Genomic DNA, 57,671 nt, shown 5'->3' with positions numbered 1-57,671 from the left:
GATGGAGTCGATGGGCATCATCTTCAGTTAGACAATGAATGCCGCCTTCCCCCTGAACCGGCTCAGCAAGAATAGCGCAGATCATGGGAATATCTTTCTGTATCAGCGAGACCGTATTGCCACGCTTTTTCACAGAAAACACAAATGCTGCGGTTTCCTTTTGCAATGGCTCCATCCGCTGTTCTATTTCTGCGATTGGCATGAAATGAACTTTTAGACCGAGATGATGGTAGTGCTCTCGGTACATCGAACCATGTGTCAGTTGGATCGAACTTGCCAGTTTGCCATGAAAGGCATTTTTCAAAGCGACAAAATGAGGCTGACGCGCGACTTGTTCCGCATTAAAATGCCGAATCAATGTCATCAACTTTTCAGAATCCTCATGTCCTTCAACACCAAGCAACTGACATTGCTCATCCGTCAATTCAAATGTGAACGCATCATCTTTCGCCAAAGATGAAAGAGAAAAGTCCGCTTCTTCTGCAACTAGATCGACGTGTTCAGAACGTTTTCTTTCCGCATGAGTCAGGGCAATCTCCACAGATTCGGCACCGGTAGAGGTGAATGAAAACAGAAAGTCTTCCGCCCAACCCGTCTCTTCTTTCAACAGCCGGTTCAACTTTTCGGCCAATAAAGCAGCCCCCTGCCGTAAAGAGAACTGATTATTGAACGGCAGTAATCGGTCATAACTGTGCTTGGCAACCTCAATCAGGTCGGGGTGATTGTGCCCCAATAACGTGGCACCGTATCCGCCAAGCAGATCAAGAACTTCCTGTTCTTGATCTTGTTCATTACGATAGTAAAGATTTGCGCCCTGAGCTCGATGAAATACCTTATCCAACCCCAAAGCGTGTAAGGCTTCCGCCAACTGAGGTTTACAATACTTTTGATAGCGATTCATTGGTTAAAAATCTCCTGATACTTTCCGTATACCAGCGACAGATAGGTAATCTCGGTTGTCCCCCGAGACGGTGATATAGCGATGAACTTCCGATTGGTTCTGATAAAACTGGAGTGCTGCAACAATCGAGGCTAAAATCCCCGGGCAGCCACGTGTTCCACCGACTTGACAGAAATCAAACTGTTTTAATGATGCTGTGGCGGGGATATCCTGTAGCCAAGAATCAGAACCAGCATAATGGTGAAGGTCATGTGAGAGTCCCTGAACATCTTCTCTGCTGAGATAAGATTGAATTTGTTCAGATAAGTGAAGATGTGAAAAACCGTAATCAAAAAACTCCAAATATCCTTGGACATGCTCGGGTTTAACCTCATCAGCACGCGCTAGTATCAATGTGACTGCACCAAATTCATCACTGTGAGGATGAGTGAACGACTGCCGCCCAAGATCAGATTCTTGAGAGCCGGCACAAGCGACCACGGCAATGTCACATTCACCGTATCGCAAATTATCAACGGCATCCTGCAAAGCACATGTACTTCCTAGGCTATCTCGAATAAAAGCACCGGAGTCACCAGTAATCCCCCAATGCAGGCTCAACATTCCCAGAATATTGTTATTCAGAATATTGGTCAGCAAGAAAGGACTCACACGATTCGAATACCATAGTTCACGAAAAACCTGCACATGATCGGCAGAGTCTGATAAATCACTTTCATCCAGTGCAGCCTGAAAGTCACTCAGTGTCGGATTTAAATAACCATATTGTCCGGCGTATAAACCGACGCGTCCCTTTTTATCCTCTGGATCAAACTTTGCCATTGAGAGCGCATGTTCCGTTGCAGTGATTGCGCTGGCTGCACTGGGAGACATCGCTCTTTTGATTTGGCGTGAAATTGGCTTTTGCCGTTCATTTGTTGTCTCTTGGGTGGAAAATTTAACGTTAAACTCTCCGCGGGGGAAAACAGCCCCATACCCGAGAATTGCAATATTAGGTTTATTCATGAATATACCGTCCCATCGCCAGCGTTGCATTCAACCCACCAAATCCGAAAGAGTTTGATAAGCAGTAGTTCACATTCACATCCCGAGCCTGATCTTTGACATAATCTAAATCACATTCAGGATCATGAGATTCAAGATTCATGGTCGGAGGAACACATTGATGCTTCAACGCTAATAAACATGCCGCTGCTTCTGGGGCTCCTGCTGCTGCAATCCAGTGACCGATCATCGATTTAGTCGAAGAAACCATTAAGCCATCCTGACTATGCTGACCAAACACAGATTTGATAGCTCGGGTTTCAATCGCATCATTTAGCGGTGTCGAGGTGCCATGAGCATTAATGTATTCGATCTGCCCTGGGGCTAATCCCGCATCGTTAAGTGCACATTGCATCGATGCAATCGCCCCTTCTCCGTCAGGGTGAGGTGCTGTCACTTTATACGCATCTAAAGAACTGCCGTAACCAACAATCTCCCCATATATTTTGGCACCACGTTTCAGAGCGCTGTCTTCACTTTCTAGTAACAAGAAACACGCACCTTCACCAGCCACCAGACCAGAACGATCCACATCGAATGGACGGCATAACTGATCCCCCCAACGTGCGGTTGTCGATGTTGCTCCCAGTAGATAGAGAGCACTCAGCGTTCTAACATTCAGTACAGAGTCGCCACCGCCACTTAACATACAGTCAGACTCTCCACGAGCGATGGCCCGATAAGCTAAACCGATGGCCTGTGTCGCTCCGGCACAAGCTCCACTGATATTCATCACGGGGCCATTCATATCAAACTGTTCAGCAATCTGTCGGGAAAGCATGTCATTTCCCGCGCGAAGCCCATTGATATGATGGATCATTTGGTCTCTTTCACGCATTAGGGTGGTCAGAGAGTCTTGGGGCGACATCGTCCCAATTTGGGTAAATGTATAATCATCAGCATCCGGAACACCGCTACAAGCACAAACCCCCATCACGTCATGTCGATCAAGCGCCTTTTGTCCATCTCTTAATGCTTCCTGCGCAGCGATCATGCCGAAAATAGCCCGCCGCTCAAGTTGTGTGTCTCGATTAAAGAGCGATGGATAGTCCCGTGTGAGGTGCTCAATATCCGTTTCTATCGGTGCTGCGTACTTCACAGGGAAATCGTCAAGACCTTTCAGTTTCCATGACTTCACTAAAGACTGACCATGACGAATGCCCTGCCAATAACATTCATGACCGATACCGTATGCGCTGACAATCCCAATGCCTGTCACTAATACTCGGTTACTCATGCAATCCTCCTACAAGGAAATAGTTCACTAAACCGGAGGGACCAAAAGCGAGAATCAGCACACGATTCATTTCACCATGCTGGCATGAAGCGTCATGGTGCAAATTCATTTTCGCTTGCATCAGTTCCAAACTTAAATTCAAGGCAATCGTAGGAGCACTGGCACCGCAATATCCAAGTTGATCTTCAATGAAGATGAGCGGAACCTCGATACCCAGCGTCTTGACGCTTTGTAATAATGCATCTTGGTACGCACCGATTCCGGTACAGATGATTTGGGAAATGGTGTGGTTTGCTTCTGCGCCTTTATCGTTCAACGCTCGCTCAAGCAACAAATGTAATGCATCCCCACCATTCGATAGTCGACCACGATATGCCGCAAGCAACTCAGCCTCCGCCATTGTTCGCTCTTTCGTGACCACGGCAAAAGATGATGCTTCGGTCAGATAAAGCGTCTGTTGGTCAGCAAAATCACGGTCATAAGTCAGCAAATACCATGGCGATATTTTCTGACTGCCACCACCAAACAAGGCTTGACTAACCAACCCCTCTCGCACATGTGAATACGCTTCAAATATCGCTTCTGCACCCGCATCAATATGAGGAGAAAAACAACTGTTACATCCGGTAATTCCCGTGAGTTGAGCAATATGACTTGCAGCAGAGCTGTTAAGCATGATTAAGCCAGTTAACGGATTACTTTCTCGGCACATCACATCGCTGAAACATGCCAATGTTTTCTCTTCGAGTTGATGGGGTTCCGGCGTTTCACAGTAATCAATGGTCCCGAGTCCGAGAAAAAGGCCGGTCTGAGGCCCGCCTTGTGACTCGCCATGAATCAATTGCCATGTCCGTACAGCAGTAGCGATGAGCCACCGAGCCTGTTTCTCACTCGTTTTTCGAATCATTCTCCCAGCATTAATATCCTTGAGTGACTCATCAGCAAGATAAGCACCAAATGCATGTCGTTCGATAGATTCGGCATAATCAATCGGTTCAAAATGAAGGGATTGATCGCCCAAAAACAGTGACGTTAACGTTGTATGATGAGGAAGGAGAGTTTCTCCACGACGTAAATAAACTGGCTGATTCATATATTCCCCCTTGAAAAAATCAAGCTGGTGTTCAATCCGCCAAAGCCAAATGAATTACTTAAAATATGGTTCATTTCGGTCGTGCGAGGCTGGCTGACAATATCAAGTTCAGCCTCACCTTCTGCTGGCCCGGTATAATTTAATGTCGGTAATATTTTTTGCTCATTTAAGGACAGCACACTCAATACCGCTTCAAGAGCACCACTTCCGGCCAGCGAATGTCCAAGTGCAGATTTCGTTGAAGTCACCGGTACTTGATCTTTGAATAGTTGATGAATCGCCCTTCCTTCTGCAGCATCATTACTTTTTGTTGCCGTACCATGAGCGTTAATATGATCAATTTCATCACGCGTCAGGTGAGCATCATTTAAAGCCTGTTGCATGGCTAACGCATAATAGCTTCCGTCCGGTTTAGACGCGGTAATTTTATATGCTTCAGAACCTCGGCTGCCGCCACTAAGCCTTGCCAGAATTTGGGCACCTCTGGCCAGAGCCGTTTCTTCAGCTTCCAGCACAAGAAATGCAGCGCCGTCGGCAAGTACACAGCCATTTCGGTCTTTGTCAAAAGGTCGACAGACCTCTTGAGGCTCAGAAAAAACAGGTGTACCAACAGCCCCGATTTTATGGAAAACCAACTGCATCATCGGCTGTGAACCTTCGTCCGCCGCACCACAAAAAGCAACGTCTAAGTCACCATTTCTGATACGGCGCATGCCTGCAAGGATGTTGCTGGAACCAGCAGCGCAAGCATCAGAGCACACCAATATAGGTTGATTGACCTGCAACTTTTCCGACATCACCTTTACAATTGCATCAGGCCGATACGGTAAGTAATCAGACTGTCCATCATATGGCGCTGAATCTTTTGCCAGCATATGCATACGATGAATCTGTTCAGGGGATATTAAATTTTTATTTACCCCAAAAAATAGCCCAAAGCGCTCAGAATGGGCTCCTACATCGAGCCCTGCCTGATTTTTAGCTTCTATTAAAGCATGGTAAGCCATTTTTCCACTGGTACTGACGTTGTGCTTCGCTAATTCTGGATAGTGTTCATCCAAATAGGAGAGATCACTCGCTTGCATTGCTGCACAAACAAAATCATGAATACCAAAACTTTCAAGTCTATTATCTTTATGAATCAATGATTCTTGGTTAAATAGTGCTTGAAAAAGATTGTCCGGGGACCTTTTCGTCGGTACACACACCCCTAGCCCGGTGATGACCACATGTCTCATAACAAATCCTTTTGAGTTTTCCTACGATGTTTTATTAGGCGGCTTTGGTATCCAGCCCATGTTTTTCAAAAAAACTCACCACATATTCCTGAATAGCCGTATCGCCATCCTGACTTGGATGATGATTAATATGGGCACATAACTCATACCAGTGACGTACCAATGTTTGGCTCAGAAGTACATCGACATTCATATTGGGCTGAATATCCTGTTCAGAATATTGGTTTGGACTTTCTTGAAGGAGTCGCGCTCCCAATTCGGTTAACTTGCCTTGGTCGATAAAAACACCGTCGGTCGGCATCATTTCCTGAGCAACAACCAAGGTTGTTTTAGTGGGTAGCTTCAGTCCAAAGCGTTTCCCTAAAGAAAAAGATATATCAACTAAATCTAGAGAATCGGCACCTAAGTCATCAATAAGAGATGATTCCATTTCAACCTCTTCTCTTTCCAGCTCAAGAACCTCAGCAATTTCTTCCATAACTTCGTTTTCAGTAATTTCCTTTCCTATCAACATATTAGAACCCTTCCTAGTCATACTATTTATCCATAAGCATTAAATAATAAGCATTAGGTTTTTATTAACCTAATTGCTTAGAAAGCAAAGCAATAATATAGGTCACAAGACCCATAAGTCAACCGTATAATTGCATGTGTGCATATAAAAAAAACAAACGCTTATGTGAGAATTTTCTAATAAAATAGAAAGGTATTGAATCTCAATACATTATGATAAGAGCGCAATATTGCTATAGATTAAGGGAGACTATAGAAAGATGTTTTTATAGATAATCGACCTATAAAAACATTTCTCAGAGTCATATGAATGGAGACAAGAAGCACGGGAAAGAAAGTGAGACGAGAATCAGCTTTTTTACTCTTGGATGAGTTGAAATATAATTCTCCCCAAGAGCTCTGCGACTTGCTCATCACGAAAAGGAATCGCTTTATAAGTGAGCGTATACCCTTCAAAGTATGGTAATAAAAGACTGATAATGCTTTGAATTAAAATAGGTTTATCCGGTGCTAATGGCGTAAACATAGTTGCAATCATATTGCTACACTGCAAAGTATAGTGATGTAAATAGTCTTCAATTGTTTTGTCCCTTGATGCAAGAGCCCAAAACTCTCTGAATGTTTGACATGATTCTTCCATCATCGAATTACTCAATATGCCGAGAATCATCGCCTCGATATCTTGTTGCTGAATCTTATCTTTTTTAGGAAACTGTGGAATGACTGATTGTGTCAGCTGAATAAATTGCTGCAAATAAAAATCAATCATTCCTTTAAGTAATGAATCTCTATCTTTAAAATGATACTGCAAATTCCCCAGTGACATCCCACAAGCGCTTGCGACCTTACGCATTGTAAGCCCTTGACTTCCCTGTTCATTTAGTAATTGCAGCCCGCTTTGGACGATTTGGGTTACTTTGGGATGGTGTTGCATGGTACTCTCACTCGATTCAATTCATGTTATCTGTTTTATGAGAAATAATATTAGGTCGTAATACCTATAATCTCAACTCAAATACCATCAAAATAAAACGCAGATCCTATATTAAAAATAGGAATCAGCCAACACATCCACTTTTAACCCCACACAGGGAAGCTCGTCTTACTTCGTTCAGCTTATCCCCAGACCTGTTCAGCAACCTCTTTTACAAAAGCAATCTTCTGCCATTGCTGTACATCGGTCAGTTCATTCCCTTCTTCGGTTGAAGCAAAACCACACTGAGTGCTCAGGCACAGATTTTCTAACGGCACATACTGCGCGGCCTCATGAATTCGGGCGATGACTTCTTCTTTATTTTCTAATGTACCGACTTTTGAAGAGACGAGACCGAGAACCACCTGTTTATCTTGTGGCACCTTGGCTAATGGTGAAAAGTCACCAGAGCGGTCGGTATCAAACTCCAGATAAAATGCAGAGACATTTTCTTTGGCAAACAAGACATCAGCAATCGGTGCATATCCACCTGATGCCGCCCAAGTTGAACGATAATTACCACGACAAACATGTGTCGTCAAAATGAGGTCTGTGGGTGCATTGGCGATAGAACGGTTATTGACCTGCAACAACTTCTCCGTCAGTGAAGCAATACTTTGGGTATGGTCAAATTCATGAGAATCACCACAGCCACAGGTTGCTTCTATCGGGGCGGACGCTTTTGCTGCAATTTTAGGGTCGGTTAACATCCCCCATGTACAGTCATCAATCTGTAAATTACGACAGCCGAGTGCATACAATTCCTCAATGAACGTTTGATAAACCTGCACAATCGCATCGAGTAACTCAGTTTCATTCGGATATATGGCTTGTGTCTGTTCTAGGTTACACGGACGCTGTAGCTCTTTTAGAAACTGAGCAGGCGCCGGAATCGTCAGGCGAGGAACAATCCCCGCTTCGGCAAATTGCATCAAAAACCGGAAATGCGCAAGAAAGGGGTGGTTCTCACCGCTGATTTTTCCGCTCAAACGGACACTCTCCGGACGTGTTTCCATCTGAGAAAAAAGATAACCTTGCTCAATCTCAGATTTTTCGACGCCATGGATGCCCCACATAAAATCCAGATGCCACCAGCTTCGACGAAACTCGCCATCGGTGATGACTTGTAAGCCAGCCGCTTTCTGACGGGCAACAAGTTCCGTAATGGCTTGATCTTCAATGTCAGTCAGTTGTTGCTGTGTCAGCTGACCTTCGGCAAATTGCCGACGAGCTTGATGAAGATAGGTGGGGCGCAGATAGCTGCCGACTACATCGGCACGAAATGGGGGAACAGATAAAGACATGATATTTTCTCAGGTTGTTATTGAATCATATTCATAGCCTACTCTGTTCTCCACATGAGAAAAGAGAGATTTACTCAAACTAAACATGATGAAAATTCATGTTAATTTAACGAATGAACTAGCTGGATAAGAGATGGATAAAACTTCCATGGCAACCGCTATCACCATCGACCAGATAGAAATTGATTTTTTTGCCACTCACAAGTGCTGTCATCAATGTCGAATAAACCACTTTATTATTTTCTTCATTTTTACGCCATTGCAACCATTTTCCTGCCGGGCAAAGTGACGTCCCAACATTCATTTGGAACGAGATGCTTCCCGGCATGTAAGTCGCCTCAACAACTGTCACTTTCCCTGTAATTAATGTCTCAGTTGCATTCACAGAAAATGCACTGGCAGCACATAAGATCAACAATGCAGATAATTTCTTTCTCATATTCATTCCCAGTTAATAAGCCATATATTTACGGATCCACCTTAAGGTAATTATACCTCAAGAGAATAATATCCGCAGTTCATTCATTGAAACATGAACACATTGGGAGAAGTCATATCTTCTCCCTTTTAAAATTGAATTTAAATTTAAAAACATTAATTATGCACAGCAATATAAAACGGTGATTCTCTGTCACTCCAGTCATTACATTGATGCATTCCTTTCACTTCGACTGGCTTAGCTTGCGCTTGTGCTGAAAGCACCAAGGAATACATCGCTTTTCCCAGTTCATTATTTAGAGAGAATGCCCATTCATCTGTAATTTTACTACAAGGTGCCTTATCGACATTACCCTGTGTTCTAAACATGACCACCCCATGTCCCGAGTCATCTCGATGAACAATAACCTGAGTAATCGTTCCTGTCCCCGTCCCGGCAAAAGCAGTAAAAGATAACAGAGAGCCTAACAGGATACTGCTTAACGTTAATTTTTTCATTGTTGTTCCTATTCATACTTATATTACTTTAGGATAGAGTCAGCACATCGATTTATATGCTGCATCGCATCCAACCAATTCACAGACAAGCCTCTATTTTAGAGCCACACCCTAATTTTATATTGATTCAAAATCAAAACAATTAAATATTTATAGATAACTTTATCATTATTTTTATCAGTCATAAAAAAATCCCCTGTATATTTCACAGGGGATTTGCGTTTCCGTTCTCATGTAATTGTTTAAAAGGTATCAATTAACGATTCGCACAGAACCCAATAGAACTGGTACTGGCACCCGGTTGCAGCACTTTGTTCCATTCAACACCGCTAATGGTTACTGTCGTACCTGATTGTTCCCAATTTGCATTCCATAACGCATAAACACTACCTTCGACGTCAAAATTAGTCTGCCATTCAACGGCTTCTGAACCATTATTGGTAACAACGATATCAGAACAGTATGATGCGCTACCATCTTGTGGAATGTTCACAGACACAGTGACACCATCAGTGCCGGGATCCGTTGGGTCGGTTGGATCCGTTGGGTCTGTCGGATCCGTCGGGTCTGTTGGATCTGTTGGATCTGTTGGATCTGTCGGGTCAGTGGCGTCTGCTGTACTAAAGACAATATGATAAGCAGACAAGGCTGGAATATCATAATTGAGCTGATTATTCGTCACCTCAACCTCACCTTTATCCTGGATCTCAACTGAATCGGAATTCAAGACATAAGTCTTTCCTGACTTATAGATGGTTGTTGAATCGATATTGAACACACCATTGATTGACTCGTTCATATTCTTATTCAACACAATGACATGAAGTAATCCAGTTTCTGAATCAACCGACGCATAAATAGAGCTGTTTTCTTTATCGCTCATTGTTGCGGTGACACTGGTATCACCAAATGTCCCATTCTCACCATCATAGTTACGATAGAGACGATAGGCACTGGCTAAATATTTCTCTTCATCATTTAAAATCCAACTGTTTGCAGCATAGACGTCATATTTACCGAAAATACCCAATACATCCGCTTCAGCAATCGCACCGGTAATATCATCACCACCGCCAAAGCCGTACTCAGTGAAGGCCATCTTGGTTCCCGGATAATGCATATCGATTGAGTCTTGAATATGCGGTATCAATGGTAGCTCAGCCATATTCCATTGGGCTATCCAGCTATCTTCCTGATATTCAGGATCCCAAAATGTCCGAGGAGCCTGCATCCGCGCATTTTTATCTTTCACGGAGTCAGCATTGCCATCGGTGACACGTTGATCTCCTCTCGCTTCGGAATACCAGTGCAGGTCGAGAACATCCAATAAGCGCATACCGGATGATTCACCAGCCGCTTTCATCTGTGCCAGATAGTAGTCGATAAACCAGTGATACTGATCTGAATAGTTCGTCCAATCCGGTGCATCAGTCAACGATACAAATGCGGTAAAACCATACAAAGCAGGGCCAAAGATAGTCGCTGTCGGGTCTACGCCTTTGACGGCCTGAGCCGCTTCAATAGAGCGGTCCACCAGCTCTTTGGCGCCCGGTTTGTCCGGATGGATTCGTGAATGGGTGTGGTACCACAGGCTGGGCTCATTATCCAGTGAGTAAGCAAATACGCCACCATCGGCTGCTCGTCCGTATCGCTCAACTAAAAAGTTGACCATTTCATCGGTATACACCGCATTATCGGTGAGATCTGGCGTTAATGAGAACGGGGCATTTTTTTTCGCTATGGCCGGAATCCAGCGAGATGACGGGGCAACTTCCCCTTCCTGTACCGTACCATTCTTATCCGCGGCAACGTAGCCAGCCAATGGCACGGTCAGCATCGTTTTCGCCCCGGCTGCGTCATTATCGACAAAATCGGTCAGCGTAATCCCCGGAATGGTTTCATCGGCACCATCCGGTACCATATAGGTGTCACTGGAATGCACCCAGTCAGAGCCTGCATTGGAGTAGTTATTCTCCCAGTTATAAGCGGTTGTCCGGTTGCCGCCGAGGCGATAGAAACCAAAGTTTTCATGGCCCGTCATATTCATTCGATGATTGGTACCATAAATTAACTCGCTGATTTTATGATTTTGTTCGTCAGGTGAAATCGAATAATCGATACTTACCTGAGCAGAGGCTGCGCTACTGGCTAACGCTGCAAAAATCAATACAGATAGAATTTTAGGTCTGGCTAGTCCGTGTCGATGACTTGATTCATTCATCACAAGATGTTCTCCTTTGCTACTGTTGCTATAAGTGATTCAACCGGAACAAAACTCGATCAGAGCAAAGCTCTACAAACGAAAAGTTCATCAAACATCAGGTATACCGACAGTGGCAAAAACGTACCAAACCAGCTCGTTATACGTCTTGGTATTCGGGCATGGTATTGATGAAGATTCAGGATTAATCACGAAAGAGTTTTATCCGTCAACATTCATTCTCTCCCTTACTGCCTCTCTTTCAGTCTGGCGATTTCTATGCGTGAAAATTCATGCAAGCTCATACGCACTATTTTCTTGTTGGTGATAAAAACAGTGCCTTGCCATATCAATCACGCCATCCAGAATCTGACGATAAAGACAAAATGGAACACTTAGCATATTAGTACAACAAATTGCTTATCATCGAGCTGAGATATATTGAATTTTGTAATTATTCCCAATCTGTATGGTTGCTCCCAATTCACCTTCATCTAACTGATAAATAACGAGGTATATTGGTAAAAGTCTGGACAGCAATGTGATCATCGCTGTCCGGTGAAAGATAGGTTAGATAAACACTCATTGCATTACTGACACGATGCGCCACAGGTAAAGATTGTGGCGAGTGTCGACGTGGACTTGATACCGTTCACACCATTGATCAGGATATTCCCCCATTCGCTATATGCATGATTATCCCAGTGATTGACGATATCCAAATCCGCAACATCTTGATTATTACCCGACCATGACCAGCCGATATAACCGATATTCAAGGTCTCAGCCCGTTCCATAATCGCGTCCTCAGCCACATCCTCACCTTGATGACTCGCGCCGAATTCGCCCACAACCAGTGCTAAACCTTGATTGAGGAATGTCGAAATGTAATGGTTCACTGTCGGGTAATCCCCGTAAACCTGATACATGTGGACACTAAATATCGTATTGTGCAGCGGATCAGCATCAAATACAGACTGGGCACGACTCAACATGATCTGTTGCCAGTCCTGCCCCCAGTTTGGCGCATCAACCATTAGTGTATGCGTTAGCCCGGCTTTTCTTAAGCGCTGAATCGCATTGATATGATCATTGACCCACACACTGGCACTCACCCCATTCCCCATCGGTTCATTGCCCAGATTGATGATGACATAATCTTCCTGACCGACGAGTTGATCTTTTAGTTCGATCCAATAATCGGCTGCTGAATCTAAACTTGCCGCTTGCGACTCTTCACCAAAGCCTGTTGTATCATGGACTTCAAGCACCGTGATCAAATGTCTTGCTTTGGCTTGCCGAATCACATTCGCCACATCGGCAGGACCATTTTTATTCCAACGCTGACCATTACTCAGAACTATCCGCACCGTATTGGCCCCCGTTGCAGCAATTCCGTCTAACGCATGATCTAATCGATTGAGATACCAAGTGTGGGCATGGTTGATCCCACGGATTTTAAAAGGATGCCCATTGCCTTCATATAACACACCATTGGCAATGTAGAACCCAGCCTGAGCAGACAAAGCGTAAATACAACCGAATGTTGCCAGCAATATTTTGATTAATTTCATTTCCATATCCTTATCGTTGATGGCGGCACCGCAATAGATCATTCAGTACCATTCAAACCGTAAAATATGGTTATGATTTCATATTAATTCAAGCAATGTTGAGGCTGATATTGAGCAGAGAGGCTGTTGCTCAGCGGTTACACCTAAAACAGCACACTATAATTTCTCATTGATCACAGTATTGATAAAAAAGAAAAACCCTCATTGACGGATAATAAATTGGTTTCATAATAGCGAAAGCTGATATAAATCTTGTTTCATTTGTACAAGGGTCGCGTCACACCTCACTGACGGAATCATAATAAACATATAGGAATAGGAACTAAGTATGAAACTAGACAAAATAGTCGTTGGTTTTCTCACAACAACAGCACTTTGTAGTCAAGCAGCCCTCGCCTCAATTTATCCGGGCAACGTCGATATCGTTAACACGGAACTCCCATACCCGAATCAAAAAACACTTGAAGTGGAATACCACATGTTCGGCTCTGAGATCTTTAATAACGGCAACACCGTTAATTTTGCACTGACACAGGATGGTGGAAAAACTGGTATTAATATCGGCCGTGATTTTGCTGATATCTCATGTGGAAGCAGCGGTTTAGGCGGTACAATGCGATGCGTCCCAAGTCGCTCGACACAAACATACCGAGTCAATTTGGATTCTGTGTTAAGTACACAAAACAAAAACGCATTGGCCAATTCATGTACCCCCTATGAATTTCAGGTGAAGGCGAGTTACAGTATTTCGAGCGCATTGAGTTTCAATACCGTCAAGATCGGGGGTTTAGGCGCACCGGACTGGCTGGTCTCTTCCGGAAAATTTTCTCCTAACCAAGTCACCGCGGGTGGTCAGGTTGTGATTGATGCAGAGGTTTCATCAGCCAATTGCGCACAAAAAAGCGGTACAGCACCAACGCTGGCAGTATATTTGGCCAATGCAAATAAGCAACTTATGTACTTCTACGGAGAAACATCGGTTCTCTTGCCATACGGTTCAAGACACACCATCACCGTCCCGATTCCTTCAGGCTTAACGGCAGGCACTTATTACTTAGTGTTAGTGGTTGACAGAAATGATGTGGTTGCTGAAACCAATGAAAACAATAACGTCGCGACGGGCAAAATTACTGTGCTTAACAGCGTTGCCAGCGGACAAAGTGTTGCGCCAGACGCACATCAACAATCAGCCAACACCAGTGGTTCAATGACCTATTTGAGCAGAACCGACGAAGATAACCAAAACTTCGTTGACCCACAATTACCGGTCACTCCCGGCATGAAAGTGCTCAACTCAAAAGAAACAGATCAAGATGAACTGTTCAACTTCAACAAACTTGATGCCATCGCATTACCGGAACACCAAGAATAACCGACTGATTTCGCCGTCGTCTAAAACCCACGCCAGTCTCAGACTGGCGTGGGTTCTTTAATCATTTGTACCATCCGATCTCAGACTCACAAATACAACGCTCAGTAGCAACGATACAAAGTGACTCTGTTCCTCAATCATCTGATCTTCTTTCTGTGACGCAGATCTGTCGCACAATTATCAATATAAGCTATTATTAATTTAGAAATTACTAATATAAAAAGAGAGTAAGTAAAGATGAAAAGGACGATCGTAATTGGTGCAGGGTTGGGGGGGATCTCCATCGCATATGAGTTAAAACAGAAACTGCCAAAAGATCATGAAATACTGCTGATCAATGAAGGCTCTGAATTTCATTTCATTCCGTCAAACCCTTGGGTCGCTCTCGGCGAACGAACCAAAGATCAGGTGGTACTGGATCTGACCCCCTACACAAAAAAATTCCAAATTCCGTTCAATACTTCCGGCGTTGCTCAAATCCATGCTCAGGATAAATGCCTGCAAACAGAAGACGGAACCGAATATCAGTATGACTATCTGGCCATCTGTACTGGTCCGAAACTGGCATTTGAAGCCGTCCCCGGCGCCGGACCGGAGAATGGTTATACTCAGTCAGTCTGTACGGTTGACCACGCAGTGCGTTCTCACGAAGCGTATCAACAGCTCATCAAAAACCCGGGACCGGTCATTGTCGGAGCACTTCCGGGAGCCAGTTGTTTTGGTCCGGCTTATGAATATATCCTTTCGCTTGAAAGTCAGTTGCGTAAACTGAAGATCCGCGCTCAGGTGCCGATGACTTTTGTCACCAGCGAACCTTACATCGGCCACATGGGACTCGGTGGTGTCGGGGACTCAAAAGCATTAATGGAGCACGAATTCCGGGAGCGAGGCATCCAGTGGATTTGTAATGCGCGCACCACACATTTTGAACCCAATATCGCGCATATTGAAGAGCTCAACCGCAAAGGCGAAGTCGATTTCGAACATCACTTACCTTTCAGTATGGCGATGTTTTTACCGCCATTTAAAGGCTCTCCTGCGATTGCCAATGTCCCTGATTTATGCAACCCCAAAGGCTTTGTTTTGACTGATGAATATCAACGTAGTCCGACTTACCCGGAAATCTTTGCTGCCGGTGTTTGCGTTGCGATTCCGCCACTTGAAGAAACTCCCGTGCCTGTCGGCGCCCCGAAAACCGGTTTTATGATTGAATCGATGACCAGTGCGATTGTGAAAAATATCCTCAGTATTGAGCGTGGCGAAGCCGTGACAACCAAGCCTTCGATGAATGCTGTCTGTCTGGCCGACATGGGAGATAAAGGGGCTGCGTTTATTGCTCTGCCACAAAACCCGCCACGGAATACCAACTGGACGTCGATGGGGCAATGGGTTCACATCGCTAAAATCGCTTTCGAGAAATATTTTCTCTATAAAGTGAAAAAAGGCACCAGTGAGCCGATTTATGAAAAATATATTATGAAAGCGGCAGGGATCAAACGGACGCAATAAAGTAAAAAAGGCTGCCGATACTGGCAGCCTCTACATCAACGTCATGGCGATATAGCGTGATCGCTAAAATGGGGTCACAAAACCAACCGCTTCATAGGCTTTTTTCAGGGTTGGCGCTGCTTTTGCCGATGCGGCTTCTGCGCCAGATTTCATCACTTCATTGAGATATCCCAAATCCGCACGGACCCGATGATATTCACTCTGAACAGGTTCCAGCATTGCCACGATCGCTTCACCGACATCTTTCTTGAACGGGCCATACATTTCTACCCCTGCATATTTTGCTTCAATTTCAGCAAAACTCATCCCGGTCGCAGCCGAGTACAACCCCATCAAGTTGGAGATTCCGGCTTTGTTTTCAACATCGTGACGAATCCGTGGTGGTGTTTCGGTATCCGTTTGTGCTTTGTTGATCTTTTTGAGAATCGATTTCGGGTCTTCAAGCAGCGTGATGACATTCTTGCGGTTATCATCCGATTTCGACATTTTCTTCGTTGCATCCTGAAGACTCATCACCCGGGCATTTACTGTCGGAATGTAAGGTTCAGGCACCGTGAAAATCGGTTGTTCAGGGCTGTAAATGTTATTAAAGCGAATCGCAATGTCACGCGCCAGCTCAAGATGCTGTTTCTGGTCATTTCCGACAGGTACCTGATGAGTGCCATATAAAAGAATATCAGCGGCCATCAAGACAGGATAATCAAACAGTCCGACATTAACATCATTTGCATAACGTGCGGATTTATCCTTGAACTGAGTCATTCGGCTCAATTCCCCCATCTGGGTATAACAATTGAGGAGCCAACTGAGTTGTGCATGAGCAGGGACATGAGACTGAACGAATAATGTGCTCTTCCGTGGGTCAATGCCAACTGCAAGACAGATCGACAGTGCATCGAGTGTTGCTTCATGCAACGCTTTAGGATCCTGACGCACGGTGATCGCATGTAGATCAACAACACAATACTGACAGTTGTATTCATCTTGCATTTGATGCCATTGACGAAGCGCACCCAAGTAGTTACCAATACTGAGTTCACCGGAAGGTTGAACACCACTAAAGACGATCGGCTTGTCCGAGACGAGGGAGTTGCTCATGAAAAATTCCTTTGACTTCATCAAAATTAGAGAGAAACCGTGTGATTGTTCTGCAAACCGTCACACGGTTTACTCAGTGTACTCATCAGGAAGTATTTTTCTAGATATTTATCGCATTCATGCCGAAACAAGAACAATATCGAGTAATTGCCTAATCTGATCCGCAACATAATCCGGATTTGAATCCGCAATTGGCTCCCCATGATTGTAGCCGTATGTCAGACCAAATGAACGGCATCCGGCACGCTGTGCTGCCAGAATATCATTCTTTGAGTCACCGACCATCAGCATCTGTTGGGGCTGGCAGTCATAAGTTGCGAGCAGCCATTCAAGCGCCATTGGATCGGGTTTCTTTTTCTCAAAGCGGTCACCACCAATCACTGCCTTAAAATAGTGAGCGATCTGATGCTGTTGCAGAATATCCGGCACAAACTTCGATGGCTTATTGGTTGCAATCGCCATTGTAAATCCTGCCTGATGTAGTTGTTCAAGTGTTTCTTTGACGCCCGGGTACAAATGACTGAGGCGATGACCCGTCGCCGCATAATATGCATCAAACCGTTTTCTGGCATCCTGCATCAGTTCCGGGCTCAACGATGGATCCACGGTTAAACTCTGGCTTAAAGCACGACCAATCAGCACATCAGCCCCATTGCCAACATAATCACGAACCTGTGCTTCAGACACCCCGGGATAACCCAACGCACGAACCGTTTGATCTGCTGCAACAGCAAGGTCAGGTACACTGTCTAACAATGTGCCATCCAGATCAAAGGCAATCAATTGAATCTGCTCAATAGACATCACATATACTCTCTATTTGATTTTCATATGGGTGATTCAGCATGATCACTCCAGAATGAATCCACCGGATTCAATAACAACAAATCACCGTTTGACCTGTGCCAGCTCTGCACGCATTGCATCAATCACTTGCTGATAGTCAGACTGACCAAAAATCGCGGAACCGGCTACAAACATATCAGCCCCGGCTTCAGCAATTTCACGGATGTTATCCACCTTGACACCTCCGTCAATTTCCAGACGAATCTGACGTCCGGAAGCATTGATCCGTTCACGGACGGTATTGAGTTTATCCAATGTATGTGGAATGAAAGACTGACCGCCAAATCCAGGGTTCACAGACATCAGCAGGATCAGATCAACTTTATCCATCAAATAATCCAGATGAGTCAGCGGCGTCGCAGGATTCAGCACAACACCGGCCTGACAACCATGCGATTTGATCAGTTGCAACGTTCGATCAACATGCTCAGAGGCTTCGACATGAAAAGTAATCATCGATGCACCGGCTTCAGCAAAATCCGGAATGAGACGGTCGACCGGTTTGACCATCAAGTGGACATCAATCGGTGCCGTGACACCATAGTCACGCAATGCTTTGCAAACCGGCGCACCAAACGTCAAATTCGGCACATAATGGTTGTCCATGACATCAAAATGAATCACATCCGCGCCAGCGTTGAGGACATCAACAACATCCTCCCCTAAACGGGCTAAATCAGCAGAAAGGATGGAAGGGGCAATCAAAAAGTCTTTCATAAAGCAGGCCTCTGTGAGCATGAAGATTAGGAATAGTTGCCAAGATAAATCATTCTACAGAAGCCATTGCTCGGATCCTAGCGTGTGTTGCGCTTTGATACTATTTTTGCGGCCTATCGAGGGAATCGTAAGTTTAATCGGTCTGCCTCAAAGGCTAACTACTTGGCGCGCGGAGTTAAACGCCCATCAAATAACGCGAGCAGTTCATCGACTTTATTCCGGCCTGCCCCGTTCCGGCTGATGGTTCGTTTCACCTTCACAACATTGAGTTTTGCACCGTGGTACAGCCGTCGGGTCAGAATCGTATCATGATTAGAAATGAGTACCGATATCCCCCGCTCATTCGCAGTTTTCTCGGCAATATCAGCCAGTGCAGCCTGATCATCAAGTGAAAAACCACCACCGGTATAAGAGGTAAAATTCGCAGTATGAGACAACGGTGCATACGGTGGATCGCAATAAATCACACTGACATGATCCGCCTGTTCAAAGCTATCTCGATAATTGGTACAGACAAATGTGGCTTTCTGAGCTTTCTCAGCAAAGAACTCCAGTTCTGCTTCAGGGAAATAAGGTTTTTTGTAGGAACCAAAAGGGACATTGAAACCGCCTTTTTTGTTATAACGACACAAGCCGTTAAAACCAAAACGATTCATATACAAGAATGCTAACGAGCGATACATCACTTCATCGGTCTGATTAAACTGCTGCCGAACCGAAAGATAGACTTCCTTGCGGTTATTTTCAGCAATAAACCACCGTTTAGCCTCTGTAATATAGTGCTCGGGCCGCTCTTTCAGCAGATTATATAAATTGATCAGATCCGGATTGATATCAGCCAGAACATAATGCTCGTAATCGGTATTGAGAAAAATAGAACCAGCACCGACAAAGGGCTCTACCAAAGTTTGAGCGGCCGGTAAATGGCGTCGGATATCATCAACCAATCCATACTTTCCGCCAGCCCACTTCAGAAAGGCGCGATTCTTCTTCATCTACTGCTCTATCTATCCACCACAATCAACAAGGCTGCGAAATCTAACATATTTTCACTTTATCCCCAAGAGAACCCGTATTATTTCACTCGTTCAATCTCTCGATGTACCTGTCTGAGAGATTTTGCCCAGGGTCCGAGTGACTGAATCGGGCGAGGGAGCGTCGAGACAGCATCACGAGCCATCTGAATCGTTGGATAATTTTGGTATGTCACAATATACCAGTTCACCTGATCCCGGACGGTCGGATAGACATAAACCTGATTCTGTAAACGATGGCGTTGAATAAAGTCTTCAACTTCCTGAAGCGAATTAAATGCGGCAAGCTGCAAAGTATAACTACGGTCAGACATCGCATTTAATGCCGCTGTAGTATAGGAAAACGAGTAACCGGGTAAAGATTGCGAGCGGGTTGATGGGGATTGTTCTGTGGCTGAAGGCGCTTTGCTCTGCTCCGCGCCAGTCGATGCAGTTTGCTGAGGTTCTCCTGTCGTAGCAGACTCATCTGATTCTGGAGCAACCTGACGGGCTACATCCTTGAGTTGCTTGGTATCAGCCGATTCAGCTTTGCCATCCATCAATGCATCAACAACTTCTGAAGAAATCACAACCCGTTGTCCCTGATCATCCTCACCAACCCGATCAGAATCAGAGGTCACTGCCGGAGGGAGTGCATTGGAATCATCATTAACCCCATTCGGTGGTGGTTCGATGGTATTCTCACCAGACGCATCGGGCGTATCAGATGCGGTGGCACTCTCTTTGGTACGACCCGTCAACGCCGGAATCACCGTCTGTTCTTTTGTCGAGGTACCATTTGCAACGATATCATCCAACACATGCTCGGGTGTTTGTTCTGCAGATAACATCCACCAATAACCGCCACCGAGAATGACAGCAATTAACAGTATCAGTGCCGCGATCTTAACCGGAGACCCGACTATTGAGCGAATCACAATCCGCTTTTCCATCTTCTTCTCTCCTAATGCGATGATATCACCCGGTGTTTTATTCACCTTACTATACGCATGGCGAACTCTTTTCTCCATTTTATCGTCGATAAAACGGATCACCAGATATTCGAATAAACGATCAGCGTCATCTTGAGACAGTCGCTCGATCTCCAGATCAACCGGTTTATGCTCCTGACCATATCCAATTCGAGTGATCAATGGATCAAGCACCCGAGGAAGCGCGAAGAAGATCACATTGATCGACCATTGCGGCTTATCCTGCGCCTCAAGCACAAGCATCCACAGTTCTGACACCAAATTTTCAGACAGACGCTGTGCATTATCGACCACAATCACGATATTACAGGGTTCATCATCAAATATATTCGTCAGATTATCGACCAGGGTGTCATCGGGGCTAAAGCGTGCGTGAGAATCGATCTGTGTCAGAATCGTCATACGATGCTGACGATCATCCTGATTTGGATAACACAGTAGAAGTGACTGATTCTTATCCTCTGCCCATGCTTCCAGGTAACGTTGTGCGAGCCACGTTTTACCGGCTCCGGGTTCACCGGAAACCGTCACCAGATTTGAACCGAAATGTGTCAGTAATCTCAGCCGTTCTAACAGATCGACCTGAGACTGTAATTCCAACACTCGCCCGTGTGCTGCACTCATGAAATCATCCTACCCAGAAACATGAAAGACTGTTGAATTATACTGTACGACAGAAATCGATCGCTTGCTCAATCGTTGACTCTGGAATGTCCTTCATCACTTCGGCCGTCCCGATTCCGGTCGGAAGAACCAGCCTCAATGTACCGGCCAGAACCTTTTTATCCCGCATCATATGGGTCATAAAATCAGAGAAAGACATACCATCCGGGGTTTGTACAGGTAGTTTTGCAGCTTTGAGGAGCGAGACAATCCGTAAGAACTGAGCGTCAGAAATTAAGCCATGTAATTGGGCTGTCTTCGCTGCCATCACCGTTCCGGATGACACTGCTTCACCGTGAAGCCATTGGCCATATCCCAGATGCGCTTCAATGGCATGACCAAACGTATGACCTAAATTGAGTAATGCCCGGATACCGGCTTCTTTTTCATCCTGTGCGACCACTTCCGCTTTAATTTCGCAACAACGCGCGATGGCATAAGTGAGCGCAGACTGATCCAGTGCGTACAGCTTCTCAAGGTTAGTATCAAGCCAGTCGAAAAACTCAGCATCATAAATAATGCCGTATTTGATAACTTCTGCCATTCCGGCAGCAAATTCCCGTTCGGGCAGTGTTGCCAGACAATCAGTGTCTATAATCACTGAACGCGGTTGATAGAATGCACCGATCATATTCTTACCCAGCGGATGATTCACCGCTGTTTTTCCGCCCACCGAGGAATCAACCTGAGACAAGAGCGTTGTCGGTATTTGAATAAAATCAACACCGCGTTGATAACATGAGGCGGCAAAACCAACCAGATCACCGATCACACCGCCACCGAGCGCAACGATCACAATATCTCGCCCAAGATTATGCTCAAGCAGAAATGTCATGACCGTATCAAAAGTATTCAGATTTTTGTATTGCTCTCCATCGGGTAGTGACAGCAGATAAGTCTGACAACCGATATCGTTCAATAACTGCGTGATTTTATCAGCATAAAGCGGGGCAACTGTCACGTTGCTAACTAAGACCACCTTTTGCTGAGGGGAAAGAAAAGAAAGAAGCGCCGGATTTTGAAATAATCCGGCTCCGATTGAAATGGGGTAACTACGCTCACCTAGACTGACCGTAATCTGCGCCATGGTTGCACTCCGCAAAAATAAAAAAAACCTATTGTTCTTCTAACATTTTTACGATCTGATTGGCTACCACTTTTGCACTTTGATCATCAGTTTTCACAGTAATATCCGCAATTTCTTCATAAAGCGGATTACGTTCCTCAGCCAAAGCTTCTAAAACTTCACGTGGCTGTTCCGTTTGCAGAAGCGGACGCTTTTTATCACGACTGGTACGAGCTAACTGTTTCTCAATTGTCGTTTCGAGATAAACGACAACGCCCCGGGCAGAAAGACGATTACGATTTTCTTTGCTTTTGACTGATCCACCGCCTGTTGCCAGAACGATGCCTTGTTGTTCAGTCAGGTCATGGATGACAGTTTCTTCACGTTTACGGAAACCGTCTTCTCCTTCAACATCAAATACCCAAGCAATATCTGCCCCCGTCCGTTCTTCAATAACGGAGTCAGAATCTACAAATTCCATATGAAGTTGCTGTGCTAGATATCTACCGATAGTACTTTTGCCGGCCCCCATAGGACCAACAAGGATAATATTACGTTTTTCAGCCATGTTTAGCAGTAATTAACAACATTAATTCAATGACATCGCCACAAGTGAATTCAAGGTATAGCAAGGGATGAATCAGCTTCGTGGCACCAATTCCTCACAGACATTTCGTGATAAGACCCGAAATTATCTAGATCTGAGTGCCCGAATGCAACCTTATTTTTAGACGATCTGAAAAAAGCGGACTAACTCATTGAATCACAACCCGAGGTGTAACAAAAATAAGCAGCTCGTTTTTATCCGTCTTTTGATAATTACGCTGAAACAGTTTGCCTAATAACGGTAATTCTCCTAACACGGGCACTTTATCAACGCGATGTATTTGGGTTTTCTGATAAATTCCCCCAAGAACAACCGTTTCTCCATCGTTGACTAACACTTGGGTACCAATTCTTTGCGTTGTAATCGCAACAGCTTCGCCAGAACCGGTTTTAACCACCTCTCCGGGACGATCTTGTGTCACACGTAAATCCAGCAACATATGATGGTCCGGTGTAATCGTCGGGGTCACTTCCAGACTTAAAACCGCTTTTTTAAACGCAATGGTGGTTTCATCATCTGAACTCGACTCCTGATATGGGATTTCAGTACCTTGTTCGATAAACGCAGATTGATGATTTGTGGTTAGCAGACTGGGGCTGGAAATAATTTCAGCACGGGACTCGCTCTGTAATGCCGATAATTCCAAATCCAGTAAGGTGCCGGATCCCAACTTAGCTAACTGAAAAGCGATTGATGAGGCATTACTGGATGTGCTTGGCAAATTAATATTCATAAAATCGGTTACGGATGGTGATTCGGTTGCCCCATCACCCGTCTCATGGTGCTGTTCGATATGACTCCCGACGGCAAAATGCCCTTGTTGCAGCCCGACGCCCCAACGCACACCAAGCTCATCGAGTGCACCTTCACTGACAATCACAATCCTTGCTTCAATTCTGACCTGTTTCACGGGAATATCGAGCGCTTGAATCATGCTGCGGATCGATGTCAGATGATCCGGTGTATCGCGAATAATCAGCGCGTTGGTTCGGGGATCAACGCGAACCAATCCATATTCGGACAGTAGTCCTGGTTTTTCGCCACCTTCAAGCAGTGGCAGTAAGTCCGCAGTTTTCGCATACTGAATCGGAATGAATGCAGTCTCCAGCTTCGGCTGCGATGTATTGGGTATTCCTCCGGACGCAATACCCGATTGCACCACCGTCGGCACATCAAACGGATCAATCGTCGGTTGTGCGGATACACATACTCCCCATAGAATGCCCCCGATCACCCGAATGGCGAATAACACACCCCGATAACTATTTTGACTCATGTTGATCATGTCCTTCTGTATGATGACCTATATTGCGGTCTGCTTTCAGTTGATAAAGAAATCCGGTTGCAACAACCTCGATACCACGCTGCAACGGTGACTCTCTTTTCCAGTCAATCGGTTGAAACACCACACCAACGGACTGCTGCTCAATTGCCCGCATGAAGTTCAGAATATCCGGAAACAGACCACTCAACCTGATCTCAAAAACATCCGCATCATAGCCATAAAGCTGTTGCGGTGTTTTCCATACGATGTGTCGCAGGCGGATATGCTGTTGCGCAGCAACCTGCTCGATTTGTTTGACCCACGCAGAAGAATCTGGCACGGGTGTCAGCCGGGTCATCGTTCGCACCAATTTGTGCTGAATCGCATCCCACCCCACTTGCTGTCGGTGAAAATCATCCAATTGTTGCGCGTTCACCTTCTGTTGCTGAGACAGTGCATTCAGATGCGTCGGATATTGCCGCAAGACTTGATATCGGCTTTGCCAGAACCATAGATAACTGACTCCAGTGAGTACCACAAACAGTACCGCCATGATTCCCACGTGTTGCAGCGTCGATGCATTCAACATCCAGCGCCGGAGAGAATCAGTAGACATCAGGCTGCTCCTCTTCCTCTATCGCAGAGAGCGAATCATCGATGCTTGAGGTCATCACTAAACGCAGTTGAAACGTATTGAATTTATGCCCCCAATCGGGTGCTTGATCTGTGACGGACAGAATATCCAACTGCTCAATCGATGAGGATTGCCTAAGCCGCTGAATAAAATGATTCATCGCTGTCGGATGACGACTGAATCCGCGAATGACAACCTGTTGTTCTGCCAAACGGATTTCTTCCAGATAGATGCCGCGGGGAACGGCCGAGACCAATACGGACATAAGTGTCTGCGGTCGCTGACTATGTGCTATCCACCGTTCTGCATGCGCCAGTTTTCGCAGATCCTGCTGCGCATGTTGCTGTCGCAATTCCCATTCACCCAGACGCTGCTGCTGTTCGTTAAGTTGTGCGTTAAACTGTTGCTCCGAGTGTTGCCAGTACGTTTGGTGTTTGTACCATTCAAGACAAACAATACTTTGTACCACCAGCCACAGGCACCCGCTGAAAAGCCATATGCCATACAAAAACCGTTTACGTCGATATAATTGACTTTGCCGCCAATCCATTAAATTCAGTTCATGCAGCATAGCCGGCCTCCAACGCCATCAAACCTCGCAACGCACTGCCAGCCGCCAAAGGAATAAAAGGTGAGCAATGATCAGGTATCGACCTTGATGTTTCAAAAACAGATGCGGCCACCAAGTGCTCTATCGGCCCTTGAAATTGCTGACATAAACGCTGTGATAACATCTGATACATGCTCGGTGAACCATTGACCCATATCCCGTTCAGCAAGGCGGCCGGATGCAATGAGATAAACCGCTGCACCTCTTGTAACACCAGCGTCAGCGCTGCATCGAATGCCTGTGCAGCAAAGGGAAACTGACGATAGAAACTCAGTTCATCGGTGATAAACCCAATCGCAATAATCTCTTCACCGATATCAATCAGTAGCCATCCCTGACGTTGAGCACGACACATTGATTCCAGCAGAAACTGAAGAAAAGCCTGTTTCTCCGTATCAATCAACACAGGTTTTAATCCGGCGCGACAAAGCGCTTGCAGACGACTTTCTACCACCTCTTTTTTTGCAGCATAAACCTGATAGCCCGTTTCAAGCGGGACATAATCTAAATAGACGGATGTAACAGAGAGGCCGGTTTGTTCTGAAAAAGCCTGAGCAATTAACCACGGTGCCAAGCTTTTATCATAATCACTGATTGAGAGCGCTACGGTTCGGGTCATCACTGCGAGGTCAGGTATCGACATCGCAACACAATTTTGTAAAAAGGGTAATCTCTTTCTGATTTCGGCAAGTTTATTGACAATGCTCTGATAATTAATGCCCTCATTCTCAGAGAAAATGTCCTCGGGGACAGACAGTGTTTCACAGTCAAGTAATGACACGATGTTATGTTGGCGTTTCAAAGTAACGGTAGTAATGCGGTGACGGCGAATATCAATTCCCGTTACGATACGTTTTCTCATACAGACTCCAGTCGTTCAATACTGTTCAAATCGCCGATTGGTAGTACAATAAGCGTTCATTTTGAGATAGCACCGAAATGACGGGATGATAAAAAGAAAGAACGACAGGTTTGCTGCGTTATATTTTTAACAACCAATATTTTAAGTCGTGTAGACTCTTCTCAACAGGTCTATCTTGAATGAAACGTTAAGCGATCAGTTTCTTAGAGAAAATAGCGAAAATTAGATCGGATGACATGCGTTCAATCCGACCAAACAGGGATTATCCGGTGAAGTTCATAAAGCGATTATTTTTATTTTCATTGATTTGCATGGTTTTAGGGGTGAGTACAATTTTTGGGTTTTACTATTATGTCAAACCAGAGTTGCCAGATGTTGCTACCTTAAAAGATGTTCAGCTTCAAACACCGATGCAGGTTCTCAGTAAAGATGGAAAACTGATTGCTCAGTTTGGAGAAAAGCGTCGGATTCCACTCAAACTCAGTGAGATTCCACCAGATTTGATCCATGCATTTCTGGCAACAGAAGATAACCGCTTTTATGAGCATTATGGATTTGACCCCATCGGTATTACCCGCGCCGCATTTGCCGTGATACTTTCCGGGAGTGCGTCTCAAGGTGCGAGTACCATTACCCAACAACTTGCCCGTAATTTCTTCCTGACCAATGAGAAGAAAATCATGCGCAAGATAAAAGAGATTTTTATCGCAGTTCACATTGAACAGTTGCTCACCAAAGACGAAATCCTTGAACTGTATCTGAACAAAATTTATCTGGGCTATCGTTCTTATGGGGTTGGCGCGGCGGCACAAGTCTATTTCGGTAAAAACGTCAAAGACCTCACGCTTGGTGAAATGGCGATGATTGCCGGATTGCCGAAAGCCCCGTCGACCATGAACCCAATCTACTCACTGTCCCGGGCAACTCACCGCCGTAATGTTGTTCTGATGCGGATGCTGGTTGAGCATTACATAACGCAGGCGCAATATGACTCAGCAAAAGCTGAACCGTTGATCGCGCGATATCATGTGGCTGAAATTGAGGTCAATGCACCATATGTGGCTGAACTCGCACGAGCCTGGATGGTTGAGCATTATGGTGAAAACGCCTATACATCAGGGATGAGAGTAACCACCACGATCCAATCAGATCTGCAAGATGCCGCACACAAATCAGCCATTAATAACTTGATCGCCTACGATCAACGTCATGGTTATCGAGGTGCCCAAAAAGTATTGTGGAAAGCGGACCAGCCGGCCTTTACCCAAGAGCAGATGGACGAGTACCTCACAGAGCAGCCTATCTATGATGATATGTACCCTGCCATTGTGACGCATGTTGACCAACAATCGGCCACCGTTTGGGTCAAGAGTCACGGCACCCAAACCATTCCTTGGGATGGTATGAAATGGGCCCGGCGTTTTATTACCGATGATCGGCAAGGCGATGCACCGACAAACGCCCACGAAATCATGGCAGCCGGTGAACAAATCTGGGTGAGAGAACGCCATGATAGTCAGGATAAAAATCAACCGATTTGGCATCTCAGTCAGGTTCCCAATGCGAATACGGCTTTTGTAGCCATGAACCCTGAAAATGGTGCGGTACTTGCGCTGGTTGGCGGCTTCAATTTTATTCATAGTAAATTTAACCGTGTGACCCAATCCATCCGTCAGGTTGGCTCGGGGATTAAACCATTCATATACTCATCTGCCATCGAGGATGGTCTGACGCTGGCAACGCTGGTCAATGACGCGCCGATCAACAAATGGGATCAGAGTCAGGGAACCGCATGGCGCCCTAAAAACTCGCCGCCGTCTTACCGCGGGCCGACACGACTACGGATTGGTTTAGCCCAGTCGAAAAACGTCATGGCAATCCGCGTGCTCAGAGCGGTCGGTCTGGAACGTGTCCGGCACTATCTGACCCGTTTTGGCTTCGACCTGAACAACCTGCCGCATTCAGAAACCATCGCGCTGGGTGCCGGTAGCCTGAGCCCGCTGAAACTGGTTCAGGGCTATTCAGTATTTGCCAACGGTGGTTATAGTGTTGATGCCTATTACATTGATCATGTTGAAGATCCTTTCGGGACACTGGTCTATCGCTCAACACCGAAAATCGTCTGTCATGACCAATGTCCCGATCAGGACAGTGACGAGATACAACATCAAGAGCAGCCCTATAGCGCCCAACAATCAGACGATGAGCAAGGTATCCAAGCTCCGATTCATCAAGAGCATGCTTACAGCGACACTGGTACACCACGCTTTAATGAACATTCGGCAGACGTCCAATATGCTCCACGCGTTATCTCCGAACAGAATGCATTTTTGGTTCGGGAAATGATGTATAGCAATATTTGGGGTGGCGGAAACTGGCGTGAAGGGACCGGATGGAACGGAACCGGATGGCGCGCTCAAAAACTCAAACGCCGGGATATTGGTGGAAAAACCGGGACAACCAACGATTCGAAAGATGCTTGGTATAACGGCTTTGCGCCGGGAATCGTTGCCAGTGCCTGGGTCGGCTTTGACCATCATAACCGCGACTTAGGCCGCACCACCAAAAACCCGAATCTCGACGATGTACCGATTAGCGGTGGCGAATCAGGCGCCAAAACAGCGGAACCGGCTTGGATCGATTTCATGGCTCATGCCCTCAATGATGTCCCGCCACACCAGAAGGTCATCCCGAAACATATTGTTCAGGTCAGAATTGATCGGGACACCGGACTGTTAACCACAAAAACGGATGGCAGTGCGATGTTCGAATACTTTATTCAGGGGACTGAACCAAAAGAATATGTGCAGGATTCGGTTACAAATAGCCTGTACTCATCACCCAATGGTGGTGAAGAGTTGTTTTAGTGTGACAGAGAGACCGCTTTGACATGAAAAGTGGTTTTCTCAAGTGCTCAATCACCAAAAAAGCGGAGTCACCTCCGCTTTTTATTTGATTATTTTCTCTTAATTCAATATCAGCTCAGTTCACTAAGCCGTTGACGAATCACAGCTGCCAGAGTCTCAAACCGTTGTCTGAGCGGCGAACCGGGTCGATAGACCAACACTAAGGTTCGACTTGGTACGGGATTAAATGCTTTCAGATAGCAGACACCATCTTTTTCTCGGCACCCGGGTAAAGAGAGCTCCGGCAGTAATGTCATGCCGCCACCAGCCGCTACCATATTGCGTAATGTTTCTAAGCTGGTTGCCTTAAAGCGTTCATCATCTTTTGCACCGGCCGCAAAACAAAATCCCAACGCCTGATCACGTAAGCAATGTCCGTCGCCCAACATCAGTACAGTTTGTCCTTTGAGATTAGACATATCCAATTGCTCACTCTTTGCCCAAGGATGGTCAGCAGGCACAGCAAGGCTCATCGGTTCATTGTAGAGCTCAATTTCTTTAAATGGCTTCGTTTCTTCAACCGCTGCCAGTACAAGGCAGTCCAACTTACCATCTTCCAACTGTCGGACTAACTGGCTTGTCTGAGCTTCATGTAAATATAATTCTAAATCAGGAAAATTCGTTTTCAGAGACGGGACAATACGAGGCAGTAAATAAGGACCAACCGTCGGGATAAAGCCGATATGCATCGGGCCACTCATCTCATCCCCTTGTCCGCTTGCCATATCTTTGAATGTTTTAATCTCTTTCAGAATATTTTTTGCCTGTTCAACTAACTGTAATCCGGCGTCAGTAAAAAGCACCCGACGGCTGCTCCGCTCTAACAATACCGTTCCCAGTTCATCTTCCAGTTTACGAATCTGACCACTGAGTGTCGGCTGACTGACAAAACACGCTTCAGCCGCTTTACGAAAATGACGGTGCTCAGCTAAAGAGACCAAGTATTCAAAATCTCGGATATTCATTCCATCCCCCAATAGATTGTATCTATCAAAACCATAGCATTAAACGATTAGAGCTATCAAAGGTTTTTTTGAATAATGAACACATCAAAACAAGAACAAGTGCCAGACACTTGATTATAAATTCGAAAATACATTTGAACTTAAAAGGACACCCAGTATGTTGACATCTAAAAAAGGCCAACCCGTTCCACAAGTCACCTTTCCGACACGCCAGGGGGATCAGTGGGTCAATGTAACCACTGATGAATTATTCAAAGGAAAAACAGTCATTGTGTTTAGTCTTCCCGGAGCATTTACACCAACATGTTCTTCAAGTCATTTACCACGATACAACGAGCTGTTTTCTGTCTTTCAAGAACATGGTGTTGATGAAATCTTGTGTGTTTCGGTCAACGATACATTCGTTATGAATGCATGGAAACACGATCAGGAAGCCGACAACATTACCTTCATTCCTGACGGTAATGGTGAATTTACCGATGGTATGGGCATGTTAGTCAATAAACACGATCTTGGTTTTGGTCAACGCTCATGGCGTTACAGTATGCTGGTCAAAGATGGCATCGTTGAAGAGATGTTTATTGAACCGAATGAACCCGGTGACCCATTCAAAGTTTCCGATGCTGATACCATGTTGAAACATATTTCTCCGGGACATCAGCTTCAAGAATCGATCACTATCTTTACCAAACCGGGCTGCCCATTCTGTGCCAAAGCGAAACAGACCCTGATCGACCAAGGAATGCAATATGAAGAGGTCGTTTTAGGCAAAGATGCAACGACGGTCAGCCTGCGTGCGATTACCGGTCGCTCAACTGTGCCTCAAGTCTACATTGGTGGTCGACATATTGGCGGCAGTGAAGAGCTGGATATCTACTTCCGTGAATCAGCCACAAACTAAAATACAGGCCTCTGGGTCACCCGGAGGCCTGACGCAAAGCCAATCACAATAAAAATATATGCTACTAAATGAATATCCAAACTGCCTGAATTTTGCTTGTATTCACTCGCTTTATCTCGGGAGTTGAGTCAAGGTTACTGTCCATAACGTTGGCTCTGTTTCGGTGAATTACTGCCGTTTGAATCGACAATAATTCATTTCGACTCTGGTTTTCTTCTTCCCCCAAGAAAGCGAACCAGAGTAATTTTTTACTTGATTCCCCCCATATCCTCACCTACGCTTGCATTTTATTAGCTCAATAAACGCTTTCGATGACGTGTAACAACTGTGAATCAAGCTGGTTCTGGAAAAAGATAGGTCGCTGTCAGCGCTGTATGAATCAGTTAAGCGTGCTCTGTCTTTTATTCTGGGGGATCTGGCTACTCTGGGGCATGCACCACATCAAATCGGTTGAAGGAATAGCGCTGATCGGCTTTGGGCTGGCGGTCCATCTGTTGCTCAGTCTTCACTTGTGGATGAAGTTTGTCATTCTGCCATTGCGCAAAAGCAAACCGCATTAAGCCAAACATCAATGGACAAGCGCTTATCATTGATAAGATAACCGTCTTCCCGGCAACCAAATCGATCAGAAAGAAAATCTGCCGGAAAGAAAAAGCCCCAAGACCAAAATCAGTCTCGGGGCCTCTTAGATTCATCTAAGAAAAAGCAGTGGTATAAAGGTAGACCCTGCCTTTTTTAATTGGTTCCAAAAAAAATCGATCTTTTTTGATCATTCGTTCGCGGCAGCTCACCAAAGCTGATTTGATGAGCCGTTCACATCCGATATCAGCTCAAATCACTGACAAGAACCGTAATTTTTAATCCTTATCACTCAAACGTTGTTGCGCCTGCTCAACGGCATGAGCCACTTGCTTTGGCGAAACACCACCTAAAGCACAACGCTGTTTCAGGCAAGAATCAATCGTCAGCGTCCCGTAGACATCCTCATCAATCACGGAAGAAAACTCCCGGAGCTCATCCAGAGACAACTCTTCCAGCGCACAGCCTTTGGCAATCGCCCCCACAACAGCGACACCGACAATATGGTGTGCTTCACGGAATGGAATTCCTTTCGCAACAAGATAATCCGCCAGCTCGGTTGCGTTCGCATAGCCTTGTTTTGCCGCTTCTAACGTCCGTTCGCCATTGATCTGAATGCCTTCAAAGCAAAGTGCCGTCATCTCAAGACAGTCATACCAAGTATCCAAAGCATCAAACAGGCCTTCTTTGTCTTCCTGCATGTCTTTATTGTATGCCAGCGGCAACGCCTTGACCGTCATCATCATGCCAGCCAGTGCGCCATAAACACGCCCCGTTTTACCGCGAATCAATTCCAGTGCATCTGGATTTTTCTTCTGTGGCATCAGAGAAGAGCCTGACGTCACGGTATCCGCAAGTTCAACAAATCCGGCTTCGCCCGAATTATAGAAGATCAGGTCTTCTGCCAGACGAGACAAATGCAGCATCGAGAGCGACGCAACCGACATCAACTCCATGACATGATCCCGATCGGAGACGGCGTCTAAAGAGTTACGGGTTGCACGTTGAAAATCCAGTGACTGGGCCAATTGCTCACGATCAATCGCATAAGCTGTCCCAGCTAAAGCACCCGAGCCCAACGGGCAGGTATTCAGGCGTTGCAGCGCATCTTGCAAACGTGAACCATCCCGCTCGAACATCTCCAAATACGCCAAACACCAATGTGCAAATGTAACCGGCTGAGCACGTTGTAAGTGGGTATATCCCGGCAATACTGTGGTTTGATTGGCTTGGGCAACCTCAACCATTTTGTGCTGCAAACGCTGTAGCGCATCAAGTAACACTTCTCCCTGAGCACGACACCATAGTTTCAAATCGGTCGCCACCTGATCGTTTCTCGAACGGCCAGTATGTAATTTTTTGCCCAGATCACCAACCCGATCAATCAACTGCTGTTCAACCCATGAATGGATATCTTCAGCATCTGAACGCAAAATCTGTTCTGGGTCTGCAACCACAGCGGCTTTTAACTCGTTGAGTGCCACTTCTAACTTCTGTTGCTCTTCTTGTGTCAGCACATTGACGGATAATAATGCTTTCGACCAAGCCACTGAACCGACAATATCCTGCTCAGCCAGACGGTAGTCAAAACGAAGAGAATCATTGAAGTCTTTAAATCTTGTATCTGCTGCCTGAGTAAACCGACCACCCCATAATGCCATTACATCTCTCCTGCCATTTACATCTTTATTAAAGAGAAAAGGGATCCGGACCAAAGTCCGGATCCTCCTTTTTTATTGCACGCCAACGTTGCTAGTTATTTTTGTTTTGCTGCATTCAGCGATCTGATGCGACTTGACAGAGAGTATAGACGGATAAATCCACCTGCGTGACTCTGGTCATAGACGTCATCGGCACCAAAGGTCGCAAACTCTTCTGAATACAGGCTGTTTGGAGAGCGCTTCTGAATCGCAGTTGCATGACCTTTGTACAGTTCAATCACGACATCACCATTGACGTCTTTTGCCAATGACTCAGCGGCAGCAAACACCGACTCACGTAACGGCGTAAACCAACGACCATCATAAATCAGATGGGATGCTTTGATACCAATCTCTTCACGGAATTCGAACGCAGTTTTATCCAGCACCAGTTGCTCAACAGAACGCAGGGCTTCCATCATGATGGTGCCTCCCGGAGTTTCATAACAACCGCGAGATTTCATACCGACCAGACGGTTTTCGACGATATCGATCCGGCCGACACCGTGCTTAGCACCTTTCTCATTCAGGCAAACCAGCACTTCATAAGGCGACATGGCTTGACCATCAACGGCAACCACTTCACCATTTTCGATTTTCAGTGTCACGGTTTCCGCTGCATCCGGTGCTTTTTTCGGATCAACGGTCCATGCCCAGCAATCATCATTCGGTGCATTCCAAGTGCTTTCCAGAACACCACCTTCAGTCGAGATGTGCCATGCGTTTGCATCACGCGAATAGATTTTTGTCAGCGATGCCGCACAAGGGATATTACGCTCAGCCAGATAATCGAGACACTCTTCACGGCTTTCCAGATCCCATTCACGCCATGGCGCAATCACATGAAGATCCGGTGCCAATGCAGAGAAGGCACCTTCGAAACGAACCTGATCATTCCCTTTTCCGGTACAGCCGTGCGCGAGTGCATCAGCTCCCACTTTACGTGCCACTTCAACCTGAGCCTTGGCAATGACCGGACGAGCCATTGAAGTACCCAGCAGATATTTCCCTTCGTAGTACGCGCCGGTTTTCAGACTTGGGTAGATATATTCCGCAACAAATTCATCTTTCAGGTCAACGACGTGACATTCAGATGCACCGGAAGCAATCGCTTTCTCTTCGATCCCGACCAGTTCCTCGGCACCTTGACCAACATCAGCAACAAATGCGACCACTTCACAGCCATAGTTTTCTTTTAACCATGGGATAATGACTGACGTATCCAGACCGCCAGAGTATGCAACAACAACTTTGTTAACTTGAACCTTACTCATAAATTTCTTCTCCAATATCTCAGCTCTGCACATGGCGGTCAGCGCCAAGCGTTTCTACTCTGTAAAAAATCTATTGAAACAAAACAGTCTGTTGAATGAAACTATTTTGTTGTGGGATAAAAACTTGTTCCGACACTGTGTTGGCCACCAGAAAACAGATGAGCCAGCAATTCTGGGGTTCTCCAACCGGCAACCGTGATCGCACGGCCTAAATCATCAGCCGCTTCCAGTGCCGCTTTCACTTTAACAATCATACCATCGGTGATCACACCATCGGCGATGAGCTGATTGGCTTGCTGTCCATTCAGTTGAGGAATTAACTGTTTGTTCTCATCCAACACCCCACTGACATCGGAAAGCAGTACCAATTCAGCATGCAGTGTTTTGGCAACGGCAACAGCCGCATCATCAGCGTTCACATTCATCATTTGTCCGCTGGCGGTCAGACCGATTGAACTGATAATCGGTACACCGCCCGCCTGCATGATTGCATTCACAATGGTCGGGTCACCGGCAGATGGTCGCCCGACAGCACCAAGCGCGGGATCGAGTTCTTCGACCTGACACAACCCAGCATCTCCCAAACATAAGCCAACGGCTTTCAAGCCACTTTTGATCGCTTCGCCTTGCAGCATTTTATTGGCTGTACCGGCTAATGCACCAGTAATAAACGGTATCTGATCATAAGGTGTCACGCGAAGGCCATGCTTCTTGACGGTCGCGAATTGAAGCTTAGCCATCAGTTCATCGACGAGATATCCCCCGCCATGAACAATCACAATCGGACGACGCTGCTGATACTGTGCCACTGTTTCAAAAAGCTTTGCCAGTGTTTCGCTACTTCCCAGTACCGCGCCACCAAGCTTAATTACAACCGGATGAGATAATTGTTCCATGTGTTCCTCAGATTAATGCGGTCAGTTCAGGGTAACCATAGTGAATATTCAGACACTGCATTGCCTGACTGGAAGCCCCCTTCAACAAATTATCGATTGCTGAAATCACAATCACATGCTCACCCTGCACTTTCCAGCCGATATCGCAGAATGGCGAATTCACAACATGTTGTAATCGAGGCAGGGTCTCACCGCATAAACGTACCGCAGGCTTATCTGCATAAGCTTGTGTAAAGGCTGCGGTTACATCTGCTGTCGAGACTCCGGGTTTCAGCTTCATGGTGATCGTTGCCAGAATGCCACGTTTAAAGTTACCCAGATGAGGGGTAAAAATCACATCACATCCTAAATGAGCAACAATTTCAGGTTGATGACGATGCGTAAAAACACCGTAAGCCTGTAAACTCACTTCACAAAAACTATTGGTCATGGTCGCTTTACGACCCGCACCTGATACACCACTCGTCGCATTAATCACCGGCCACTGCTGTGTATCCACCAGTTCAGAAACGAGCAAAGGCTTAATGCCAAGTTGTGCGGCTGTGGTATAACACCCGGCAACAGCGACAAGCTGACTGGACTGAATCGCCGCTTGATTCCACTCCGCCAGACCATACGCTGCCTGATCTAAATAGGCCTGATGCTGATGCTCAAAACCATAGAAATCCGTATAAAAATCGGGATGATTAACACGGTATGCACCAGATAAGTCAAACACCTGGCACTGATGCGCCAGAAAAATTGGCGCAAGGTCATGGCTGACTTCATGTGCAGTCGCTAAAAAGACCACATCCGATTCCTGAGCAACTTGTTCCGGATCGAGCAATGCCTGAACCGGCATATCAATACGACCGGCCAGTTGTCCATGCAATTGAGCGATGGGTTTTCCCGCATCCACACTATTGGCTGAAACATACAAACCTGATAGCGTTAGCTCAGGATGTTGATGGACCATCAGGGCAAGCTCTGCACCTGTGTATCCACTGGCTCCGATAATGGTTGTTTTTAACATATCCCTGCATCCGATTTTTTTGACTGTATCTTTGAGTGAAACGCGTTATCTTTTAATGCAACGGTTGGGTGTTTGATTCAACACTTGAACATCAGTTCAAACACGCATGTCCTGGTTAAATACCAAACGAAAAATGATTATTAATATGCTGTTTTTCGCTTATTTATGGTTTTTTATTCAAAAAAAATGATTTAATATGCTTTTTACCCTCTCAGCCTAACTCTGTCAATAGCAGGAGCAAAGATTCTATGCAATTCCCTAAATTCAAGGCCGTTTATCAAGACCTCATTTCAACCTCTTCCATTAGCTCGACAGATCCAAGCTGGGATGAAGGCAATGAAGCCGTGATTGCAAAGCTTTCAGACTGGCTGAGCACCTTAGGTTTCTCCGTACAAATCGACACTGTTGCACCTCATAAACACAACCTTATTGCCAAAAAAGGAGATGGTGAGGGAGGGCTGCTATTATCTGGTCATAGTGATACCGTCCCCTTCGATGAAGGTCAGTGGAATTTCAATCCTCATGAACTGACTGAATCAAACCAGCGTTTTTACGGGCTGGGTACCGCAGATATGAAAGGATTCTTTGCCTTTATTATAGAAGCGGTGCAAAAAGTTGACTGGCAGAAGCAAACCAAACCACTCTATGTGCTGGCAACCTGTGATGAAGAAACCACCATGATGGGCGCACGCCATTTTACCGAGAGTGCGCCATTTAAACCGGACTACTGTATCATCGGTGAACCTACCAGCCTTATCCCGGTCTATGCGCATAAAGGCCATGTTGCCAATGCGATCCGTGTGACCGGTAAATCAGGGCATTCATCAAATCCGGCATTGGGTGTGAATGCGATTGAAATCATGCATGAGATCCTATTTACCCTGATGCAAGTCCGGGAACGGCTGATCAAAACCTACCATCATCCGGGGTTTGAAGTACCGACACCAACGCTCAACCTGGGTCATATTCATGGTGGAGACAGTGCGAACCGGATCTGTGGCTGTTGTGAACTGCACTATGATGTCAGACCGCTCCCGGGGATGAGTCTCGAAGGGCTTGATCATCTGCTGCGCGAGTCGCTTCAGGAACTGGAAGCCAAATGGCCTGGTCGCATCGAAATGAAACCATTGCATGATTCAATTCCCGGGTATGAGTGTCAGAAAGATCATCCATTCGTCGAACAAATTCATCAGCTCAGCGGACGAGAAGCCGAAACGGTCAACTACTGTACCGAAGCACCTTATCTGCAACAACTCTGTCCAACGCTCGTGATGGGTCCGGGCTCAATCGACCAAGCCCACCAGCCAGATGAATTTCTTGCTTTTGAGTACATTGATCCGACGATTGATTTACTGACCAAATCGATTTACAAATATTGTTTTTGAACCGGATAACAATGCGGACTGATCGCAATGTATCGCATGCATGATGCCATCAACATTGCTTTGACATCGGTCGCATATTGAAGCACATAAATGGCCTGAAACAGAGTTAACCGTTTAGGCCATTCTGAAAGAAACTTTCAACAAAAAACGCTTAAATTCCATTTATTATTTAATCTATTCGTATAGACAACAAACAGAATATTGTTACTCTATATGGAGTTTGACCGGAGAAAATCCACGATATAGCAAGATCAAACAAGAACATTGGATGTAGTTTTTTTTCAAGGCAGGATGACAATGAACGAAAAATATGCAGCGCTAAAAAGTAACGTAAGCATGCTCGGGAGATTGCTCGGCAAGACAATTCTCGATGCCGATGGCAGCGTTATTTTAGAAAAAGTAGAGACGATACGGAAACTCTCGAAATCCCTCAAAGACGGTCACCCATCTGATCGGGACACCTTGGTCGAAGAGATCAAAAGCCTATCTGATGATCAAATTGCCCCGGTCGCCCGGGCATTTAACCAGTTTTTGAATTTAACGAATATTGCCGAACAATATCATACGATTTCTCGCCACTGTGACGCTCATATTTGCACGCCTGACGCGATCAGCGGACTCTTTAATAAACTGACCGAAAAGAAGGTCAGTCGGCTGGACACCGCGCAAGCGATTCGTGATTTGAACATCGAACTGGTACTGACCGCTCACCCGACGGAAATTACCCGCCGCACCATGATCAACAAGCTGGTCAAAATTAATCAGTGTCTGTCGAGTCTGGAACTCAGTGAACTGGCTCCCAAAGAACGCAACAAAGCAGAACGTCGTCTCGAACAGTTGATCGCCCAATTCTGGCACTCGGATGTGATTCGTAAACAACGTCCGACCCCGATGGATGAAGCCAAATGGGGATTCGCAGTCGTTGAGAATTCACTCTGGGAAGCCGTACCTGAATTTCTGCGTGAACTGGACGACCGGCTCGAAGATTACTTGGGAGAAGGGCTCCCGATAGATGCCCGTCCCGTCCACTTCTCTTCCTGGATGGGGGGAGACCGAGACGGCAACCCATTCGTCACACACAAAATCACCCGTGAAGTGTTATTACTTTCCCGTTGGAAAGCGGCTGATTTGTATCTGCGAGATGTCAATGAACTGATCAGCGAACTGTCGATGACCAAGTGTAACGATCAAGTTCGCAGCCTCGCAGGTGAAGAAGAACACGAACCTTACCGCGCTATCCTGAAAGATATTCGCCAGTTGTTGACCGAAACAATCGACATTCTCGGTGAAAAGATTCAGGGCCAACAACTGCTGGTAAAAGCACCTCTGAAAAATGTCAGTCAACTGTGGGAACCACTGTACGCCTGTTATCTGTCATTACATGAATGTGGTATGGGCTCAATTGCCGATGGTTCCCTGTTAGATACGCTGCGCCGTATTAAAGCATTTGGTGTTCATCTCGTGCGCCTCGACATTCGTCAGGAAAGTACCCGCCATTCAGATGTATTGTCTGAACTGACTCGTTATTTGGGCTTAGGCGATTATGAACAATGGAGCGAACAGGATAAAGTTGCGTTCCTCACCAATGAATTAAGTTCTAAACGCCCACTGATTCCCCGGGACTGGGAACCATCAGAACCCGTTCAGGAAGTGCTCGATACTTGCCGGATCATCGCTGCAAACCCGAAAGAAGCATTTGGTGCCTACGTGATTTCAATGGCGAGAACTGCCTCTGATGTACTTGCGGTTCATTTGCTACTTCAGGAAGCCGGTTGCCCTTACCGTATGGATGTGTGTCCATTGTTCGAAACTTTAGACGACCTCAATCGTTCAGAGTCCGTCATCCGTCAGTTGATGGGGATCGATATCTATCGGGGCTTTATCCAGAATCATCAGATGGTGATGATCGGATATTCAGATTCCGCCAAAGATGCCGGTGTTATGGCCGCAGGTTGGGCACAGTACAGTGCGATGGAATCTTTAGTGAAGGTCAGTGAAGAAGAAGGTATCGAACTGACCTTGTTCCATGGCCGCGGGGGGACATTAGGACGTGGTGGTGCACCGGCCCATGCAGCATTACTATCACAACCACCGAAGAGTTTGAAAGGTGGTCTGCGCGTCACAGAACAGGGCGAGATGATTCGCTTCAAATTAGGCTTGCCAGACGTCGCAATCAACAGTTTCAACCTTTATGCCAGTGCGATTCTGGAAGCAAATTTATTGCCGCCTCCGGAACCAAAACAGGAATGGCGTGACTTGATGGAAGTTTTATCTGAAGTCTCGTGTGAAGCCTACCGGAAAGTTGTCCGTGGCGAGCCTGACTTCGTGCCCTATTTCCGACAAGCGACACCCGAACTGGAATTAGGCAAACTACCATTGGGCTCTCGTCCTGCTAAACGGAATCCAAATGGCGGTGTTGAAAGTCTCCGTGCCATTCCATGGATTTTCTCCTGGAGTCAAAATCGTCTGGTATTACCGGCTTGGCTCGGTGCAGGGGAAGCGATTCAATATTCGATTGATAAAGGACATCAGGCGCTTCTGGAAGAGATGTGTCGTGAATGGCCATTTTTCTCAACCCGCTTGGGAATGCTAGAGATGGTATATTCAAAATGTAATCTGGAGATTGCCCAGTACTACGATGAACGCCTTGTCGATGAGCATCTGAGGAAGCTGGGGCAACAACTGCGGACACAACTGCAAGAAGATATTCAAACCGTCCTGAATGTCGAGAACAACGAAAACCTGATGCAGAGCGACCCGTGGGGGCAAGAATCCATTCGCCTTCGAAATATCTATGTGGAACCGTTGAATATGCTTCAGGCTGAATTGCTCTACAGAACACGCCAATATGATGCACCACCCACTGAACTCGAAGAAGCATTGATGGTCACCATTGCTGGCATTGCAGCAGGTATGCGTAACACTGGGTAACGCATCAAAATATTATTCTGAAAAAAACCCAAAAGGTCGCACTTGTGCGGCCTTTTATTCTGACAAAACCATCAATTGAGCTTTTTATCAGTTTTTTTGCATTTTTCCACACGTTTATTCTACTCTTTGCTTATTATTAGATATAATATTCAACCGCTGCAACATTTCCATAAAATAACGACGTTGCAGTCAGTGTCAGTAAGTTACATTAATTTACTATACTAACAATTAGGTGATGAACGGCTTTTAAGGTGACATATCCGGCAACTAATTTTAGGCCGGTGATTGTTTGGATGAATTTAAGATTGGGCCATAGAAAGCTCAGCAATATCCAAACCCATTGTGTTAATTAACCATTTGGATTAAAGACATGTCATTACCACACGTTATTCTTACTGTTTTAAGTACACGCGATGCGACGGGATACGATATTACAAAAGAGTTCTCTTCAAGTATCGGTTACTTTTGGAAAGCAAGTCACCAACAAGTTTATCGCGAACTAAATAAAATGGGTCAGCAGGGACTTGTCACTTGCGTATTGGAACCTCAGGAAGGTAAACCGGATCGTAAAGTTTATTCGATTACGGATGCCGGACGCCAAGCTCTGAGTCAATGGTTTGATCAACCAACGGCACACCCGACGGTTCGCGATGAGTTCAGTGCCAAGCTGATGGCTTGCTCTGTACAAGATGAGAAACCTTACCGTGAACAGCTGGTTGAGCTGATCGAAGAATCGAAGAAGTTTGTTGCGCATTATCAGGAAGTTGAAGCCGCTTACTATGCGAACCCAGCCTCTCTGGATAAACAGCAAAAACTAGAGCGTTTAACGCTTCGCCGTAATCTTCTGGCTCGCCAAGCTTGGCTTGATTGGGCAGAAGAAACACTGGAAACATTAAACGAACTCGCTTAATACGTTAACAGCGATACTCGTTGACAGTGACAAGGGATGCCAGTGGCATCCCTTGTCGTTTTATCTGATATGTGGACATCAACGTTGACAGCGTCAGGTACATGGCATTCCCTTTGATACCGCCAGTTTATCTTTTGGGGATGATCTTGCTAGATACCATCCCCGCCAACAAACATCTGCGAATGACCATTGAACTGCTGGTCCATATCCAGAGATGGCATGTCAGTTTGCGGCCGTCCGACAATTTTTGCGGGAACACCGGCAACAGTGGTATGCGGAGGCACCGCTTGTAAAACCACAGAACCAGAACCAATCTTGGCGCCTTTACCGATGTCGATGTTGCCCAAAATTTTGGCGCCAGCGCCAATCATCACCCCTTCGCGAATTTTCGGATGTCGATCACCACACTCTTTCCCGGTTCCGCCAAGCGTCACATCCTGTAGAATCGAGACATCATTTTCAACAACAGCAGTCTCACCAATCACGATACCAGTCGCGTGGTCCAACATGATCGCCCGCCCAATTCGAGCAGCGGGATGGATATCAACCTGACAAGCGACTGAAATTTGATGTTGTAGGTAACCAGCCAGTGTTGTCCGGCCTTGTTTCCAGAGCCAATTAGCCACTCGATACCCTTGCAAAGCATGGAAGCCTTTCAGATAGAGCAAAGGAATTGAATATTTATCGACGGCAGGGTCACGCGTTACTGTCGCACAAATATCACAAGCTGCTGATTCTGTAATACCCGGGTCTGACTGAAAAGCCTCTTCAACAACTTCTCTGACAGCCATTGCCGGCATCGAAATCGTATGTAGTTTATTCGCCAGAATATAACTCAGAGCGGCAGACAAGCTATCATGTTTAATGATCGTCGCATGATAGAAACTCGCCAGCATCGGTTCTTGTTCCGTCATCTCCCGGGCTTCTTGAACAATGGTTTGCCACACAACCTTATGTTTTGCACATTGCTTCATTATCTGAGTTCTCTGTTCTGTATTGATTTCAGCGTCACGGCCTTTTAAGCTGGCTTAATGCTCCGCTTTCTTATCTCTTGAGAGTAAATCTCTCGCAGCGATTCGGGCATCTTTTCCTTGATAAAGGACCTGATAAATCTGATCGACAATCGGCATTTCGACGCCCATACGCTGGGCCAATAACCAAACTTCTTTGGTGTTACGATAACCTTCAACCACCTGACCAATCTCTTGCTGTGCCGTATTCACTGATTGCCCTTGCCCAAGCGCTAAACCAAAGCGCCGGTTTCTCGACTGATTATCGGTACAGGTTAACACTAGATCACCTAATCCAGCCATGCCCATAAAGGTCTCCGGTGCAGCCCCTAGCGTAACCCCTAATCGGCTCATTTCTGCCAGACCACGGGTTATCAATGCGGTTCGGGCATTCGCACCAAATCCCATTCCGTCAGAAATACCAGCACCAATCGCAATCACATTCTTCACGGCACCACCGAGTTGCAATCCGGTGAAGTCGGAATTGGCATAAACACGAAATGTCTTACTGCAGTGAATCTGGTCTTGTAAATCGGCAACAAACTGACTGTCGGCAGAAGCAACTGATATCGCGGTTGGCATTCCCATCGCCAGCTCTTTGGCAAATGTCGGTCCCGAAATCACGGCTAAAGCGTGCTGGTCACCAACAATATCATGCGCCACATCTTGTAACAGGCGTCCGGTTTCAGGCTCTAACCCTTTGGTCGCCCAACAGATACGGCTATCAGCTCTGAGGTATGGCTGAATCCGTTGCAGGACTTCACCAAAAACATGGCTGGGAACAACAATCAATAAATCCCGTGATGCCTGAACGGCAGCTTTTAAATCTGAAGTCACAATTAATGTTTCAGGGAAAGGAATATCCGGTAAAAAGGCGCGGTTTTCCCGATCCGATTCCAATTGCTGCATATGTTGCGGATCGTGTCCCCAGATTAAAATATTCGCGCCATTCCGGGCCAGAGATATGGCCAGAGACGTTCCATAAGAACCCGCGCCAATGACAGTCATCGCGATTGAGTTCCGGGTAATCAAATCGGTATGTGAAGTCACAATATTCTGTCCATTCAGTTCAACATGCACTATTGATGTTGATGTTATACAAAAGATATACAAAAAATGCACATAACACCTTACTGATGTCGTGTGCATTTTTATCAGGTCGTTACCAAAATACGGCTAACGGGTCAAACGACACCCTTAAGAAGCATTTTCTGGCTGAGCTTCCTCAGATGCTTGCTGCTGTAAATAGTTCATAAACAACGCATCAAAATTAACTGGTGCCAGATTCAGTTGTGGGAATGTTCCTTTCACAACCAGACTAGAAATGGTTTCACGCGCATAAGGGAAAAGAATATTCGGACAAAATGCACCTAAACAATGCGCCAGTTGTCCCGGTTCCATTTGCTCGGCAGAGAAAATCCCCGCTTGCTGAACTTCACATAAAAATGCAGTTTCATCTTCATTTTTAACGGTCACAGTCAGACGTAAAATGACTTCATAGATACCGTCACCCAGCTCTCTGTTTTGCGTATCGAGATCCAGATTGACGTTTGGATTCCAGTCTTTCTGAAAAATAACCGGAGAGTTAGGAGCTTCAAAAGAGACATCTTTTAGATAGATGCGCTGGATGGCAAAGTTCTGCTGAGGTTCTTGCTGTTGCGCTGCTTCAGACATGATATTTTCCTTATTGATTCATAATCACCAAAGAATTTCGTTCCTTGAGGATTGTACTATTTTTTACCACGAACAAGAGGAAGATTGGCTTCATTCCAGGCAACAAGACCATTTTTCAATAGACTAACCTTTTCAAAACCAGCTTTGGCCAACAACGTGGCACTCTCCTGTGCAGTTTGTCCAGTTTTACATACGACAATGATGGGGGTAGATTTACGGTTTTCAAGGGAACCATAAGATCCGGACTTAATTTCTGAAGGTAACAAGTTCACCGACTCGGTGATATGTCCTTGTCTGAACTCTTCATTAGAACGGAGATCAACCACGACACCATCTTCTTTATTGATCAGATGCGTTAATTCGTTCACCGAAATCGTCTGATATTTAGCTGTGGATGATTTAAAAATATTCAGGATAAGTGCAACTAAGATACCTACCCACGCCAGCGAAAGAATCATATTCTGCTGGAAAAACTCAATATACTCCTGCATGTCCTGTCTCTTATATTGCAGTTCAAAAACAGATTGGGAGTATAACGATGTTATTCCGAAGACGCGAGTGATTCACATCATAAACCGAAAGAGCGGCAAACTTTGCACACAGAGAATGACTCCCGCGAATCAGCTTTAACAACATAACCAGCGCCTTAATGCTGACGATGTCACGACACGTTTTAAGCATTCGGAAAAGGAAATGCGATCACATCCTGTATATGAGCCTGTCCGAGAGCCAGCATCACTAACCGATCAATACCCAAAGCAACGCCGGCGCAATGCGGCAAACCTGCCTCAAGTGCCTGAATCAAATGATAATCAATCGGTTGTTGTTCCAACCCCATTTGTAACCTTTTCTCATTATCAGCTTCAAAACGGCGCAGTTGTTCTTGTGGATCATCGAGTTCATGGAAACCATTCGCTAATTCAATGCCTTTAAAATAAACTTCAAACCGCTCAGCAACCCGATGATCCTCTGGACTCACTCGCGCAAGCGCTGCCTGCGAGGCCGGGAAATCGTAAACAAACACCGGAGCCGTCTGACCAATCGCCGGTTCCACCACCATACTAAACAGTAGTTGTAAAAGTGTATCCCGATCTTGCTCATGTTCAGCAATATCAGCAAATCCAAAATGCTGAGCTTTCATTCGCAATTCATCCATCTCGCACGATAAAGGGCAGACACCGACATGCTTGGAAAAGGCTTGCTGATAAGTAATGCGTTGTGCAGGTGGACACATCAGTATGCCTTGCAGTAAATCATCCATTTCATCCATCAACTGATGATGATCAAAGCCGACTCGATACCATTCCAGTAGAGTAAATTCAGGATTGTGATGGCGACCGCTCTCTTCATTTCTGAATGCTTTACAAAGCTGGAAAATCGAACCGGAACCGGCGGCAAGCAGACGCTTCATATGAAACTCAGGACTGGTCATAAGATACACCGCTCGACCAGAGGCAAAATCAGGTCCGAAAAACTGACTTTTGAAGGTTTGTAAATGAACATCAGTTACGGTCGCAAGGCTCATTGAGGGCGTTTCTACTTCCAAAACGCCTCTTTCGGTCAAAAAATGCCGGATAGCATTCATAAATCGAGAACGCTCACGCAGGTGAAACATTGAAATCGTTGGTTTCCAGGGTTGGTGACTCGACATGAAAAATTGGGGTCCTTACACAATAAAATCTAAAACGTGAAAGCAATCACACATGGAATAATTATATCGCTGATAAAGCATGATATTCGATTAAAAACCTAACGAAATCAATTTTTTCAGCATATGACTTCAATTAGACTAGAAAAACCCTAAAAGCAGTATGTTTTTAGATAATAAGCGGGATTCCCGCAAATCACTCACTGGAGGATAACTGTGCAAACACTTACCACAGATATCGCGGTCATCGGCGCTGGTGGCGCTGGTCTTCGTACTGCGATTGCTGCCGCAGAAGCCAACCCTGATTTACAGGTGGCTCTGATTTCAAAAGTATATCCTATGCGCTCACATACGGTTGCCGCAGAAGGAGGCTCCGCAGCAGTTATCAAGGATGAGGATAGCTTAGATAACCATTTCAACGACACTGTCGGTGGTGGGGACTGGCTTTGTGAACAGGATGTCGTGGAGTATTTTGTCGAAAACTCAACCCGGGAAATGATCCAGATGGAGCAATGGGGCTGCCCCTGGAGCCGGAAAGAAAATGGTGAAGTCAACGTCCGCCGTTTCGGTGGTATGAAAGTTGAGAGAACTTGGTTTGCCGCAGATAAAACTGGCTTTCATATGCTGCATACCCTGTTCCAAACATCCATGAAATATCCACAAATCAAACGCTTTGACGAATACTTCGTGGTTGACCTGTTGGTGGACGACGGTCAGGTACAAGGTTTGATTGCCATTCATATGGCAGAAGGTGAACTGGTCACGATTAAAGCAAAATCAGTCGTTCTGGCGACCGGTGGTGCAGGCCGTGTTTATCAATGTAATACCAATGGTGGCATTGTAACCGGTGATGGTATGGGAATGGCCTATCGTCACGGTGTGCCTCTTCGCGATATGGAATTTGTTCAATACCATCCAACCGGTCTGCCTGGAACCGGGATCCTGATGACTGAAGGGTGTCGGGGTGAAGGCGGTATTATCGTCAATAAAAATGGCTACCGTTACCTGCAAGATTACGGTATGGGACCAGAAACCCCTGTCGGCCAACCGAAAAACAAATATATGGAACTCGGTCCGCGTGACAAAGTTTCTCAGGCTTTCTGGCACGAGCAGCAAAAAGGCAACACAATTGAGCACCCACTTGGTGATGTCGTCCATTTGGATCTGCGTCATCTGGGAGCGGAATATCTGCATGAGCGTCTGCCATTTATTTGTGAGCTGGCAAAAGCTTATGTGAACGTCGATCCAGTCAAAGAGCCCATCCCAATCCGTCCGACGGTGCACTACACCATGGGTGGGATTGAAACCAATGGTCAATGTGAAACGCGGATCCAAGGCTTATTTGCTGTCGGTGAATGTTCTTCTGTTGGTCTGCACGGTGCGAACCGTCTCGGCTCGAACTCACTGGCTGAATTAGTTGTATTTGGTCGTGTTGCCGGTGAACACGCTGTCAAACGAGTTGAGGCATTCAAAGGCTGGAATGATCAAGCCATTGAAGCACAGGTCAAAGCGGTTGAACAACACCTTCAATCTCTGATGGATCAGGAAGGCGATGAGAACTGGGCCGATATCCGCACTGAAATGGGTAACGCCATGGAAGCCGGATGTGGGATCTATCGTCAGGAAGATCTGATGCAACAGACCGTTGATAAACTGGCTGAACTGAAAGAACGCTATAAGAAAATCAGCATCAAAGACAAAGGCAAAGTCTTTAACACTGACCTACTGTACGCGATTGAAATCGGACATAGTCTGGAAGTTGCCGAAGCAATGGTTCACTCCGCGATTCTCCGTAAAGAGTCCCGTGGTGCGCACCAACGTCTCGATGAAGGTTGTACCGATCGTGACGATGTGAACTACCTCAAACACTCTCTGGCATTCTATCAAAAAGATGCAGCGCCGCGGATTGACTACAGTGATGTCACCATCACCAAGTCACAACCGAAAGCTCGTCTTTACGGTGCCGCTGCTGAGCAAGCCGCCGCAGCCGAAGAAGCCAAACAGCGCGCAGAGGAGAAATAATCATGGTCACCCAACGTATTCAAAAAGTGGACATTCTGCGTTATGACCCGGAAAAAGATGCTGAGCCTTACTTACAGTCTTTTGAAGTCCCTTTCAATGAAACCATGTCGATCCTCGACGCCATTTCATATGTGAAAGATCATCTGGACAAGAACCTCTCTTATCGTTGGTCTTGTCGGATGGCGATTTGTGGCTCTTGTGGCGTGATGGTCAACGGCGTACCGAAACTCGCCTGTAAGAGTTTTCTGCGCGACTACCCGAACGGCGTGAAGATCGAGCCATTGGCAAACTTCCCGATCGAAAAAGATCTGATTGTCGATATGACACCGTTCATCGAGCGTCTGGAAGCCATTAAACCTTATATCATCGGTAATGATCGTAAACCGGAAGACGGCACCAACCTGCAAACCCCTGAGCAAATGGCAAAATATAAACAGTTTGCCGGCTGTATCAACTGTGGTTTGTGTTATGCCGCTTGTCCGCAGTTCGGCCTCAATCCGGAATTTATCGGTCCGGCTGCACTGACACTAGCGCATCGTTATAACCTCGACAGCCGTGACCATGGTCAGGCCGAGCGGATGAAACTGATCAATGGTGAAAACGGGGCCTGGGGTTGTACCTTTGTCGGTTATTGCTCTGAAGTCTGTCCGAAGAGTGTCGATCCGGCAGCGGCGGTCAACCAAGGTAAAGTGACGTCGTCCATGGACTTTGTCATTGCGATGTTGAAACCTCAGGAGGCATAAAAGAGATGAGTAATCGTAAGCCCTATGTAAGAGAAGTGAAACGGACATGGTGGAAAAGCAATCCGTTCTATCGCTTTTATATGGTCCGTGAGGCAACGGTTCTGCCGTTAATCGTGTTTACCCTCTTCCTCACTGTCGGTCTGGGATGTCTGGTGAAGGGGCCGGAAGCATGGCAGTCATGGCTGAACTTTATGGCGAACCCAGTGGTTATCATCATCAATATCATTGCGCTGATCGCCAGTTTGTTTCATGCCTATACGTTCTTTGGCATGATGCCGCAAGTGGTACCGATGCGACTAAAAGGCAAGTTAATCGATAAGAAAATTATCGTACTGAGCCAATGGGTTGCTGTTGCCGTGATTTCTGTTTTCGTGCTCATCATCGTTTAAGGAGGCTCACGTGATTAACCAAAATCCAAAACGTTCAGAAGAACCTATCTGGTGGAGCCTGTTTGGTGCCGGTGGCACTTGGTTTGCCATGATTACCCCCATCACAATTTTTGTACTGGGGATCATGGGACCAATGGGCATGCTTGATGCAGATGCCCTGAGCTATGACCGTGTTTCAGGCTTTGCGACCAATATCATTGGTGCACTGTTTGTGATTGCAACCATTGCACTTCCGATATGGCACGCAATGCACCGTGTCCATCATGGCATGCATGACCTGAAAATCCATACTGGTGTGATGGGTAAAATCGCCTGCTATGGTATTGCAGCGATCATTTCAGCGCTCGCTATCGTATTCATTTTCATGATCTAAACGATACTCACGTGCGATCAAAAAGGGCTGCCGATTCGGCAGCCCTTTTTATTTAAACTCACATGAAGCTGATGCTCATCGCGACCCCATGCTAACGCCCGTTTATTTTACGCGGCTCACATACTCAGCGGTACGTGTATCTACTTTGATGACTTCGCCAATCTGAATAAACAGAGGTACACGAACAACTGCACCAGTCGATAATGTTGCAGGTTTACCACCGGTTCCTTGAGTATCACCTTTCAGACCGGGATCAGTTTCAATGACTTCCAACTCAACGAAGTTAGGTGGCGCAACAGCAATCGGGTTGCCATTCCACAGCGTCAGCATACATGCATTATTTTCAACTAACCATTTCGCATTGTCACCGATAGCTTTTGCATCAGCAGCAATTTGTTCGAATGTTTCGCTATTCATAAAGTGATAGAATTCGCCATCGGAATAAAGATAATCCAGATCGATATCCATGACATCTGCGACTTCTGCAGAGTCTCCCGACTTAAAGGTTTTTTCCAATACTTTGCCGGAAAGCAATTTACGGATTTTAACGCGATTGAATGCCTGACCTTTACCTGGTTTTACATACTCGTTTTCGAGAATGACACAAGGCTCGTTATCGATCATAATCTTCAGACCGCCTTTAAACTCATTCGTGCTAACAGTAGCCATTATTTCCTCTTACTTGTACTTCGAGTTAAATTCAATGCCGCACATAATAACCCGAAAAATTGAATCTGTTGAGCAAAACTGGCTCAAACAACTTGCGAATGCGATCTCAGATCCAGAGCAACTGCTCAGATATCTGGAAATTGATCCCACCCCTTGGATGCAAGGATTTAAAGCTAGGAAGCTTTTTACACAGCGGGTACCACTTAGTTTTGTCGAGCGAATGGAAAAAGGGAATCCGTTCGATCCGCTGTTACGTCAAGTGCTGCCCCTCAGTCAGGAATTCGATGTTCTACCCGGATTTTCAACGGATCCACTGGCAGAACAGAACAATCAACACCCGGGGCTATTACACAAATATCAGAATCGAGTATTGCTGATTTTAAAGGGTGCATGTGCCATCAACTGTCGCTACTGTTTTCGCCGCCACTTTCCCTATCAGGACAACAAAGGCAATAAAACGGTCTGGCAAGAAAACTTAGATTACATCGCACAACACACGGAATTGAATGAGGTGATACTCTCCGGTGGCGACCCGCTCATGGCAAAAGACCATGAACTCCGTTGGTTGATTGAACAGATTGCTTTGATTCCACACATTCAGACATTGCGATTTCATTCTCGTTTGCCGGTTGTGATCCCGGAACGAATCACCCCGGCACTGACTGAGCTACTCGCTCAAACCCGTTTAAATGTGGTTTTTGTCTCCCATATCAATCATGCCCGTGAAATCAATACCTCGCTTAGTCAGGCGATGATGTCTCTGCGTCAGGCCGGTGTCACGTTGCTCAATCAGGCGGTTCTGCTTAAGGGAATCAATGACTCGGTTACAGCTCAGGTTGAACTGAGTGAAGCGCTGTTTCAGGCGGGCATTCTGCCCTACTATCTGCATGTACTGGATAAAGTTCAGGGGGCAGCCCATTTCTTTGTTGCTGATCAGGACGCAAAAACAATTATGGCAGGTTTGATTGAGCAAGTTTCCGGTTATCTCGTCCCCAGACTGACCCGGGAAATAGGTGGCCGCAGCAGTAAAACTCCACTGGACCTCCATTTAGAATAACCTGAACATTGGCAATAAGATGTTATCTGGAGGATGGTTACGCCGCCTCCGAGATACAAACTCGGTAGCCCCCCTCTGGCGCTGCAACAAAATCCACATAATTACGAATTGCAGAGAGTCGATCTTCCTCATAGTGCGAGACATACAATAACTGCGTCATATTCAATTCAGCCAGACGGTTGAGCACCGTCATCACTAAACGGCGGTTCAAGTAGTCCAATCCCTGATAGGGTTCATCGAGAATCAGTAAAACAGGCTGTTTAATTAACGCTCGCACGATTAACAATAACCGTTGCTGCCCATAATCCAGCTGCTTGAATGTGTGTTTTTCATAATGACTCATTTCCAACACCTCTAACCAATGTCGGGCAATCTGCACCTGCTTCGCTGATGGTTTTTCATAAAGACCGATCGAATCAAAGAATCCGGATAACAATACATCCAAAACGGTACAATTCACCCGGTATTGCAGATGAAGCGCTGAAGAAACTACACCAATATGGCGCTTTATATCCCAGATACTCTCACCACTGCCACGACGCATTCCCAGCACGGTAATATCGTTACAGTAACACTGAGGATGGTCACCCAAAATCAAACCGAGTAAGGTGCTTTTACCACATCCGTTCGGGCCACGAATCTGCCAATGCTGGTTTGCTTGAATCTGCCACGACAGATCCTGAAAAATCAGACCATCCGTATACTCAACCTTAACTTGATTCATCACCACTCTCGGGTTCGCCATCGAGGTGTCTGGCTCGTATTGTCGGCTCAGTGCCAGCCATGCTTCTTGTTTGTTCTCTGTCAGCGCTGTCAGTTGCTCTAAAATCGGATGCTGGCGCCATTGTTCAATCGTCATGGTCTGAGTCAACTGCTTGTCATCAAACAAGGCAATATGGGTAAGACACTCGGGGAGTTCATCTTCTCTTGAAGTAATCACAACCAATTGCATTTCATCAGCCAGTTGATTCAGGCAGTCGGTTAACTGACGACGATGCGCTACATCTAATCCGGAATAGGGTTCATGCAAAATCAGGAGCTCCGGTTTTCCCGCTAGTGCGCGGGCCAACATTAAGCGCCGTGTCTCACCGGTTGATAGCTGGCGGAATCCCCGAGCTCTCAAATGTTGCAAATCGGTCAGTTCAAGCAAATATGCAAATTCATCTTCGGTGCATCCGGCGTCCCATAACAGCGTCTCGACCGTAGAACCATAATCGATGTGGTCCTGAAAGTCGGTTTCGTCTTTGGCGATTTCATCATCCAGTAACCGCTGCTGCTCCGACAGAGACACTAAGCCAACGCTTGCAGGTTTGCCTTCAATGACATGTTCACTATCTGCCAGCGTACCGGAAAAAAGGCGAACTAAAAGTTCACTACTCTGCGCATGTGCAATAAATACTCCCCAATGCTGTGAAGGCTGAAGTTCCCAGTGAGAAATATTCAGCTGTTCCGTCGCATTCGCATAACTTAATCCTTGAATTAACATAACCACACCATCGTCAGAAAGAAGATCAACATCCTATACCAGCTACCGCTAAAATGAAAAAAGGGTGAGGAAACCTCACCCTTTTCAGATCATGCTTAGATGATGAATAAATTACATCATGCCTGGCATACCGCCCATGCCGCCGCCCATATCAGGCATTGCTGGGCCATCGCTCTTCGGTACGTCAGTCACCATCGCTTCTGTGGTAATCATCAGACCAGCAATCGATGCTGCAAACTGAAGTGCACTACGGGTTACTTTGGTTGGGTCAAGAATACCCATCTCAATCATATCGCCGTATTCACCGGTAGCTGCGTTATAACCATAGTTACCTTCGCCGCCTTTGATGTTATTCGCAACAACAGACTCTTCATCACCCGCATTGGATACGATCTGACGGATTGGAGACTCCATCGCACGTAGTGCAACACGAATACCAACGTTCTGTTCTTCGTTGTCACCTTTCAGGTCTGTCAATTGAGAAGCTGCACGAATCAGTGCCACACCACCACCGGCAACAACACCTTCTTCAACAGCAGCACGAGTCGCATGCAAAGCATCTTCGACGCGGTCTTTCTTCTCTTTCATTTCAACTTCAGTTGCGGCGCCCACTTTAATCACGGCAACACCACCGGCAAGTTTAGCAACACGCTCTTGAAGCTTCTCTTTGTCGTAATCAGATGTTGCTTCTTCAATCTGTTGACGAATTTGAACAACACGACCATCAATTGCAGCCGCTTCACCAGCACCGTCAATGACTGTAGTATTTTCTTTCGTGATAGTGACACGTTTTGCCTGACCCAAATCTTCCAGTGCTGTTTTATCCAACTCCAGACCGATTTCTTCAGAGATGACCGTGCCGCCAGTCAAAATTGCAATATCCTGAAGCATCGCTTTACGACGGTCCCCAAAACCAGGAGCCTTCACAGCAGCCACTTTCACGATACCACGCATGTTGTTCACAACGAGTGTTGCCAACGCTTCACCTTCAACATCTTCTGCAACAATCAGCAGAGGACGAGATGCTTTTGCAACTGACTCAAGTACTGGCAGTAACTCACGAATATTAGATATTTTCTTATCAACTAATAAGATAAATGGATTGTCTAGCTCAACAGAACCCGATTCTTGATTGTTGATAAAGTAAGGAGACAGGTAGCCACGATCAAACTGCATCCCTTCAACGACATCCAGCTCATCTTGTAGCGCTTGACCTTCTTCAACGGTGATAACCCCGTCGCGACCAACTTTTTCCATTGCTTCGGCAATGATGTTACCTACGCTGACATCAGAGTTCGCAGAGATTGTACCAACCTGTGCGATCGCTTTGTTATCTTCACATGGTACAGACAGACCTTTCAGCGCTTCAACAGCGGCAATCACGGCTTTATCGATACCACGTTTTAAATCCATTGGGTTCATGCCGGCAGCAACGGCTTTTAGGCCTTCATTGACGATAGACTGAGCCAGAACTGTTGCAGTTGTTGTTCCGTCACCAGCTGCATCATTTGCCTGAGATGCAACTTCTTTCACCATTTGTGCGCCCATATTCTGGAATTTATCTTCCAGTTCGATCTCACGTGCAACAGAAACACCATCTTTAGTAATGGTTGGCGCACCAAATGATTTATCCAGAACAACGTTACGGCCTTTCGGGCCCAATGTTACTTTTACTGCATCAGCCAGAACGTTTACACCTTCCAGCATTTTTACTCGTGCATCATTTCCAAACTTAACGTCTTTAGCAGCCATCTTTTATTCCCTATTTCTTAATTCGGTTTTCGTCAATTGTTTTGAATAAGAGCAAAAATTACTCAACGCCTACTTTTATTCGACAATCGCCAGAATGTCATTTTCAGCAAGGATCAATACTTCTTTGCCATCGATCTTTTCCGACTTGGTGCCGTAACCTTCAGCAAAAATAACAGTATCACCAACTTTGACGTCCAGCGGCTGAACAGTCCCATTTTCAAGCACTCGGCCGTTGCCGACAGCAAGCACTTTGCCACGTGTTGATTTTTCCGCCGCAGAACCAGTTAAAACGATCCCACCAGCAGACTTGGATTCAACTTCTTGGCGTTCAACGATAACTCGGTCATGTAATGGACGAATATTCATCGGTCGTCTCTCCTGATTTAATTATTTGTGTTGTTTATGAAAACGCTGTTTATCAGCTTGTGCTTTCTATGTGGGGGAGGAAAGTAAATATCCCAAGGGTGAACAGGTAAAAAAACGTGATCTATATAACAAAATAATAATCATTCCCGAGTTTTTCTCTCCGACAGCTTCTCATCTTCAGCCAATAGTCAATTGTTTACTTTATTAACTGAAGTCTGAATAATAGGCGGAGCAAAGAGGACACCGATGAAAACAGCCGACAAGATATTGCATACGCTTAAGCGAGAAGGCGCAGTCACTGCGAAACAACTTGCCGACCGCTTCGAAATCACCACGATGGGAGCCCGTCAACATCTTCAGTCACTTGAAGAGGATGGGCTGATCCACTTCTATGATGTCAAAGTCAAGGTGGGGCGTCCCACTCGCCACTGGACACTGACAGAGGATGGACATGCTTACTTTGCCGACCGTCACGGTGAACTCACACTTCAGGTGATTGATGCCATCGAGCAGGTATATGGCTCAGAAGGTATTGCTAAAATTGTTGCGACTAGAGAAGCGCAGACATTGGCGCAATATAACGCTGAAATTCAGACCTGTAAGACTCTGGAAGAAAAGCTTGAGATGCTCGTAACCTTACGAGAGAGAGAAGGCTACATGGTCAAGCTGGAAACGTTATCAGACGGCTACCGTCTCATCGAAAATCATTGCCCGATATGTAAAGCAGCAACACGATGCCAAAGTTTTTGCCAATCTGAATTACACATCTTTCAGTCGCTACTTGAAGGGTTATGTACTATCGAACGCCAAGAACACATCGTCTCCGGACATCGTCGTTGCAGTTATATCATCAAAAAACTCAGCTAACGTCCATTTGTTAGAAGTTCTCACATTAAGTTCACAATTTGTTCAATATTGGTTTATCATTGAGTAGTACTCAAATTAAACGAACTGAATTTGAGTCATAGGCTGGCATACAAAGAAACTGAGGTGATATATGGCCGCACCAAGTTTTTATACCGAGCTCCCCCCATTTGATGAGCTGGTAGCACTGGCTAAACACAATCCGGAAGCATTCGCGATGCTCAAACGAGATATCTGTGAAGAGATGATTCTCTCATCGTCGCGAAAGATGCAAGACCGACTCTGGGCTCAGCAAAGCCACATTGATAGAGTCGTGCGCTCCTGCAAAAATGCGGATCATGCCAATGTAAAACTGATGAGAGAGTTGAGTGCTCAGATGGTAAAATTCCAGAATGCGTTAACCAGTAACTCAACAGACGATACTCCAAGCCCTGCTGATGTGATTCCGTTTCAGCGATACAGGCCGCATGCTTAAATCAGAGATGCTGAAAGAGATGTATCTTTGAGGCTCTTTCCAAGCCAGTCTGGTTTAAAGCGCGCTCTAGGTCGTGTTTGGAACTTTAAATTCGTCATGTCCCTACCCTCGCTTGAGGGTATTTTTAACTGCGGTGTCGAATATAGTGTTGCTCAATCGCTCGCAAAAAAACTGAAATATTTTCAATTTTCTCCGCGTCTTGCTCAAAACGTTCGGTTAATTTTTCGATCACTGTATGACGAATATCAGCAACATACTCCTGACTCACTTCCACGACCAACTGTATAAAATCAGCAGAATCTAATTGTTCGCCAACAAACCACTGATGGCTCCGGATGGCATTGCTTTTGACGGATAAACCGAATCGTTGAATGGTTTCATCGTGAAGTAACACTTGATGGAGGTCTTCCAGTAACCGAGAAATATTCACGCGCTCATCAACTGGCGCTGAATATTCCATCCGAAGATTGATCATATGATGCATCCCTATCATGGCATACTGCCGAAGGTTTCGGAGCTTCCCGCTCCCACGGTAAATCGCTCTGGTAAAATAAAACCAAATAGCAACTATCTCAAATGCTCTAACCAAGAAAGTCATGATTCGTATCATGATCTACTGGGTTTTATCTGTTATATTCTGTCGAAGTCACATTTTTATACTCACTGAATTTGGAGATATTCCTATGCGTCGTCCTGTTGTTATGGGTAACTGGAAATTAAACGGAAGTAAAACAATGGTCACCGACCTGCTCTCTGGCCTGAATGCTGAACTCGAAGGCGTTGTCGGTGTTGACGTCGCGGTTGCACCACCAGCGTTGTATCTTGACCTTGCAGAACGGTTAATCAAAGAAGGCGGGAATAAGATTATCCTAGGAGCACAAAACACTGATGTGAACAATAGTGGTGCTTTCACCGGTGATATGTCTCCTCAAATGTTGAAAGACTTTGGAGCAACACACATCATTATCGGTCACTCTGAGCGTCGCGAATACCATCATGAATCTGATGAGTTTGTTGCTCAAAAATTTGCGTTCCTGAAAGAAAATGGCCTGACACCAGTATTGTGTATCGGTGAATCAGAAGCACAAAACGAAGCGGGCGAGACACTTGCCGTTTGTGCACGCCAACTTGACGCAGTGATCAAAACGCAAGGTGTTGAAGCACTCAACGGTGCGATTATCGCTTACGAACCGATCTGGGCTATCGGTACTGGTAAAGCAGCAACAGCAGAACAAGCACAAGCAATTCACGCGTCTATCCGTGCTCATATTGCAAACGAAAGTGAAGACGTTGCGAAAAATGTCGTCATTCAGTACGGCGGTTCCGTTAAAGCAGAAAATGCAGCAGAACTCTTTGCTCAACCAGACATCGATGGTGCATTGGTGGGTGGTGCAGCGTTAGACGCGAAAGGATTTGCA

The 57,671-nt window shown here is 45.9% G+C and carries 52 protein-coding genes and 2 pseudogenes (2 of these 54 only partly in view); 16 read left to right on the top strand and 38 right to left on the bottom strand.

What is annotated here, in order from left to right:
• From BSQ33_RS10405 to BSQ33_RS10350, 12 genes are all read right to left on the bottom strand, one after another.
• On the bottom strand, positions 1 to 901 hold the 5' portion of the coding sequence (locus BSQ33_RS10405; protein ID WP_021019618.1) for an aminotransferase class III-fold pyridoxal phosphate-dependent enzyme. The gene continues 1,958 nt to the left of window position 1, outside the view; the window shows 901 of its 2,859 coding nt (coding positions 1-901); the start codon lies at positions 899 to 901; its stop codon lies off the left edge, out of view.
• Positions 902 to 904: 3 nt separating this feature from the next.
• The gene (locus tag BSQ33_RS10400; protein ID WP_021019617.1) at positions 905 to 1,906 is read right to left on the bottom strand and encodes a beta-ketoacyl synthase N-terminal-like domain-containing protein; all 1,002 of its coding nucleotides are present in this window, start codon (positions 1,904 to 1,906) and stop codon (positions 905 to 907) included.
• Positions 1,899 to 3,182 (bottom strand): beta-ketoacyl-[acyl-carrier-protein] synthase family protein, encoded by a 1,284-nt coding sequence (locus BSQ33_RS10395; RefSeq protein ID WP_021019616.1) that lies wholly within the window; start codon positions 3,180 to 3,182, stop codon positions 1,899 to 1,901. The genes BSQ33_RS10400 and BSQ33_RS10395 overlap by 8 nt, the downstream gene beginning before the upstream one ends.
• Positions 3,175 to 4,275 carry a beta-ketoacyl synthase N-terminal-like domain-containing protein gene (locus tag BSQ33_RS10390; RefSeq protein ID WP_021019615.1) on the bottom strand — a complete coding sequence of 367 codons (1,101 nt, stop codon included), beginning with the start codon at positions 4,273 to 4,275 and terminating at the stop codon, positions 3,175 to 3,177. The genes BSQ33_RS10395 and BSQ33_RS10390 overlap by 8 nt, the downstream gene beginning before the upstream one ends.
• A complete protein-coding gene (locus BSQ33_RS10385) occupies positions 4,272 to 5,504 on the bottom strand; it encodes a beta-ketoacyl-[acyl-carrier-protein] synthase family protein (RefSeq protein WP_198298096.1) in 1,233 nt (410 codons plus the stop codon). Before BSQ33_RS10385 ends, BSQ33_RS10390 begins: the two co-directional genes overlap by 4 nt.
• A gap of 43 nt (positions 5,505 to 5,547) precedes the next feature.
• Positions 5,548 to 6,027, bottom strand: coding sequence for a phosphopantetheine-binding protein (locus BSQ33_RS10380; protein ID WP_021019613.1), 480 nt, complete (start codon positions 6,025 to 6,027; stop codon positions 5,548 to 5,550).
• Positions 6,028 to 6,384: 357 nt separating this feature from the next.
• On the bottom strand, positions 6,385 to 6,960 hold the full coding sequence (locus BSQ33_RS10375) for a TetR/AcrR family transcriptional regulator (protein WP_021019612.1): 576 nt from the start codon (positions 6,958 to 6,960) through the stop codon (positions 6,385 to 6,387).
• 182 nt (positions 6,961 to 7,142) lie between these two features.
• A complete protein-coding gene (locus tag BSQ33_RS10370; RefSeq protein WP_088134077.1) occupies positions 7,143 to 8,303 on the bottom strand; it encodes a 5-methyltetrahydropteroyltriglutamate--homocysteine S-methyltransferase in 1,161 nt (386 codons plus the stop codon).
• A gap of 118 nt (positions 8,304 to 8,421) precedes the next feature.
• Positions 8,422 to 8,742, bottom strand: a complete 321-nt coding sequence (locus tag BSQ33_RS10365) for a hypothetical protein (protein ID WP_021019610.1) — start codon at positions 8,740 to 8,742, stop codon at positions 8,422 to 8,424.
• Positions 8,743 to 8,897: 155 nt separating this feature from the next.
• Positions 8,898 to 9,239 carry a hypothetical protein gene (locus tag BSQ33_RS10360; protein ID WP_021019609.1) on the bottom strand — a complete coding sequence of 114 codons (342 nt, stop codon included), beginning with the start codon at positions 9,237 to 9,239 and terminating at the stop codon, positions 8,898 to 8,900.
• 256 nt (positions 9,240 to 9,495) lie between these two features.
• Positions 9,496 to 11,460, bottom strand: a complete 1,965-nt coding sequence (locus BSQ33_RS10355) for a glycoside hydrolase family 44 protein (protein ID WP_051116179.1) — start codon at positions 11,458 to 11,460, stop codon at positions 9,496 to 9,498.
• A gap of 569 nt (positions 11,461 to 12,029) precedes the next feature.
• A complete protein-coding gene (locus tag BSQ33_RS10350; protein ID WP_198298095.1) occupies positions 12,030 to 13,013 on the bottom strand; it encodes a glycoside hydrolase family 5 protein in 984 nt (327 codons plus the stop codon).
• A gap of 328 nt (positions 13,014 to 13,341) precedes the next feature.
• Here BSQ33_RS10350 and BSQ33_RS10345 point away from each other — a divergent pair, with 328 nt between their 5' ends.
• Together BSQ33_RS10345 and BSQ33_RS10340 are read left to right on the top strand one after the other, a co-directional pair.
• Positions 13,342 to 14,385 carry a CARDB domain-containing protein gene (locus tag BSQ33_RS10345; protein ID WP_088134076.1) on the top strand — a complete coding sequence of 348 codons (1,044 nt, stop codon included), beginning with the start codon at positions 13,342 to 13,344 and terminating at the stop codon, positions 14,383 to 14,385.
• Positions 14,386 to 14,622: 237 nt separating this feature from the next.
• Positions 14,623 to 15,894 (top strand): NAD(P)/FAD-dependent oxidoreductase, encoded by a 1,272-nt coding sequence (locus tag BSQ33_RS10340; protein WP_088134075.1) that lies wholly within the window; start codon positions 14,623 to 14,625, stop codon positions 15,892 to 15,894.
• A gap of 63 nt (positions 15,895 to 15,957) precedes the next feature.
• Here the strand turns inward: BSQ33_RS10340 and trpS are convergent, their stop codons facing one another.
• The 11 genes and pseudogenes from trpS to pilM all read right to left on the bottom strand — a co-directional run bounded on the left by trpS (position 15,958) and on the right by pilM (position 26,266).
• On the bottom strand, positions 15,958 to 16,992 hold the full coding sequence (gene trpS / locus BSQ33_RS10335) for a tryptophan--tRNA ligase (protein WP_021019603.1): 1,035 nt from the start codon (positions 16,990 to 16,992) through the stop codon (positions 15,958 to 15,960).
• 117 nt (positions 16,993 to 17,109) lie between these two features.
• Positions 17,110 to 17,790 (bottom strand): phosphoglycolate phosphatase, encoded by a 681-nt coding sequence (locus BSQ33_RS10330; protein ID WP_198298186.1) that lies wholly within the window; start codon positions 17,788 to 17,790, stop codon positions 17,110 to 17,112.
• A gap of 90 nt (positions 17,791 to 17,880) precedes the next feature.
• A complete protein-coding gene (gene rpe / locus BSQ33_RS10325) occupies positions 17,881 to 18,555 on the bottom strand; it encodes a ribulose-phosphate 3-epimerase (RefSeq protein ID WP_088134073.1) in 675 nt (224 codons plus the stop codon).
• Between the two features lie 158 nt (positions 18,556 to 18,713).
• A complete protein-coding gene (locus BSQ33_RS10320; protein WP_021019600.1) occupies positions 18,714 to 19,550 on the bottom strand; it encodes a Dam family site-specific DNA-(adenine-N6)-methyltransferase in 837 nt (278 codons plus the stop codon).
• An 80-nt stretch (positions 19,551 to 19,630) separates the two neighbouring features.
• Positions 19,631 to 21,184 carry an SPOR domain-containing protein gene (locus BSQ33_RS10315; protein ID WP_088134072.1) on the bottom strand — a complete coding sequence of 518 codons (1,554 nt, stop codon included), beginning with the start codon at positions 21,182 to 21,184 and terminating at the stop codon, positions 19,631 to 19,633.
• A gap of 37 nt (positions 21,185 to 21,221) precedes the next feature.
• Entirely contained in the window at positions 21,222 to 22,310 is a 1,089-nt protein-coding gene (aroB, locus tag BSQ33_RS10310) for a 3-dehydroquinate synthase (RefSeq protein WP_088134071.1), read from the bottom strand.
• A 28-nt stretch (positions 22,311 to 22,338) separates the two neighbouring features.
• On the bottom strand, positions 22,339 to 22,857 hold the full coding sequence (aroK, locus tag BSQ33_RS10305) for a shikimate kinase AroK (RefSeq protein ID WP_021019597.1): 519 nt from the start codon (positions 22,855 to 22,857) through the stop codon (positions 22,339 to 22,341).
• Positions 22,858 to 23,044: 187 nt separating this feature from the next.
• Positions 23,045 to 24,004 (bottom strand): annotated as a pseudogene (locus tag BSQ33_RS10300) (type IV pilus secretin PilQ); the annotation flags it as partial.
• Positions 24,005 to 24,158: 154 nt separating this feature from the next.
• Positions 24,159 to 24,776 carry a type 4a pilus biogenesis protein PilO gene (gene pilO / locus BSQ33_RS10295; RefSeq protein WP_088134070.1) on the bottom strand — a complete coding sequence of 206 codons (618 nt, stop codon included), beginning with the start codon at positions 24,774 to 24,776 and terminating at the stop codon, positions 24,159 to 24,161.
• Positions 24,766 to 25,365, bottom strand: coding sequence for a PilN domain-containing protein (locus BSQ33_RS10290; RefSeq protein WP_088134069.1), 600 nt, complete (start codon positions 25,363 to 25,365; stop codon positions 24,766 to 24,768). Before BSQ33_RS10290 ends, pilO begins: the two co-directional genes overlap by 11 nt.
• Positions 25,355 to 26,266, bottom strand: a complete 912-nt coding sequence (gene pilM / locus BSQ33_RS10285) for a type IV pilus biogenesis protein PilM (protein WP_088134068.1) — start codon at positions 26,264 to 26,266, stop codon at positions 25,355 to 25,357. The genes BSQ33_RS10290 and pilM overlap by 11 nt, the downstream gene beginning before the upstream one ends.
• A 269-nt stretch (positions 26,267 to 26,535) precedes the next feature.
• On the opposite strand from pilM, the gene BSQ33_RS10280 reads away from it, so the two are divergent.
• Entirely contained in the window at positions 26,536 to 29,133 is a 2,598-nt protein-coding gene (locus tag BSQ33_RS10280; RefSeq protein WP_088134067.1) for a penicillin-binding protein 1A, read from the top strand.
• Positions 29,134 to 29,243: 110 nt separating this feature from the next.
• Here BSQ33_RS10280 and oxyR read toward each other — a convergent pair whose 3' ends face one another.
• Complete coding sequence (oxyR, locus tag BSQ33_RS10275; RefSeq protein ID WP_021019591.1) at positions 29,244 to 30,137, bottom strand: DNA-binding transcriptional regulator OxyR; 894 nt, start codon at positions 30,135 to 30,137, stop codon at positions 29,244 to 29,246.
• A gap of 157 nt (positions 30,138 to 30,294) precedes the next feature.
• Here oxyR and BSQ33_RS10270 point away from each other — a divergent pair, with 157 nt between their 5' ends.
• A complete protein-coding gene (locus tag BSQ33_RS10270) occupies positions 30,295 to 31,038 on the top strand; it encodes a glutathione peroxidase (RefSeq protein ID WP_021019590.1) in 744 nt (247 codons plus the stop codon).
• Between the two features lie 311 nt (positions 31,039 to 31,349).
• Complete coding sequence (locus BSQ33_RS10260; RefSeq protein WP_085049835.1) at positions 31,350 to 31,598, top strand: DUF3624 domain-containing protein; 249 nt, start codon at positions 31,350 to 31,352, stop codon at positions 31,596 to 31,598.
• A gap of 300 nt (positions 31,599 to 31,898) precedes the next feature.
• Here BSQ33_RS10260 and argH read toward each other — a convergent pair.
• The 4 genes and pseudogenes from argH to argC form a co-directional block, all read right to left on the bottom strand.
• A pseudogene (argH, locus tag BSQ33_RS10255) lies at positions 31,899 to 33,278 on the bottom strand (argininosuccinate lyase); the annotation flags it as partial.
• Between the two features lie 95 nt (positions 33,279 to 33,373).
• Complete coding sequence (locus BSQ33_RS10250) at positions 33,374 to 34,591, bottom strand: argininosuccinate synthase (protein ID WP_088134065.1); 1,218 nt, start codon at positions 34,589 to 34,591, stop codon at positions 33,374 to 33,376.
• Between the two features lie 101 nt (positions 34,592 to 34,692).
• A complete protein-coding gene (argB, locus tag BSQ33_RS10245; RefSeq protein ID WP_088134064.1) occupies positions 34,693 to 35,487 on the bottom strand; it encodes an acetylglutamate kinase in 795 nt (264 codons plus the stop codon).
• A gap of 7 nt (positions 35,488 to 35,494) precedes the next feature.
• A complete protein-coding gene (gene argC / locus BSQ33_RS10240; protein ID WP_021019584.1) occupies positions 35,495 to 36,499 on the bottom strand; it encodes an N-acetyl-gamma-glutamyl-phosphate reductase in 1,005 nt (334 codons plus the stop codon).
• A gap of 248 nt (positions 36,500 to 36,747) precedes the next feature.
• On the opposite strand from argC, the gene argE reads away from it, so the two are divergent.
• From argE to BSQ33_RS10225, 3 genes are all read left to right on the top strand, one after another.
• Positions 36,748 to 37,884: an acetylornithine deacetylase gene (gene argE, locus BSQ33_RS10235; RefSeq protein ID WP_021019583.1), complete on the top strand. Its 1,137-nt coding sequence runs from the start codon at positions 36,748 to 36,750 to the stop codon at positions 37,882 to 37,884.
• Between the two features lie 297 nt (positions 37,885 to 38,181).
• On the top strand, positions 38,182 to 40,815 hold the full coding sequence (ppc, locus tag BSQ33_RS10230) for a phosphoenolpyruvate carboxylase (RefSeq protein WP_021019582.1): 2,634 nt from the start codon (positions 38,182 to 38,184) through the stop codon (positions 40,813 to 40,815).
• Positions 40,816 to 41,185: 370 nt separating this feature from the next.
• On the top strand, positions 41,186 to 41,725 hold the full coding sequence (locus BSQ33_RS10225) for a PadR family transcriptional regulator (protein WP_021019581.1): 540 nt from the start codon (positions 41,186 to 41,188) through the stop codon (positions 41,723 to 41,725).
• Positions 41,726 to 41,874: 149 nt separating this feature from the next.
• Here BSQ33_RS10225 and cysE read toward each other — a convergent pair whose 3' ends face one another.
• From cysE to epmA, 5 genes are all read right to left on the bottom strand, one after another.
• Entirely contained in the window at positions 41,875 to 42,699 is an 825-nt protein-coding gene (gene cysE / locus BSQ33_RS10220) for a serine O-acetyltransferase (protein ID WP_021019580.1), read from the bottom strand.
• Between the two features lie 54 nt (positions 42,700 to 42,753).
• The gene (gpsA, locus tag BSQ33_RS10215) at positions 42,754 to 43,743 is read right to left on the bottom strand and encodes an NAD(P)H-dependent glycerol-3-phosphate dehydrogenase (protein ID WP_051116182.1); all 990 of its coding nucleotides are present in this window, start codon (positions 43,741 to 43,743) and stop codon (positions 42,754 to 42,756) included.
• A 189-nt stretch (positions 43,744 to 43,932) separates the two neighbouring features.
• On the bottom strand, positions 43,933 to 44,409 hold the full coding sequence (gene secB, locus BSQ33_RS10210; RefSeq protein ID WP_021019578.1) for a protein-export chaperone SecB: 477 nt from the start codon (positions 44,407 to 44,409) through the stop codon (positions 43,933 to 43,935).
• A gap of 56 nt (positions 44,410 to 44,465) precedes the next feature.
• The gene (locus tag BSQ33_RS10205) at positions 44,466 to 44,900 is read right to left on the bottom strand and encodes a rhodanese-like domain-containing protein (RefSeq protein ID WP_021019577.1); all 435 of its coding nucleotides are present in this window, start codon (positions 44,898 to 44,900) and stop codon (positions 44,466 to 44,468) included.
• 182 nt (positions 44,901 to 45,082) lie between these two features.
• Positions 45,083 to 46,024, bottom strand: coding sequence for an elongation factor P--(R)-beta-lysine ligase (gene epmA / locus BSQ33_RS10200; protein ID WP_420070631.1), 942 nt, complete (start codon positions 46,022 to 46,024; stop codon positions 45,083 to 45,085).
• 249 nt (positions 46,025 to 46,273) lie between these two features.
• Between epmA and frdA the strand changes: the two genes are divergently transcribed.
• The 4 genes from frdA to frdD are packed head-to-tail and all read left to right on the top strand — an operon-like array spanning position 46,274 to position 49,584.
• A complete protein-coding gene (gene frdA / locus BSQ33_RS10195) occupies positions 46,274 to 48,079 on the top strand; it encodes a fumarate reductase (quinol) flavoprotein subunit (protein WP_088134063.1) in 1,806 nt (601 codons plus the stop codon).
• Between the two features lie 2 nt (positions 48,080 to 48,081).
• Positions 48,082 to 48,822 carry a succinate dehydrogenase/fumarate reductase iron-sulfur subunit gene (locus BSQ33_RS10190; RefSeq protein WP_088134062.1) on the top strand — a complete coding sequence of 247 codons (741 nt, stop codon included), beginning with the start codon at positions 48,082 to 48,084 and terminating at the stop codon, positions 48,820 to 48,822.
• Between the two features lie 5 nt (positions 48,823 to 48,827).
• A complete protein-coding gene (frdC, locus tag BSQ33_RS10185) occupies positions 48,828 to 49,211 on the top strand; it encodes a fumarate reductase subunit FrdC (protein WP_088134061.1) in 384 nt (127 codons plus the stop codon).
• Positions 49,212 to 49,221: 10 nt separating this feature from the next.
• Positions 49,222 to 49,584, top strand: a complete 363-nt coding sequence (gene frdD / locus BSQ33_RS10180) for a fumarate reductase subunit FrdD (RefSeq protein ID WP_088134060.1) — start codon at positions 49,222 to 49,224, stop codon at positions 49,582 to 49,584.
• Between the two features lie 102 nt (positions 49,585 to 49,686).
• On the opposite strand, the gene efp is transcribed toward frdD, so the two are convergent.
• Positions 49,687 to 50,253: an elongation factor P gene (gene efp / locus BSQ33_RS10175; RefSeq protein WP_088134059.1), complete on the bottom strand. Its 567-nt coding sequence runs from the start codon at positions 50,251 to 50,253 to the stop codon at positions 49,687 to 49,689.
• Between the two features lie 34 nt (positions 50,254 to 50,287).
• Between efp and epmB the strand changes: the two genes are divergently transcribed.
• Complete coding sequence (gene epmB / locus BSQ33_RS10170) at positions 50,288 to 51,310, top strand: EF-P beta-lysylation protein EpmB (RefSeq protein WP_088134058.1); 1,023 nt, start codon at positions 50,288 to 50,290, stop codon at positions 51,308 to 51,310.
• 37 nt (positions 51,311 to 51,347) lie between these two features.
• Here the strand turns inward: epmB and BSQ33_RS10165 are convergent, their stop codons facing one another.
• The 3 genes from BSQ33_RS10165 to BSQ33_RS10155 all read right to left on the bottom strand — a co-directional run bounded on the left by BSQ33_RS10165 (position 51,348) and on the right by BSQ33_RS10155 (position 54,914).
• Positions 51,348 to 52,796, bottom strand: coding sequence for an ATP-binding cassette domain-containing protein (locus BSQ33_RS10165; protein ID WP_088134057.1), 1,449 nt, complete (start codon positions 52,794 to 52,796; stop codon positions 51,348 to 51,350).
• A gap of 111 nt (positions 52,797 to 52,907) precedes the next feature.
• Positions 52,908 to 54,548, bottom strand: a complete 1,641-nt coding sequence (gene groL, locus BSQ33_RS10160; protein ID WP_088134056.1) for a chaperonin GroEL — start codon at positions 54,546 to 54,548, stop codon at positions 52,908 to 52,910.
• A 75-nt stretch (positions 54,549 to 54,623) separates the two neighbouring features.
• The gene (locus BSQ33_RS10155) at positions 54,624 to 54,914 is read right to left on the bottom strand and encodes a co-chaperone GroES (protein WP_059119701.1); all 291 of its coding nucleotides are present in this window, start codon (positions 54,912 to 54,914) and stop codon (positions 54,624 to 54,626) included.
• A 246-nt stretch (positions 54,915 to 55,160) separates the two neighbouring features.
• On the opposite strand from BSQ33_RS10155, the gene BSQ33_RS10150 reads away from it, so the two are divergent.
• A complete protein-coding gene (locus BSQ33_RS10150) occupies positions 55,161 to 55,781 on the top strand; it encodes a helix-turn-helix transcriptional regulator (protein ID WP_088134055.1) in 621 nt (206 codons plus the stop codon).
• A 130-nt stretch (positions 55,782 to 55,911) separates the two neighbouring features.
• The gene (locus BSQ33_RS10145) at positions 55,912 to 56,253 is read left to right on the top strand and encodes a DUF3135 domain-containing protein (RefSeq protein WP_088134054.1); all 342 of its coding nucleotides are present in this window, start codon (positions 55,912 to 55,914) and stop codon (positions 56,251 to 56,253) included.
• 124 nt (positions 56,254 to 56,377) lie between these two features.
• Here the strand turns inward: BSQ33_RS10145 and BSQ33_RS10140 are convergent, their stop codons facing one another.
• Positions 56,378 to 56,728 carry a 5-carboxymethyl-2-hydroxymuconate isomerase gene (locus BSQ33_RS10140; RefSeq protein ID WP_157721381.1) on the bottom strand — a complete coding sequence of 117 codons (351 nt, stop codon included), beginning with the start codon at positions 56,726 to 56,728 and terminating at the stop codon, positions 56,378 to 56,380.
• A 208-nt stretch (positions 56,729 to 56,936) separates the two neighbouring features.
• Between BSQ33_RS10140 and tpiA the strand changes: the two genes are divergently transcribed.
• On the top strand, positions 56,937 to 57,671 hold the 5' portion of the coding sequence (tpiA, locus tag BSQ33_RS10135; RefSeq protein WP_088134052.1) for a triose-phosphate isomerase. It continues 36 nt past the right edge of the window; the window shows 735 of its 771 coding nt (coding positions 1-735); its start codon is at positions 56,937 to 56,939; its stop codon lies off the right edge, out of view.

This window comes from Vibrio gazogenes, from assembly GCF_002196515.1.
GTDB lineage: Bacteria > Pseudomonadota > Gammaproteobacteria > Enterobacterales > Vibrionaceae > Vibrio > Vibrio gazogenes_A.
Note: the sequence above shows the minus strand (reverse complement) of the source record. Positions and strands in the feature narration are given on the sequence as shown.

Excerpts from the sequence above, each read along its gene's own strand:
- BSQ33_RS10400 (WP_021019617.1), bottom strand. The coding sequence starts at position 1,906 with ATGAATAAACCTAATATTGCAATTCTCGGGTATGGGGCTGTTTTCCCC.
- BSQ33_RS10395 (WP_021019616.1), bottom strand. The coding sequence starts at position 3,182 with ATGAGTAACCGAGTATTAGTGACAGGCATTGGGATTGTCAGCGCATAC.
- BSQ33_RS10390 (WP_021019615.1), bottom strand. The coding sequence starts at position 4,275 with ATGAATCAGCCAGTTTATTTACGTCGTGGAGAAACTCTCCTTCCTCAT.
- BSQ33_RS10380 (WP_021019613.1), bottom strand. The coding sequence starts at position 6,027 with ATGTTGATAGGAAAGGAAATTACTGAAAACGAAGTTATGGAAGAAATT.
- BSQ33_RS10375 (WP_021019612.1), bottom strand. The coding sequence starts at position 6,960 with ATGCAACACCATCCCAAAGTAACCCAAATCGTCCAAAGCGGGCTGCAA.
- BSQ33_RS10370 (WP_088134077.1), bottom strand. The coding sequence starts at position 8,303 with ATGTCTTTATCTGTTCCCCCATTTCGTGCCGATGTAGTCGGCAGCTAT.
- BSQ33_RS10365 (WP_021019610.1), bottom strand. The coding sequence starts at position 8,742 with ATGAGAAAGAAATTATCTGCATTGTTGATCTTATGTGCTGCCAGTGCA.
- BSQ33_RS10360 (WP_021019609.1), bottom strand. The coding sequence starts at position 9,239 with ATGAAAAAATTAACGTTAAGCAGTATCCTGTTAGGCTCTCTGTTATCT.
- BSQ33_RS10355 (WP_051116179.1), bottom strand. The coding sequence starts at position 11,460 with ATGAATGAATCAAGTCATCGACACGGACTAGCCAGACCTAAAATTCTA.
- BSQ33_RS10350 (WP_198298095.1), bottom strand. The coding sequence starts at position 13,013 with ATGAAATTAATCAAAATATTGCTGGCAACATTCGGTTGTATTTACGCT.
- BSQ33_RS10345 (WP_088134076.1), top strand. The coding sequence starts at position 13,342 with ATGAAACTAGACAAAATAGTCGTTGGTTTTCTCACAACAACAGCACTT.
- BSQ33_RS10340 (WP_088134075.1), top strand. The coding sequence starts at position 14,623 with ATGAAAAGGACGATCGTAATTGGTGCAGGGTTGGGGGGGATCTCCATC.
- trpS (WP_021019603.1), bottom strand. The coding sequence starts at position 16,992 with ATGAGCAACTCCCTCGTCTCGGACAAGCCGATCGTCTTTAGTGGTGTT.
- rpe (WP_088134073.1), bottom strand. The coding sequence starts at position 18,555 with ATGAAAGACTTTTTGATTGCCCCTTCCATCCTTTCTGCTGATTTAGCC.
- BSQ33_RS10320 (WP_021019600.1), bottom strand. The coding sequence starts at position 19,550 with ATGAAGAAGAATCGCGCCTTTCTGAAGTGGGCTGGCGGAAAGTATGGA.
- BSQ33_RS10315 (WP_088134072.1), bottom strand. The coding sequence starts at position 21,184 with ATGAGTGCAGCACACGGGCGAGTGTTGGAATTACAGTCTCAGGTCGAT.
- aroB (WP_088134071.1), bottom strand. The coding sequence starts at position 22,310 with ATGGCGCAGATTACGGTCAGTCTAGGTGAGCGTAGTTACCCCATTTCA.
- aroK (WP_021019597.1), bottom strand. The coding sequence starts at position 22,857 with ATGGCTGAAAAACGTAATATTATCCTTGTTGGTCCTATGGGGGCCGGC.
- pilO (WP_088134070.1), bottom strand. The coding sequence starts at position 24,776 with ATGTCTACTGATTCTCTCCGGCGCTGGATGTTGAATGCATCGACGCTG.
- BSQ33_RS10290 (WP_088134069.1), bottom strand. The coding sequence starts at position 25,365 with ATGCTGCATGAACTGAATTTAATGGATTGGCGGCAAAGTCAATTATAT.
- pilM (WP_088134068.1), bottom strand. The coding sequence starts at position 26,266 with ATGAGAAAACGTATCGTAACGGGAATTGATATTCGCCGTCACCGCATT.
- oxyR (WP_021019591.1), bottom strand. The coding sequence starts at position 30,137 with ATGAATATCCGAGATTTTGAATACTTGGTCTCTTTAGCTGAGCACCGT.
- BSQ33_RS10270 (WP_021019590.1), top strand. The coding sequence starts at position 30,295 with ATGTTGACATCTAAAAAAGGCCAACCCGTTCCACAAGTCACCTTTCCG.
- BSQ33_RS10260 (WP_085049835.1), top strand. The coding sequence starts at position 31,350 with ATGACGTGTAACAACTGTGAATCAAGCTGGTTCTGGAAAAAGATAGGT.
- BSQ33_RS10250 (WP_088134065.1), bottom strand. The coding sequence starts at position 34,591 with ATGAGTAAGGTTCAAGTTAACAAAGTTGTTGTTGCATACTCTGGCGGT.
- argB (WP_088134064.1), bottom strand. The coding sequence starts at position 35,487 with ATGGAACAATTATCTCATCCGGTTGTAATTAAGCTTGGTGGCGCGGTA.
- argC (WP_021019584.1), bottom strand. The coding sequence starts at position 36,499 with ATGTTAAAAACAACCATTATCGGAGCCAGTGGATACACAGGTGCAGAG.
- argE (WP_021019583.1), top strand. The coding sequence starts at position 36,748 with ATGCAATTCCCTAAATTCAAGGCCGTTTATCAAGACCTCATTTCAACC.
- ppc (WP_021019582.1), top strand. The coding sequence starts at position 38,182 with ATGAACGAAAAATATGCAGCGCTAAAAAGTAACGTAAGCATGCTCGGG.
- BSQ33_RS10225 (WP_021019581.1), top strand. The coding sequence starts at position 41,186 with ATGTCATTACCACACGTTATTCTTACTGTTTTAAGTACACGCGATGCG.
- cysE (WP_021019580.1), bottom strand. The coding sequence starts at position 42,699 with ATGAAGCAATGTGCAAAACATAAGGTTGTGTGGCAAACCATTGTTCAA.
- gpsA (WP_051116182.1), bottom strand. The coding sequence starts at position 43,743 with ATGACTGTCATTGGCGCGGGTTCTTATGGAACGTCTCTGGCCATATCT.
- secB (WP_021019578.1), bottom strand. The coding sequence starts at position 44,409 with ATGTCTGAAGCAGCGCAACAGCAAGAACCTCAGCAGAACTTTGCCATC.
- BSQ33_RS10205 (WP_021019577.1), bottom strand. The coding sequence starts at position 44,900 with ATGCAGGAGTATATTGAGTTTTTCCAGCAGAATATGATTCTTTCGCTG.
- epmA (WP_420070631.1), bottom strand. The coding sequence starts at position 46,024 with ATGTTTCACCTGCGTGAGCGTTCTCGATTTATGAATGCTATCCGGCAT.
- BSQ33_RS10190 (WP_088134062.1), top strand. The coding sequence starts at position 48,082 with ATGGTCACCCAACGTATTCAAAAAGTGGACATTCTGCGTTATGACCCG.
- frdC (WP_088134061.1), top strand. The coding sequence starts at position 48,828 with ATGAGTAATCGTAAGCCCTATGTAAGAGAAGTGAAACGGACATGGTGG.
- efp (WP_088134059.1), bottom strand. The coding sequence starts at position 50,253 with ATGGCTACTGTTAGCACGAATGAGTTTAAAGGCGGTCTGAAGATTATG.
- epmB (WP_088134058.1), top strand. The coding sequence starts at position 50,288 with ATGCCGCACATAATAACCCGAAAAATTGAATCTGTTGAGCAAAACTGG.
- BSQ33_RS10165 (WP_088134057.1), bottom strand. The coding sequence starts at position 52,796 with ATGTTAATTCAAGGATTAAGTTATGCGAATGCGACGGAACAGCTGAAT.
- groL (WP_088134056.1), bottom strand. The coding sequence starts at position 54,548 with ATGGCTGCTAAAGACGTTAAGTTTGGAAATGATGCACGAGTAAAAATG.
- BSQ33_RS10155 (WP_059119701.1), bottom strand. The coding sequence starts at position 54,914 with ATGAATATTCGTCCATTACATGACCGAGTTATCGTTGAACGCCAAGAA.
- BSQ33_RS10150 (WP_088134055.1), top strand. The coding sequence starts at position 55,161 with ATGAAAACAGCCGACAAGATATTGCATACGCTTAAGCGAGAAGGCGCA.
- BSQ33_RS10145 (WP_088134054.1), top strand. The coding sequence starts at position 55,912 with ATGGCCGCACCAAGTTTTTATACCGAGCTCCCCCCATTTGATGAGCTG.
- BSQ33_RS10140 (WP_157721381.1), bottom strand. The coding sequence starts at position 56,728 with ATGATCAATCTTCGGATGGAATATTCAGCGCCAGTTGATGAGCGCGTG.